Below are 55960 nucleotides of genomic sequence, written 5' to 3'. Positions count from 1 at the left end.
TCGTGTCGCACTGCCATCTCGCCATCGAGGCATTGCGCCCGGGATCGGCGCGTCCGCTGTATGACGTGCGGCTCGATCTCGTCACGCCCGCGCGCGAACTCAAGCCCATCGCGCACTGCGCTGACGACGACGCCAAAGCGGCGATCCGCCGCGCGTTCGATGTGGCGGAACTGGCCCTCGAAGCCGCGATCGGCATGGAGCGCGGGAACTGAGTAAACTGGCGTCGTCACGTGATGCGCGGACTGCCGGCGTTGTCGCGGCCACCTCACGCCGATCTGCGGTCTGCCGAACCCCTGGGCGCGCGGCGCGGCTGGCAAACCTCCGACGCAGCCTGTTCGACATCGCGCCAGAATTCGCAGAGGCCCGGACAAACCGCATCGCGCCAACGCGGGCCGATGAACAGATCGTAGTGATTGCACTGCTCGATGGTGAGCTGCCGCGCGGGCGGCATCGGCGATGTATCGCACAGCGCATGCGCGCAATGCGTTTGCGCCGTGCCGGTGATCTCGTCGCTGTCGCCCTCGATCGTGCACAGCGGGGTATCGCGCAGCGCGGCGATCTGCACCCGGCGCCCGGCGACCGACCATAAATCACGCGGCAAAAGATGTTCGTGAAACACCACGCGAAGCATGTCGAGGAAGTAGCGCTCCGTCATATCCAGGACCGCCGCATACTCGTTGGCCGAGCGCAGCGCCCGCTGCGCACCGGGCATGTCGCCGGCGAGCCAGCGGGACCAGTAGTCCGCTTCGAGCCGCAACTGCCGCTCCGGATGCGCGGCAAAAATCGCGGCCTGCTGGATGAATCCCGGATACACGAGACGTCCCGCGCCGCGATAGGGCGGTGGAACGATATCGATCGCATGATCGTGGAACCACTCGAGCGTATGCGAACTCGCGAAGCGGTCCGTGACGGTCGGGTTCAAACGGGTATCGATCGGGCCACCCAGCAGCGAGATGCTCGCAAGCGGGGCGGCCTCGTCCACGGCGAGCAGCGCCGCGGCGCCGAGCGCGGGCACGCTCGCCTGACAGATTGCGACCACATGAACCGGCGAGCCGAACGTGCGGGCGGTGCCGATGAAGCTGTCGAGCGCCTGCACGTAGTCGTCGAGCGATAGCGGGCCCGCTTCGAGCGGAACGTCGCGCGCATCGGTCCAATCGGTCACGAATACGTCACGTTCTTCGAGCAGCGTCTCGACGGTCTCGCGCAGCATCACCGAGTGATGTCCGGCGAGTGGCGCGCACAACAGCACTGGCGGTTTGGTGTCGGTAGGTGGTGTAGGCAGGTTGCGCTTGAATCTGAGCAGCGCGCCGAGTGGCAACGAGGCGACGACGTTTTCGTCGACGCTCACGCGGCGACCGTCGACGGCAACCGAGTGGATCGCGAATGGCGGCGTTCGCTCGAAAGCGCAGGTCGATCTCAGCAGCCAGTGGCTGAACGCGTCGGCCGCATGATTCGGGCTGAGCCAGCCCGTTTGCGCGCTCGGCATCGACCCAGATTCGGTTAGAACTCCCCCCACCATCGCGCGAGCGAGGCGTTGCTGTGCGTCGATAAAGGCGTACCACATGATGAACCCCGGCATTCGTCGATCATGAGGGCAGCGTTGCCGCACCGGCACGAACTCGTGACGCGGGTACGTCGCAAAAGCTTACCGCGAAACCTCGGCGCGAGGGGCCTGAAATCGATGCGAGCGCGGTGCATGCCGGCGCCTCAGCATCTCGCATGCACGGGTCGTTGCGCGTTTTCCCGGCAGGGTTTTCACGCGATTTCGCGTGAGTCTGAAGCGAAGCTGAAGGCGTCGGGCGAGCGATCGGCGTCGAGCGTGACGCACGGTTCGCGTCGACGCTTGACCTGGATCAACGAGACGGGCGTTGCACGGACCTACGCTGACGGTGGTAGCCGCTCGCAACAACCCGAGGAGCATTCGATGGCTATATCAGCAAACGCACAGCAAGGAACCTGGTCCGTGAATGTCCATACGGAGGAGGCGGCAGAAGGCGGATTTCAGGCGACGATCCATGTCAAACATGTGTCGCCCGAAGGTGACTTCGAACGCACCTTTCAGCAATCGCAGGTGTTCGCCGTGGAAAGAGAAGCGGTACTCGAAGGACTGCGCGAAGGCATGACATGGATCGCGCTGAAGACGACGCGGACCATCGGGGTGTAAAGCCGATGAGGCCCGCGCGGTGTCATGACAACGTGCGACGTCAATCGAGCCACGTTTTGATCGACGTAGCCATCGCATTAGTCGAGATGCCATAGCGATGGTGCAGCGTCGGCAGCGCACCAGCGGCGAGGAACTCGTCGGGCAGCGCGATTTGCCGGAACGGCGGCGCAACTCCAGCGCTGAGCAGCGTGCGCGCCACGGCTTCGCCGAGTCCGCCGATCACCGTATGGTTCTCCGCGACGATCACCATGCGGCCCGTGCGCTTCGCTTCGCGCAGGATCGTCGCGGTGTCGAGCGGCTTGATGGTCGGCACGTGCAGCACCGCCACGCCGACGTTGTCTGCCTCCAGTGCCTTCGCGACTTCGAGCGAGCGCATCGTCATGATCCCCGACGAGATCAGCAGCACGTCGTTGCCGTCGCGCAGCAGCTTCGCCTTGCCCAATTCGAAGCGATAGTCGTATTCGTCGAGCACGGCGGGCACGTTGCCGCGCAACAGGCGTGCATAGACCGGCCCTTCGTGTGCGGCAATGGCCGGCACCATCTGCTCGATATCGAGCGCGTCGCACGGATCGATCACCGTCATGTTCGGCATCGCGCGCATCAGCGCGAGATCTTCGGCCGCCTGGTGACTCGGGCCGTAGCCGGTCGTCAGGCCCGGCAACGCACAGACGATCTTCACGTCGAGATTGTCTTCGGCGATCGTTTGATGAATGAAGTCGTACGCGCGGCGCGTTCCGAACACCGCGTAGGTCGTGACGAACGGCTGCGCGCCTTCGTGCGCGAAGCCGGCGGCCGCGCCCATCAGCAGTTGCTCTGCCATGCCCATCTGGTAGTAGCGGTCCGGAAATTCCTTCGCGAAGATATGCAGGTCGGTGTACTTGCCGAGGTCGGCTGTCATGCCGATCACGCTCGCCTTGGTGCGTGCCAGTTCGACCAGCGCGTGACCGAACGGCGCCGAACGCGTGACCTGTCCTTCGGCGGCAATCGACGCGATCATCGCCGAGGTTTTAAGGCGCGGCTTATTTGCAACGGTACTCATGCTTGTCTCCCGGCTTCGAGCGCTTCGAGCGCGAGTTGCCATTCGTGTGCATCGACGCGGATGAAGTGATTCTTCTCGCGCGCTTCGAGGAACGGCACGCCACAGCCCATCTTCGTATCGCAGACGATGATGCGCGGTTGCGGCTTGTCGTGATGGCGCGCGTTATCGAAGGCGCGCTTCACCGCGTCGATGTCGTTGCCGTCCAGGCGCTGCGTGTACCAGCCGAACGCTTCGAGCTTGTCGACGAGCGGCTCGAACGCCATGATCTGCGTTGATGGACCATCGGCCTGCTGGTTGTTTACGTCGACGATCGCGATCAGGTTGTCGAGCTTCCAGTGCGCGGCCGACATCAGGCCTTCCCAGACCGCGCCTTCGTCGAGCTCGCCGTCGGAGAACAGCGTGTAGACGAAGGGGTCAGACGCTTTGCGCTTCAATCCGAGGCAGCGGCCGACGGCGATCGTCAGCCCCTGGCCGAGCGAGCCGCCCGACATCTCCATGCCGGGCGTGTAGCTCGCCATGCCGGACATCGGCAGACGGCTGTCGTCGCTGCCGTAGGTTTCGAGTTCATCGGCGGGCAGGATGCCGGCTTCGAACAGCGCCGCGTATAAAGCAATCGCGTAGTGGCCATTCGACAGCAGGAAGCGGTCGCGGCCTTCCCATTCGGGGTCTTCGGCGCGGTAACGCATCGCGCCGAAGTAGGCGACGGCCAGCACGTCGGCGATGTCGAGCGCCTGGCCGACATAGCCCTGGCCCTGTACTTCGCCCATCAGCAACGCGTTGCGGCGAATGCGGTACGCACGCTCGGCGAGCGTGACCGACTCGGTGATGGTCTCAGTGTCCATCGGTAGCTCCTGTAGCAGGTCGAGAGAGAGGTTCATCGGTTCACGGATCGCGCGGGCACCAGAAAGACCAGCAAGGCGCCCAGCGTCACCGCGGCGGAAATGAAGATCAGCCCGGCGGTGGACTTGCCGGTCAGATCGTTGAGCCAGCCGACGATCGCCGGAGAGAAGAAGCCCGCCAGATTCGCGAAGCAGTTCACCGCGGCGATACCGGCCGCCGCGGACATGCCGCCGAGCAGCGCGGTCGGCAGCGACCAGAACTGCGACGACGAAGCGAGAATGCCTGCCGACGCGACGCTCAGACACACGATCGACGCGCCGACGCTGCCAAGCAGCGGCAACGTCGCGAAGCCGGCGGCGGCGACCAGCATCGGAATCGCCAGGTGAAAGCGGCGCTCGCGGCGACGATCTGCGCTCATGCCGATCAGCGGCAATGCGACGATCGCGCACAGATACGGAATCGCGGTGAACAGGCCAACCCACAACGGATCGGCGACGCCGGCCTTGCGGATGATCGTGGGCAGCCAGAAGGTCAGGCCATACTGGCCTAGCACCACGCAGAAGTAGATCGCGGCCATCAGCCACAGGCGCCGGTCGCCGATGAAGTCGCGAATCGACACGTGCGTGACCGTCTGTTGCGCATCGTTCGCGACGTTGCGTGCGAGCAGCGTTTTCTCCGCATCGTTCAACCACTTCGCTTTGGCGATGCCGTCGTCGAGATACAGCAGAATCGCGATGCCGAGCACGAGCGACGGCAGCGCTTCGAGCAGGAACAGCCATTTCCAGCCCGACATCGACAGCGCGCCGTGCAGCGAATGCATGATCGCGCCGGACAGCGGTCCACCGATGATGCCCGCGAGCGGAATCGCCATGAAGAACAGCGACAACGCTTTGGCGCGGCGCTGCGCCGGGAACCAGTAGGTCAGGTAAAGGATCACGCCGGGCGCAAAGCCGGCCTCGGCCACGCCGAGCAGAAACCGCAGCACATAGAACGCGGTAGGTGTTCTGACGAACACGAAGCTCGCGGAGATGACGGCCCACGTCAGCATGATGCGCGCAAGCCAGCGGCGCGCGCCGACGCGATGAAGAATGACGTTGCTCGGCACCTCGAACAGGAAGTAGCCGAGAAAGAAGATGCCGGCGCCCATCCCGTACACCGTTTCGCTGAATTGCAGATCGTTGAGCATCTGCAGCTTCGCGAAGCCGACGTTCACGCGGTCCAGATACGCGCCGAGATAGCACAGCATCAGGAATGGAATCAGCCGCCGGGCGACTTTCGCATAGGTCCGCGCTTCGAACGTGAGTTCGTCGTTCCGCGGCAGCACGTCGCCGGCAACGGTCGCGGTGTATTTCGCTTTCATCGATGTCTCCTGTGTGCGCCACGGCAGGCGCTGCTGCGCGTGCCCGCGGCCACGTGCCCCGGATAGTGTCCCGGGTGCGTTGCATGCGCCGTCTGGCGGCGCGCGGTGTTTCAGTGAATCAGCATGCCGCCGTTGACGTCGAGCGTGATCCCCGTCAGGTAGCTCGACAGGTCGCTCAGCAGAAACAGGCAGGCGTTCGCGACGTCCGCGGCGTCACCGAGCCGGCCGAGCGGAATGCCTTTGATGATGTCCTCGCGCATCGCGGGCGTCAGTTTGTCGCCCGTGATATCTGTATGGATGAGGCCCGGCGTGATCGAGTTCACGCGGATATGGTTCGCGCCGAATTCACGCGCCATCGCCTTGGCGAGACCGAGCACGCCCGCTTTCGCGGCGCTGTAGTGCGGGCCGCCGAAGATGCCGCCGCCGCGCTGCGCCGAGACCGACGACATGCAGACGATGCTGCCGCCGTTCTGTTCCTTCATCGCCGGGAGTACCGCTTGCGACATGTACAGCGTGCCGCGTAGATTGACGTCGACGATCGCGTCGAAGTCCTTGCCGCCGATCTCGAGCGTGCGCACCGGCTGCGTGATGCCCGCGTTGTTGACGAGACCGTCGATGCGCCCAAAGCGCTGCAGCGTCTCGCGCGCGGCCGCGATGCAGGCGTCCTTGTCGGTTACGTCGCAAGCCAGGCCGAGATGCTTCGCGCCGAGCTCGGCGGCCGCGCTTTGCGCATCTTCGCGGCGCAGATCGAGGATCACGACGCATGCGCCTTGCGCGGCCAGCGCGCGCGCCGTGGCCTTGCCGATGCCTCGCGGCGACGCCGCACCCGTCACGATGATGGTCCGGTTCTCGAGCAACATGGTTTGTCTCCTGGGTGTTGACTGGTGCCCAGAGTGTCGGCTCGCGAGGCGCCCGCATCAACGCGGAAACGTTCAGCAATAGCTGAGAAAAATTCAGATGACGGATGGAGCGCACGCGCGGCGCTGTGCCACGCGTGCAGCCGGACGCGAACGAAAACGCGGATTCAGCCCCGCAAGTCGGCGGCCGCTTCGCGCTCGATCCACGCAAGGAAGCGCTCGACGCGCGGCAGGTCCGCGTTCTGCGCCGGATAGACGAGATGGTGGGCACCGACTTCGACCGCGAAGCTGGCGTCGAACACGGGCGCGAGCAGGCCTTCGCGTATCTTCACCGATGCGAGCATCAGGCTTTCGAGCGCGATGCCGAGCCCGAGTGCCGCGGTTTCGAGCGACATGTACGAGCGGTCGAACGAAAAATCGAAGGTCTTGTGCGCGGCGGAGACACCGGTCCTGCCGAACCACTGTTTCCACTGCACGAGCGGCGACTCCGAATAAATCAGCCGATGCGACAGCATGTCTTCCGGCGTCTTCACCGGATGTTGCGCGAGGTACTTCGGCGACGCGAGCGGCGCGATGAACTCGCCGCGCACCGTTTTGACTTCGACGTTGGCCCAGTTGCCGTAGCCGTGGCGCACGTCGATGTCGTAGAAGCCGTTCGAGAACGACACGTTTTCGTATGAGCAGGCGACGTTCAGCTGGATGTCGTCGTTCGCTTCCTGGAACGACGACAGTCGCGGCAGCAGCCACATCAGGCCGAAGCTCGGGCTCGAATGCACGCGCAGGATCTCGACGTCGGTACGGCTCGACGCGCGTTCGGTCGCGCGGCTCAGGTCCGCGAGCGAGCCCGTTACGTCGGCCAGATAACGCTCGCCGGTCGGCGTCAGCACGAGTCCGCGGCCGGAGCGCTGGAACAGCGCCTGCCCGATGATCGATTCGAGGTTGCTCAGCTGATGACTCACCGCCGACGCGGTCAGGCCAAGTTCGTCGGCCGCGCGATTTACGCTTTTCGTGCGGGCAACGCTTTCGAACGCGATGATCGCCTTCAGCGGTGGGATGCGCATAGTGAAATTTTTTTTCAGTTGCAGTGGAAGGAAACCGCCTTGTTCGCGAGTGATGCGCGCTGCCATTCTGCCCGTAAGCCGCACCGATACCGATATGGCGCAGTGCACCACTGCGCAGGAGACAGACTGCCGCGCATTATCCGTTTTTTCGCCGCACGCGATCTGCGCGGCGTTCGCGCTAGTCAAGCGAGCTTCGCTCGACATCCGTCATCGCCTATTGTGCCGCCTGACGGCATGCGCAAGCTTCGCGGTTATGCGCAGCTCAAACGCTGTGACTTGATCGCCGCCCGGCGATGAGCGTGCGAATGCGGTGCTTCAACGCGTCGCCGCTTCGTCTTCCGTCTCGCTCGCCTCGCGCGTCGAATTCGTCGCCGGTGCTTGCTGATTCACGTCGTCGACGACCTCTGGTTGCTTGCGCTCCAGCAAGCCGGCGACCGGATGCCCGCTCTGCCACCGGCCGGAACGCCCCGCATACGCGCAACAAGCGCCGACTACGAATGCGCCCAGCGCGGGCAGCGGAAGCGCAAGGCTGAGAAACACCGAACCCGTGCCGATCGCCACCCACGCGACGAAGGATATGTTCTTTCGATTGATTAGTGCGCGTCGGCTCATCGCCGTTTCTCCTTTGCCGCGCGCCGCGCCTCGTGTGCTCGTCGCAAGACGGTGGCGTGCGTGAGATAGCGATGCTGGAGCGCCGGGACGAGGGTCTTCTTCAGATCCCGGTGGTCGGATCGATACGTGCGGCGGGATCGCTTTCGACGACACCGCGTGTGGCTTCCCAGTACGGTTCGCGATGATAGAACTGGTGGACCGACGCGCCCCATGCGCGATCGGCCATCGCCGGCCAATGGTCCTTGTCGAAGCCCGGCGAGCTTTTCACTTGCTCCGCCGTGGCGTCCAGGCGGAAGCACTTGCGGTCCGTGTCGAGCGTCAGCGCGCGCCAGGGGATCGCGTGCAAGGTGCCGCCGATGCCGAGAATCGCGCCCTCCGTCAGAACCGCATACGCGATGCGGCCGCTGCGCACGTCGAGCATGATGTCGGAAATCTTGCCGAGGTCCTGGCCGTCGGAAGACATTACCTTGTTGCCGTCGAGCGTGGCGGCGGCCATTACCTCGGGTCCGGGACCATCGCCAGCGCCGGCGCCGGCGCCGGTGATACGTGCGCCGGTGGCCGGCTGTGCGGGAGTCGAGGGGGCGTTCGGGTCGAGAGGGTCGGGCAGGTCCATGTCGAAACTCCTGATTTCCACGGAATATCTGCACTCCGCAAGGCGCGTACCTGATGCAAGATTCGACGACTAGAATAAAACCATGCCGTGTCGAGACGGCTGCGCTGCGCCCGCAGAGGGGGAGCGATCATGCGTTGTGGAATCGTTGGTCTATGCACTGGCGTGGCGGGCGCGTTTGCGCTGTGTGGCTGCGTCTATTACGGTCCCTATTCGTACTATCCGGGAGCGGGTGGCTACTACGCCTGCACCAGCGGGGCGGCCACTGCCGCCACGGAATCATCGACCGGGAACGCGCCTACTGCGGCAAGCGGGACAGCCGGCGCGAATCCGGCGCCAAACGATTTGCCGTTGTCGGGACAGGATTGCACCTATGTCGCGGTTCCTGCGCCTGCTTATTACGGCTATCCCGGCTATTACGGCTATCCGGGCTATTACGGGTATCCCTACGGCTACCCATACGGTTATCCATGGGCTGGCTACTACGGATGGTGGGGACCGTCAGTGGTGATCGGAGGCTACTGGGGCGGTGGCTATCATCATGGCGGCTACTACGGCCACTGGCACGGCGGACATGGCGGGCACTGGCATTGAGCAGCCAGCACGCCACCCAACTACGAAAACGTCCCGGGATAAAGGTCCTCGCTCATGTCGAGATTGCCGGTCTGCGCATAAATCAGCGGTTTTCCGCCCGCGCCGGCTAGCGCGCCATCGACGACACGCCCGATCACCACCCGATGATCTCCCGCCGCGATGTCATCGACCACCCGGCACTCGAAATGCGCGAGCGCATCGACCAATAGCGGCGCGCCGGTCACGCCGGTACGCCAGCGAGTCGTCGCGAGCTTGTCGACGTTGCGGCCCGACTGCGTGCCGAAGTGCTCGGCGAGCTTCTGTTGATCCGCGCGCAGCACGCTGATCGCAAACACCGCGCCGCTGCGCAGCAGTTCGTACGACTGATGCTCGGGACTGATGCCGAGCGCGACGAGCAATGGTGCAAACGAAACCTGCATCACCGAGCTTGCGGTGAACGCATTGCGGCGCTCGCCGTCCGCTACGCCGATCACATATACGCCTGAGGTCAGATGCCGGAAAAGCTGCGCGATCCTGTTGCTCATAGGGGATGAACCATTCCAATGTGTTGTCGTCGATCGCCGCTTTGCCGCTATTGCAGAAGAATTGTGCGGCAGCGCGCAGAATTTCCCGCTTTGGCTCGTATGCTCTGAAGCTATAAACGGAAGCCAAAATGACAACCAGATGGCTTCCCGAGGCCCTTCGCATTCGGCAATCACATGCGGAGTGTGGCACTCATCGTCGGGGGACATCATGAGAAATCAAGCGAAGAGCACCGTCGCGAATCCATCATATTTCAAACGTGCCACGTCATCGATGTTACCTCGATATGTGCTGGCTCGTTGCCGTTCAGTCACCCCAACTTCGATTTCCTGGCGCTAGCCGCGCCGTTGTGAAATACAAGATCGCGTCCACCGAATCAGCGTCCGGCGCAGAGCGCAAGCCTTAGCGAACAGGATGCGGTCGGCGAATGTTGCGTGACCGCCTACGGAGTCAAATGATGAGCCTGAAAAAAAAGCAAAAAGGTGTAGTGGCCGTCGAAACCGCGCTCGTACTTCCGCTTCTGTTGCTGATTGTGTTCGGAATCGTCGAGTTCGGCCTGGCTCTGTACGACCAGGCTGTCATCACCAACGCCGCCAGGGAGGGCGCGCGGGCGGGCATCGTGCTAACGAGTCCCAGACCCACGACCACGGACATTACGAGCGTCGTGACCGGCTATACGTCCTCGTACCTGATTTCGTTTGCGGCGAAAAACCCCGCGCCGTCGGTCTCGGTGACCAACGCAGGCGGGTCGTTCGGCACCGCGTTGGCGGTCAAGGTCTCGTACACGTTCACGGGGTTGTTGCTCGGCCCCCTGATGAACCCGTTGACTGGGCCGATCACGTTGAGCTCCACGGCCACGATGAATAACGAATAAGAAGAACATCATGCGTAACGTCCATACCCTGCGTACTCAGCGCCGCGTCAAATCGATGAAGAAGCAGAAGGGCGCGGTGGCCATCATGGTCGCGCTGCTGCTGCTTATGCTCCTAAGCTTCGCGGCGCTCGCGATCGACATTGGCAACCTGATGGTGGCCCGCACTCAGGCACAGACTGCCGCGGACGCCGCTGCGCTTGCAGGGGCACAGTGCCTGTATGCCCAAGCCAGCAACGCTAGCTGCAACAACGCGAGCGCCGCCAATCCGGATTGGAACGACTCGCAGACCGTGGCTGTTTCGTTCGGGCCGAAGAACAACGTGCAGGGGGCGGCCGTGCAATTGCATACGTCGGATGTCACCACGGGCTATGTGAATGTGACCAATGTTGCGGCTGGTGTATCCCAGGCCACCGTGCCGGTAGCAAGCGGAAAGATCGTGCCTGCGGTCCAGGTGACGGTGCACAAGGATGGGACCGACTCCAACGGGAGCGTCCCGCTGTATCTGGCGCAAGTGCTGAACATCGCGTCGCTGAAGACGAGTGCGACGGCGACCGCGGTCGTGGCTAGTCCGGGAACCGCTGAAGTTGGGGCACTGTTCCCGATCGTGATGTCGCAATGCCTGTACAACTCCTACTGGAATTCGGCGACCAGCTCCCCCAAGCTTGCTACCAGTACAACCGACCCCCAAGCAGCTCCGGGCACCACCTCGCCGATTGCGCAGACGATCGGCCAACCGTACATCTTCGGGATCAGAGCGTCGTACCAGCCCAACAGCAATTGCAACGCTGGGCAATGGACGTCCCTCTCCTCTGCTAATAGCCAGCTCGGTTCCGACGTCATAGTCGGGTTGATGACGAGCGGAAACGCGAGTCCGATGTCTATCGGCCAACCGATCTATCTCGAAACGGGCCTGAATAGCAATGCGTTCCATAACGTTGCAACGTGTAGTCAGGTCCCGGCGGGTTCGGCGGGTAGTTGTGCCTGGGTGACGGTAGCCGTGGTGAGTGACGTCACGGGGGAGCAAGGGACTACCCCGCCGATCGTCGCATTCGGGTGCCTGCACATTCTGAAGGAGACAGGCAGCGGCACCAACGCACTGATCACCGTCCAGATGGGCAACGATCCGAACTACTGCAAAAACAGCCAGATGGACGGCATCGGCCCCAACTATGGGACGATCATGATGCCCCGGTTGGTTCAGTAACATTGCCATCGAGGCGCGCTTCACGGCATGGCAACTCTGCGGCGTAGCAGAAGCCCGCCTCAACGCTGTTCGACCAGGATGCCAACACCCAGTCAGCGCGACTCAACCTGTAGTCGCTGACTCGACAATGCCGTGCGCAGTGTCCCTGGCCACGCGCTCATATCGACGCTCGAAGCCGCGCCAACAGCCACTTCTTGAAAATCTTGAGTTTCGGGTTGAGGTCCTCCCCGTTACGGTAAAGGAGGTGGTACCCGTGTTGGATGGTGCATGTGTGCGGGATGGCCTGCACCAACCGCCCGTCCCGGAAGTCCTGCTGAAACAGGAACAAGGGCACCAATCCGAAGCCGAGGCCTGACATGGCGGCTTCGCGCATCATCAGCATCTGCAGAAAGCGCGGGGATTTGCCGAGGCTTGGCATCTGCAGCCCGTGCTGTTCGAAAAACTTCTGCCAAGGTTCTTCGCGCGTGCCGGCAATGCTCAGCAACGGGGCCGTGAGCAAGTCGGCGGGTTCATGCACATCGACCTGCTGCTTCATGCGCGGCGAGCAAACCACGCCCGCCTCGGTCGTGTCGAGCAGGCAAATCGAATCATAACCAGGCCACGGGGGTGAGCCATAACGGATGCGAGCATGGACGGGCGCGTCGTAATCAAGTTCCTTGAGTTCCTCGGCCAACACGTCAACCTGGATATCGGGGAATCTGGCGCGGAACTCGCTGATGTTTTGGACCAGCCAGAGGGTGAAGCCAACGTTGACGGAAAGGATCAGCGTCGACTGGTCTGCGCTCTCCTTCAGCCGGCTGCCCGCCTCGGCAATCTGGTTCAGGCCCATCGTAATCTGTTCGTGATAGGCCCTGCCGACGGGTGTCAGTGAAATCCAGCGGCCATTGCGTTCGAACAGGCGAACCTCGAGTTGTTCCTCGAGCGTCTGGATCATGCGGCTGATCGCGCCTTGGGTCACATGGAGTTCGGCGGCCGCCGCGGTGAAGCTTTGCAGGCGGGCAGCGACCTCGAAATATCTGACGGCTGTCAGAGAGGGAAGGCGCTTCATTTCAAACGTTCTTGCATGAGTTGAACTCATTCTAACGTACAAGGAATCGTTTTAGATCGGGTACTTACCCCACCTACACTGTGCTCACTCGAACTACATCGATAGAGACGACATGAACGCAGTGATTGAAACCCAACCCTTCACGGCCACCGAGGGCGAAGCGTACCGCCAGCGCGCGCTGAAAGCGGGCGAGGCATTCCTGAAGGCTGTCGACGCGATCCTTCCGGTGCTGCGCGCAGGCCGCGAGCAGTCCGAGCGCGAGTGTCGCGTTCCCGATGCCAGCGTCGAGGCCATGCTCGATGCCGGCGTGTTCCGCAGCCTCACGCCGCTGCAATACGGCGGCCTGGAACTCTCTCCGGCGGACTTCTACGACGGCCTGATGCGCATTGCCCAATGCGACAGTTCCGCGGCGTGGATCGCCGGCCAGATCGTCTGCCACAACCTCGAAATCGCGGCGATGGACCCGCAGATGCACGAGGATTTCTGGGGCGTCTACGGTCCGGACGCCCGTGCCTCCAGCTCTTACGCGCCGCTCGGCAAGACCGAACCGACCGAGGGCGGCTATATCCTCGATGGCAGATGGACCTTCTCCAGTGGCGTCGATTTTGCGCACTATGTCGTGCTCGGCGGTGGTGAGCGCAATTTCCTGGTGCCGATCAAGGACCTGGTCATCGACCACGACAGCTGGGACGTGCAGGGCCTGCGCGGCACCGGCAGCAAGGCGGTCACGGCGAACGAGGTGTTCGTGCCGAATCACCGCATCCACGTGATGGTCGATGTCGTCAACGACATCAACCCCGGCTACGAGGCGATCCAGACACCGCTGTATCGCGGCGTGTCGTGGATGACGGTGTTCTACGCGACGGCTGCCAATACCGTGATCGGCACGGCGCTGGAAGGCGTGAACCTGTTTCTTGAACAGTCCCGCAATCGTTATACGAAGATGGGCACCGGGGCACGCCTGGCCGAAAACCCCATCCTTCATCTGAAGCTCGCGGACGCGTTGACCCGCATCAACGACATTCGCACGCGGACCCTGAACAACTGGCGGCATATTTTCGATCAAGCCTGCAAGGGCGAACCGATTTCGCATCTGGAGCGTCTGCGCGTGCGCTTCGAATCGGCCGATTCGTTCGCCGCCTGCTTCGATGTCCTGCATGACATCTGGCCGATGGTCGGCGCAGTGGCTTCGCAGAGCTCCAATCCGATGCAGCTGATCTTCCGCAACCTGATGGCGGCGCGCACGCACGGCACCGGCGGCAAGGAGCTCGCGGCGAGCGCTTATTCGCGGGCGCTTCTGGGTCTGCCGGCGCCCGAATTCAAGGTCAACGACTTCGCCACTGCCGCCTACTGGCGCTAATCCCGCAGACATCACGGAGCGAAAACGCAATGATGATTCAACAGCAATTCGTCGCGGACAAGCGGCCGTGGGCCCTGCTGGAGCGTGGCCGCCCGCTCGATGACAGCCGCTCATTCCGACGCTGCCTTGGTCAGTATCCGACTGGGGTGACGGTGATCACGGCCAGTCATGACGGCGGTCCGGTCGGCATGACGGTGAATTCCTTCGCCTCTGTCTCGCTGGACCCGCCATTGATCCTGTGGTCGATCCGGCGCGAGTCGAGAAATGTCGAGGCTTTCAGGAGCGCAGAGCATTTCGTGGTGAACATGCTCGCGCATGACCAGGTCCAGGTGTCGCAGTGGTTCTGCACGAGTCATCCGGAGAAGTTCGAGCTGGTGTCGTGGGTGGCGGGGCTCGGCGGTGCGCCGTTGATCTACGGTGCGGTTGCGCAGCTGGAATGCCAGCGCGTTTCCGTCCAGGAAGCCGGCGATCACCTGATCCTGATCGGCGAGGTCAAGCAATACGCGCATTTCGACGGCAAGCCCCTGACGTTCAGCAATGGCGAATACGCGATGACGCAGGGGCTGCCGCGCGAGCATCACGGCGCACCCAATTGACAGGGGATTCAAATTGCAAATCCAGGAAATCGGCTATCTGGGCATCGACGCCACCAACATGGACGAGTGGCGTGCGTTCGCAACGGACTACATCGGATTCGAAGTCCGTTCACTGGCTCAGGAGTGTCTCGGCCTGCGCATGGATGACTATGCCTGGCGCCTGTTCGTGCGTCCGGCGCAGCGCAATGGCGTCGGGTTTATGGGCATGAAGGTCGACGGCCTCGAAGCCTTGGAGACAGTGCGCGATGAAATGACCGCGGCGGGCATTCCGGTGCACGAAAGCAATGCTGTAGAGCGGTGCGAACGCAGCGTGCAGCACATGTTGTGGGTATCTGACCCAGACGGCAATCGTATCGAATTTTTCGTTGGACGTAGTACCGACGCGAGCCCCTTCAAGCCGGGCCGCCCGATCGGAGGCTTCCGTACCGGTTCGCTGGGGTTCGGCCACGTTGTCATCGGCACTCCGCTTCTGGAGGAGATGGAATATTTCTACATGAAGGTGCTCGGCTTCGGCCTGACCGACTATATGGAAGGGGACATCAAGGTGCGCTTTATCCATGCCAATGAGCGGCATCACTCGCTGGCGCTGGTCAAAACCCCTGCCAGATTCCTTCATCACGTGATGGTCGAATACAAGTTCATGGACGATGTCGGCCGGCTATACGACAAGGCGTTGACCATGCCGGGCATGATCCAGACGAGTCTCGGCCGACACGGGAATGACCACATGCTGTCTTTCTATTCGAAGACGCCCGGTGGATTTCTCATCGAAACGGGGTGGGGTGGCCGGCTGATCGATCGTGAAAGCTGGAAGCCAGAGGAGCTCTGGTGCATGAGCCTGTGGGGGCACGAGCGTAGCTGGGAGACGCCTGAAAACCGGCTCAAGCAGCGCGAGCAAAACGCGCTGGCCGCCAGCAGGGGAGCGCTGGCACCGGTTGAAATCAACGGCGAAGGCGGATTCGTGAGTCGCGATGCCGCGATCTGACGGCGTGCAGTGAGTGTGCCCGCCCGCCGGTTTTTTCTGGCGAGTACGAACCGAACCGCTTCCAACGGAACTGCGATGCCCCACCTGACTAGACGCCGGCCGGATCGGCGGCTGATCCTGTTGCTTGGCGCGCTTGCCGCCTGCGGTCCGCTCGGGACCGATATCTATCTGCCGAGCCTGCCGGCGATTGCCGCATCGTTCGGCGTCCCGGCCGCCGCCGCGGCGGCAACGCTGACGGCTTTTATCGCCGGGTTCTCGATCGGCATGGTGCTGTACGGTCCGATCTCCGACGCGTACGGGCGACGTCCGGTGCTGCTCGCCGGTCTCGGCCTGTTCGTTGTCGCCAGCGTTGCATGCTGCCTCTCGGCCTCCATTAACCAGCTCATAGTGATGCGCTTTTTGCAAGCGCTCGGGGCAGGCGCTGCCTCGGTGCTTGCGCGGACCATCGCGCGTGATGCTCACGAGCCCGGCGAAGCGTCGAAAGTGCTGTCGATGGTCGCGCTGGTCACCTCGGTCGGACCGCTGCTCGCGCCGTTGATCGGGGGGCAACTGTTGCTGCTCGGCGACTGGCGCACGGTATTCGTCGCACTGACGCTGTTCGGCGCGTTCTGTTCAGTGGCCGGGTGGCTGCGTGTGCCGGAAACGTGGCCGCGGGAGAAGCGCGCTAACCAGGCCGTGTTGCAGTCGTTCGCCGCATACGGGCGGCTGCTGCGCGATCCGGCCGTCTGGGGGCATCTGCTGTGCGGCGGGATGGTGTTTGCCGCGATGTTCACCTACATCACGGAGACGCCGTTCGTCTATATCCAGTATTTCCATATCTCGCCGCAGCACTATGGCCTGTTCTTCGCACTGAATGTGCTCGGCATCATGGCCGGCAACTTTTTGAACACGCGCTATGTCGGCCGGTTCGGCGTGTTGCGGATGATTTCCGCCGCATCGACGCTCTCGTCTGGCGCAGCACTGTTCGTCGCTTTTGCATGCTTGACCGGGTGGGGCGGGCTGTGGCCGATGGTGGCCGGACTGTGCTGTGTCATCGGCGTGGTGGGACTGCTTTCCGCCAATTGCGCGACCGATCTGATGTCGCGCTATCCAGACAATGCCGGCGCGGCAGCGGCGCTGTTCGGCGCGACCCAGCTCGCCTTCGGCGCGCTGGCGAGCTTCGTCGTCGGACTGTTTCCGGGGATCTCGCCGGCCGGCATGGGCTGGACCATCGGCGTGTGCGGCGTGCTCGGCTACGTCGGCAGGGTTCTGATCGTGCGGGGACATGGACGAGAGGCCCTGGCGCTGTCGACGTGAATGTAATGAGGGCGCCTGGATGATCTGAAGTCATTCAAGCCGCGAAAATGTTGCTTTGTCGTAGAGTTTCGGGCCCGTAACCTTGGCTCATGGAGTGCCACGGACGACGGCCCGTCGATCAAATACCAAAACGACCATCTAACAGGAGACTCAGCATGTCACAGGCACTCAAGGCCAGATTCAAGCACGTCGGCATCCATGTGATCGATGTCGACAGGATGGTGGAGTTTTACCAGCGATGGTTTGGCCTGGTGAAGACGGACGAGGGTAGCGGGCCTGTCGGCAAGGGCGTATTCCCGAGCTCGGACCCCACCGAACATCATCAGATCGTGTTCGTGGCCGGGCGTGAACCCGGCAGCAAATCCATCATTAATCAGCTGTCGTTCATGGTCGATGGGCTGCCCGAGCTGAAAGCCTATTACAAGCGGGCGCAGGACGAAGATCGCAAGATTACCCAGGTCAAGAGTCACGGCAACTCGCTGAGCATCTACGTGCTCGATCCAGAAGGCAATCAGATGGAAATCTATTGCGACACGCCCTGGTATGTCAGCCAGCCGGTCAGCCTGCCGCTGGACCTGACCCAGTCCGATGAGGAAATCCTCGCCGGGGTGGAGCGCGCGGTGCGCGCCAATCCGACCTTTATGATGCAGGACCAGTGGGTGAAGCAGGCGAGGCAGCTGATGGCCGGCTGATACAAGGCCGGCCTGATGGAGCAGGTCGGCATCCCCATCACTAGTTCTGCAAATTAAAAAATGGCGGCACGACCGCCAATCAGGAGACAGCAGCAATGAAGTATCGAGTATTGGCGGCGACTTTTGCTGCGATGTTCGCAGGGGCCGCGCATGCGCAAAGCAGTGTCACGCTTTACGGCATCATCGACGACGGCCTCAGCTACATCAGCAACCAGGGCGGCCACAGCACCTTCAAGATGGACAGCGGCGTGGTCGCGTCGGACCGCTGGGGCTTGACGGGCAAGGAGGACCTGGGGGGCGGCCTGCGAGCCGTCTTCACGCTGGAAAACGGCTTCGACGTCAATTCGGGTGCTGCGGGGCAGGGTGGCGCGCTGTTCGGGCGGCGCGCATTCGTCGGCCTGTCGAGCGACCGGTTCGGTACGCTGATCGCCGGTAACGATTACGACTTCATCTATGACTACGTGACGTTCTACACGAACACGGCACAGTTCGGCGGCGTGTACTCGTTCCATCTCGGCTACGACATCGACCGGCTGGCGGGCGAGCAGGTGCACAACATGGTGCGCTACGAGACCCCGAACATCGCGGGTTTCGGCGCCGGCGCAATGTATGGCTTCAGCAATACGGCAGGCGCGTTCGGCGGTTCCCCAACGGCGCCCCGGACGATCAGCGTGGGCCTCAAGTACAGCCCGACCGGCAGCTTCAATGCGCCCTATTCGTTCGGCGCGGCATTCACGAAAGTCGACGGCGGCTATAGCGTGCCGGGAGCGGGTACGATCGCCCAATATGCGCTGGGTGCGAAATCGATCTACACCGCGGCCCTCGGCGGACTCGTGAAACTCGGCAATTTCGCCATCAACGGCGTGTACACCTATACCAACGCGTCTGACACTCCGCTCGGCACGGTGACCGTGAACGCCTATGAAGGCGGACTGAGCTGGCATCCGGCGCCGGATTTCCTGGTAGGCGCGGGCCTCGCCTATGTCGATCAGCGCAAGCTCGGCAAGTACAACATCGGGACTCTCGGTGTCGACTATCGGCTGTCGAAACGCACCGACCTGTTCACGGTCGGCACCTGGCAGCACGCGTTTGCGGGCGCGAAAGTGGCAGGAAATTTCTATGCGGTGACGCCGTATTCGCAGTCACCGACGATGCCCAACGGTGTGGGTGCATCGTCGACGCGGACGCAAACGATCGTGCAACTCGGCATTCGCCACGTGTTTTAAGAAGGAGAGAAGATCATGAGCAGCAGTTCTCTTGGCACGAAGATGATGCCCTCGCTCGAAGCAACGTCGAAGATGACCCGATCCGCGGGCCTGTGGATCGTTTGTGGTGCCGCCATCGGCCTGATGTTCGGCTTCGGGCCTCTTTTCTTCAGCGTCGCGGGCGTGTTCCTGAAGCCCATGGCGGCGACCTTTGGCTGGGGCCGCTCCGACGTGGCGGTGCTGCCGATGTTCTCGCTGATAGGGACGACGCTAGGAGCGCCGGCAGTCGGCTTTCTTGCCGATCGGCTAGGCTGGAGCAAGGTCGTCGCGGGTTCGATCGCGCTTCTCGCGGTTTCGCTGGTTGCGCTTGCAGTTGCGCCGGCTAATCACGCCTATTTCGCCGCGGTCGGTTTCCTGATCGGCTTTCTCGGCTCGGGGACCACGCCCGCAGGCTACCTGGGCGTACTGCCGCGCGTCTTCGACAAGCGCCTCGGCATGGCGTTCGGGTTCGCGATGATCGGTACCGGTGTGGGTGGCTTCTTCGCACCCATCGCCGCCAACCGACTGGGCGTGATGATGGACTGGCGCCATTGGTTTGGCGCGAGCGCGCTGGTGGTGCTGGTGCTCGGCTTCGTTGCGCATCGGCTGATGTTCCGCAATCTGCCGGAACAGAAGTACTTTGCCGCGGATGCAAGGGCGGCGGCATCGGTCGACCCGGGGCTTACGCTCGGCGAAGCGGTGCGCGGCTATCGCTTCTGGCTGCTCGCGATCGTCATGTTCCTGATTTCGAGCGCGATTCTTGGCGGCTTCGTGCATCTTGCTCCGTTCGTTAGCGACCGGGGGCTTGGACACGATGTCGGCGCACAGGCGGCGGGCTTCGTCGGTGCGGGTCTCGCGATTGCGCGGGTGGGGCTTGGCGCAGTGCTCGACCGCGTGTTTGCTCCATTCGTGGCCTGTGCAGCGTTCTTTGTCGGCGCGGTGGGTTTTGCGATCTTCCTCACTGGCGCCGCGCAGGTGCCGGCGTTGATCATTCTGGCGGCGTTGCTGCTCGGCATTTCGACGGGCTCGGAAGGGGATCTGATTCCGTTCCTCGCGCGCAAGTATTTCGGCAATCGCTCGTTCGGCTCGATTTACGGCTGCCTGTTCGGCGCGGCGACGCTGGGCGGCGCGGCCGGCCCGTTCCTGTACGGCCTTGCATTCGACCGCCTGGGCTCATATGCGCTGGTGCACGAAGTCTCGCTGGTTGCGTGCGTCGTCGGCGCTGCCGCGATCCTGCTGCTTGGGCGCTACCCGGCAATGAAGGCCGCGGGCGAATAACGATTGGGATGACACTTCAATGATGCTGACAAGAGACAACACTTCGAAATTCGTGCAGGCGGGCGCCGTCAAGGTGCACTATCACGAGGCCGGTACAGGGCCCGTCCTGCTGTGCATTCATGGCGGTGCGCCAGGTGCTTTCGGCTGGGGGAACTTCGGCCGCAACCTGGAGGCGCTGTCGCGCCATTTCCGCACGCTCATCGTCGACCTGCCGGGCTACGGCAAATCCGACAAGCCGCAGATCGAGGGGCCGCGCACCAGTTTCTATGCGCGCACCTTCCGCGACATGCTCGAGGCGCTGGGCATCGCCAACGCGCATGTAATGGGTCTCGCGACCGGCGGTTCGGTAGCCTTGAAAATGGCGATCGACTATCCGGAGCTGATCGATCGCCTGGTGGTGATCAGTGCGCCCGGCGGGCTATCGCTTTTCCAGCCCATGCCGCCCAGGCCGGATACGCACAATTACTACGCCGGCGAAGGTCCGAGCATGGAGCGCATGCGTGCCAATCTCGAGCGGCTCGTCTACGACCCGACGATCCTCACCGACGAGGTGATCCGCGAACGCTACGAGGCGAGTATCGAGCCCGAGTTCATGAATCAGGCGCCGGAAGGTCACGGCGGCAAGCCGGGGCAGACACTGGAGCCGTTGTGGCAGGACCTGCACAAGATTCAGGCCGAGACGCTCGTCATCTGGGGGCGCAATAACCAGACGATCAACTACGACAATGCCCTGTTCATGTTGACCCGCATTCCCCGGGCGCGCGTCCATATCCATGGCAACTGTGGACTGTGGGTGCCCTACGAGAAGATGGAAGAATTCAACAGTAATGTCACCGGCTTCCTGTCGGTGGACCTGACGGCGAGGCCTGCACAATGAAGAAGCACACCAGCATCTGGCAACACCTGTTCAAGACGCCCCACAAGCTGGCGTGGGTCGATGCCGCCGGTGTCGATACGCGCTATCTGGAAGCCGGTCCGGCCGATGCGCCGGTGGTGATTCTGCTGCATGGCACGGCGGGCAGTCTGGAGAATTTCGGCGCGAACTATGCGGCGTATGCCGGCCATTTCCGGGTCATCGGTCTGGACATGCTTGGCTGCGGCTGGACCGACAAGCCCGATTACGACTACCTGATCGAGGACTACGTCGAGCACGTGCGCGGCTTCATGGACGCCATGGGTATCGCGAGAGCCGCGGTTGTCGGCGTGTCTCTGGGCGCCTGGGTGGGCGCGGCACTGGCATTGGCCCATCCGGCTCGTGTCGACAAGCTGGTGCTGGTGGCCCCCGCGGGCATCATCGTCGATCCGGAAGAGGAGCGACGCTTTGCCGAAGGTGTGCGCAAGAGCCGATCTTCCGCCGCGGCCGAACCTGGCTGGGAAACTGTTTCCGCTGCCTTGAAAGCGCTGCTTCTGGACCCGGAGGCACTGTCCGACGAACTGGTTGGCGTGCGCCTCGAGATTTACCGCGACCCGCGCATGAAGGCAGCCATGCCCCGTCTTCTGGCCTTCTCACTGGGCGGCCAGGCCCTCAGCGAGGAACAGTGGCGCAGCCTGACCCTGCCTGTCCAGGTGATCGCTGCCGTTGATGCGCCCAATATGTTTCTCAGCAACGCCCATGCGATCGCCAGGACCGTACCGAACGCGCAGCTCGTGGAAATCAAGGGCTGTGACCACTGGGCACAGTATGAACAGCCTGAGAGATTCAATCAGGAGAGCATTGCATTTCTGCAAGAAGCCTGATCATGCAGACGCCGAGCGCTAACCTGGCGTCATGGAGCAGGCCTGGCGCCGATGGTGTTCAACACCGGCGCCAGTGTCACTCACGCTCTTTGATCTTGCATCAGTTGACTGCGCGCTTCGCGTCGGAATCCCACAAAAGCGATACACGCGTCACGCAGTTCACCATTCCCGCTTCGAAGCTGATTTCGCCATCCGGATCCAGCGAGAAGTCGGGAATGCGCTTAAACCACTCCTCGAGGAACACGCGAATCTCGCTGCGGGCAAGGAGCGCACCGGCGCAGCGATGAGGACCGTTGCCGAAGGCCGCATGTTGCGAAGCATTGGCACGTGCGAAGTCTGCATGCATCGGGCACTTGAACTTGCGCTCGTCCATACCGTGTAGCAGCGGACGGACGTACACCCGATCGCCCGCTTTGAACCGCACGCCCTTGTATTCGAAGTCGCGCGTCATCACCCGGCCTGTGCTCGAAGGCGCGAACATGCGCAGCAACTCCTCCACCGCGTTGCCCGCCAGTTCCGGGTGCTCCGCCAGTTGAAGACGATGCGCCGGATTGCGGGCGAGATACAGCACGGCAAAGCCCATGGTGGACGCGACAGTGTCGAGTCCGCCGAAGATGACGTTGACCATCATGCCGCGGATCTCTTGCTCCGTGAGGGGCCTGCCGAATACGGTTCCATTCACTATCGCGCTGATCAGGTCCGTACCCGGCTCTTTCTGGCGCTCACGAATGATGCTCTCCAGGTAGCCGAACAGCATGCGCTGCGACCATTCGCGACGCTCGGGATCGTTGGCGCGAACGCTCGCCTCGGTCCACGCAAGCAGATCGTCCAGATCGGTGAGCGGGAGGTTCACGAGCCGCATGAAGATCGTGATGGGAAACTTCATCGCGAAGTCGGCCATGAATTCGCATCGGCCTCTTTCCCGGAAGCTTTCGATCAACGAGACGGCCAGTTCACGGATCCCGCCTTCCATGTCGCGTATCACTTTCGGCGCGAAAAAGCGGTTGATCAGTGCGCGATAGTCGGCATGCTCAGGCGGATCGGCCGAGAGCGGCAAGATCTGCATTGTTGTACTAGCGGGCAGCGTGATTTCGCGCATGGAGAACGGATCGTGATTGCGCTGCGCGAATTCGATGTCTTCCGCTCGCGTGAGAATCCAGTGACCGCCGTTGTACGGCGTCCAGATGATGTCCGGACCATCGTGCAGACGTTTCCAGGCGCCGACGATGTCGGCTTCGCCGCCGGGAGGCTTGCTGAAATCCCAATCCACCACGAGTTCGGGAGGAACATGGTCGGGAACTGGAACGAGTGGGACCGCGCTATGAGACATGTGTGTTCTCCGCGAACAGGTTTTTCGTCGTGGGTTTCGTCAGGTTTGGGAAGCGGGTAGCCGGACGACTAATCCATCGAGATCGTTGGTCAATTGAATCTGGCAACCGAGTCGGCTGTTGTTGTTGGTATCGATGGCGCCGCCCAGCATGTCGAGTTCCGCGTGTTTCGCAGGCGGAATCCTTGCGGTCCACATATCGTCGACGTAGCAATGGCAAGTCGCGCAATTGCAATAGCCCCCGCAGTCCGCGAGGATGCCGGGCACCGAATTGTCGATTGCTGCTTGCATTAACGACTGTCCGGCAATCGCATCGACGATATGCTCGGTGTTGTCGTGCTCGATAAACGTAATCTTTGGCATTTCAGTGTCCTGATGTTTTGCAGTCGGGCGAGCCACGCAGTCGCAGTTACCTAGCTAACCGTGAAGCCGCCGTCCGCGGCGATGATCTGTCCAGTAACATAGCTAGCGGCAGGGCTCGCGAGGAAGAACACGCTTTGGGCAACCTCGATCGGGGCGGCCATTCGTCCCATCGGAACTCGGCCTGCACCAACGATGGGTCCTCGAATCTTGAAGGTCGCGCTGATGTTCTTGCCGCCTTCGCTGGCCATGCCGCCTGGGAGGATCGAGTTGACGCGGATGCCATCGGCTGCGAACTCGCTGGCGAGTGATCGCGTGATGCTATCAACGCCAGCCTTCGCAGCGTCGTAATGGGCATTGACGCCCCACAGCGTGGGTCGAAGTGCGCCAACGGAGGAAATGTTGACGATCGAGCCACCGCCGCCCTTTGCCTTCATACGCGTGATAGCCTCGCGGCAACACAGAAACGTGCCCCGAAGTGTGACGTCCTGCATCTGGTCCCATTGCTCGACGGACATTTCAAAGAATTCGGCTTTCGAACGGTGCGCGGCGTTATTGATCAGAATGTCCACACCGCCGAACTTTGCATCGACGGCGGCGAAGAGTGCCTTGACGGATGCTTCGTCGGCAACGTCGACTTTGCATGGAATCGCGATGCCGCCGTTGGCTTCGATCTCTGCTGCTGTTGCGCAAGCGGCATCCGGGTTCAGATCGGCGATCACGACATTGGCGCCGGCCTCGGCAAGCAGTCGCCCGGTCTCGCGGCCGAGACCTTGCGCAGAGCCGGTAATAACGGCGGTCTTGCCCGTGAGATTGAAAATCTGCGCGAGGCGCGCGCCGATCTGCGTTTCACTAAACATGGAATGCTCCGGTTTGATTGATCGATGAAGGTCGGGCTATTCGGTTCGCTTCAGTCGTGGTAGTGCCACGGTGAACCGCCGACCCAGGATTCGCGGCAGCCGCCGACGTCTTCAGCTAATCAGAAATCCGCCGTCGAGCGTAATCGATTGGCCCGTCATATAGCGGCCCGATGGCCCCGCGAGATACAGCACCGCGGCGGCGATATCGGCGGGGTCGCCCCATCCGAGCGGCAGACGTCGCTCAGCATCCGTACCGGGTCCCGTGAGCTGTCCTGTCTTCAGGCGAGCCTGCATATCCGGATGAAACTGAACCTTGCCGGGCACCGCACCGGGCAGCACGCAGTTGACGAGAATCCGGTCGCGGGCATAGTCAAGCGCTGCGGACCGCACTAACCCCGCGACGCCGGCGCGCGCGGCGCCATAAGCGCCGTTGCCATTGAGCACGGCATGCGTGGCGCCCATGGTGGTGACGTTCACGATGCGTCCACCCCGCCCTGCGGCGAGCATATGCTTGATCGCTTCTCGCATGCAAAAGAACACAGACTTCAGGTCGATCGCCATGACTTCGTCCCAGGCGGCTTCGGAGAACTCTGTAAGCGGGCCGTTATTGGTCATCGCCGCGCAATTGACTACGATGTCCGGGCTGCCCCAAGTGGCCTTGACCTGATCGAATAAGGCAATCACCGACGCTTCGCGTTCCACGTCCGTCTCGATGGCGATCGCTTCGCCGCCCGCCGAAAGGATTTTGTCGACGACCGGTTGCATATGCGCGGCACTGTGATCCGCGACTACCACCCGCGCGCCGGCCTCGGCCAGAACCGGCGCAATATCAATGCTGGAATTGCGTCCCTTGTCGGTAACGACAGCGATTTTCCCGCTAATGCCGAATAGCCGTTTAAGCACGGTCGTGGTCATCGAGTTGTCTCCTGGGGGGCTCGGTTTAGGCCTTTTTATGAATTCTAGCCACAACACCCGGTACACAATGGTTACTGGACGGAACGATTAGAGTGAACGAATTTCACTAATTCCGCGCTTTCGCGAACCGCGAGAAAAAAGCCGGCTCGGCGCCGTGTTAGCGAGCCGTCGAAGCGGGGCCGTGCAAATAAACGCACGTCGTTTTATTAAAGAAACGAAAGCGCCAGCCGGGATTTCCCTCGTTGCGAGCCTTCAGACGTGCCCCGCAACATGCGCGTGGACGATGTCGAGCACGAACGCACATTGAACTCACAGGAGCGCGTCAAGATGAGTGTTGCGAAGAAAAGCCTCGCCCTGACGGAATCACACGGGCCACAGTCAGACACCGGCAGGCTTCCGTTGCAGGTCGAGGAAATCACACCTTCATGGCTGACCTCGGCGCTCGCCCAGAGCCATGAGGGCGTAGCGATTGAATCGCTGGCTATAGACGACGTGATGTACGGCACGGCTACCAAAGTCAGGGTGCGTCTCGCTTACAACGCAAGAGGACGCGAGCTTGGCATGCCGGAGTCTCTGATCGTCAAGGGCGGCTTCGTTCCCGAGTATCGCGATCTGAACGCCTACATATACGAATATGAGGCGAGGTTCTTCAAAGAAGTCCATCCGTGCTTACTTGCGAATGTGCCTGCCTGCTTCTATGCAGAGACGGACAGTCGAAGCGGGCAGTCAATCGTGATCCTCGAGGATCTACGTTCTCGGCAAGTGGAGTTCTGTCGCGTGCAGCGGCCGCTGACGTTTGCGCAGGCGGCGGCAAATCTGGATGCCCAGGCGCGGTGGCATGCGCAGTTCTGGCAATCGCCGGCGCTCGAGAACGGTGGCGAACTGGGCTGGCTCGCGGCGCAGGACCCGCTGCCCGACGGCGAGGCGGGCACGTATCACTGGGGTCAGCTGAAACCGGATGTGTTCGCCAGCTATACACAGTTGCCGCGCGGCGCCGCAGTGCCTAAGCGGTTTCATGATCGTGACTGGATGGAGCAGGCGCTCCTCGATCTGCGTGCTTTCGACCGGATCGGGCCGATGACGTTTCTTCACGGCGACGTACACCTCGGCAACCTCTATTTCGACCGCGACGGCACGCCCGGTTTTCTTGACTGGCAGTCGTATCGACGCGGACCGTGGGCCCATGACGTCACGTACTTCCTGATATCGGCACTCGATATCGCGGATCGGCCGCGATGGGAGCGTGAGTTGCTCGAATACTATCTCGAGCGGCTTGCCTTTCACGGCGTGGACAAGCCGCCGTCATTTGAAAGCGCGCTGGATGCTTACCGGCGCCACATCGTCTATGGGCTGTTCTTCTGGCTTGTAAATCCCGTGGAATGGCAGGCGGAAGTCAACAATTGCGCAGTTGCGCCTCGGTTCGCGATGGCGGCGCTCGATCACGAGATTCACGACCTCATGGGCCGATAACCTGCGAATGCGCTTGACGTAGCCACGTCGGTAGGAGTACATTTTTGCGATCGTCATTCACATACTTGAATGACGGCGTGATGAAGGAGGCAACGCATGTCGGAAATGGTCGCCCCGCGCAGCAGCACAACCTGGCATAGGGTGTATGCGTGGGCGGCGCTCGGTGCGCTTTTCGCTTTTGCACAAATCCGCGCCTATGTGGCGTGGATTCGTTCAGAGGACTTCCGCCCCGTGGAATTGGGCGCGGATCCGATTCCAGAGTCCGTGAAAGCGACGATCGACCATTACCAGTGGGTCAGCGTGCTGATCCTGATTCCAGTAGCGATCTGGTATGTCTACGGAATCGTCAAGAGTCGCCGCATCGACGCGGTGCGTTTGATGATGATCGGCTGGCTCTCAGCATATTGGCTTGATCCGTGGTTGGACTTTCTTCGACCGATGTTCACCTATAACGCCCATGCGCTGAACTTCGGCTGCTGGTGCCGTTTCATTCCGTTCTGGCAATCGTCACATGCTCGCATCGCCGAGCCGATTCTGATCGACGCGCCAAGCTACTTCTATACCTTCACGGGCACCGCCGTGGTGGCGTTGTGGGCGATGCGTGCGACCCGCAAGCGTTGGCCTCGTGCCGGCAACCTGCGACTCGCGCTCGCGGGCTTCGCCGTGATCTGGATGACAATGGGCTTGCTCGACATCGCTGCCAGCCGGTTCATGGGGTTCGACGCGTGGCCGGGGGCGTTCCAGAGCGCTTCTTTCTGGGGTGGTCACTACTACCAGTTTCCGGTCTATGAGTTTTTGCTGTTTCCGTCTGCTTTCGTGGCGTCGGCCTTCCTTCTGCTGAGCGTCGACAAGAACGGACATACGGCCATCGAGCGAGGCGTCGATCGTATCGAATGGCATCCAGCGGTTCGCACGGCGCTTCGGGTGTTGGCTTTCATCGCGTTTTGCAACGTACTGAACCTGGCCTACACGACCGCGATGGGTGTGCACGCGGTGTACGCCGATCCGTGGCCAGCGGATATGCCAAGCTGGCTTGCGAACAGCCGCTAGCCACATATTACCGGCCTCGTCAAACGCTACAGCCAACAACAGATGATGCATTGCCAGCAGCAGCGCTTCGCCGACGTAACGTATCGTGTAGAAGACGACATCGCTATCGTCACGATGGACCATCCACCGGTCAACGGTCTAGGGCTGAGGGTCCGCCGTGGACTCGTCGCTGCGTTCGACGCAGCGCAACGCGATGCGCTTGCTCGCGCGATCGTGCTTACCGGCAGTGGACGCGGCTTTTCGGCGGGAGGCGACATTCGCGAATTCGGCACTTCTGCTGCAACGGCTGCGCCAGCGTTGTCGATGCATGTTCATCCGGTGATCGAGGCGAGCGACAAGCCGGTGGTAGCCGCTATCCACGGGTTCGCAATTGGTGGCGGCCTGGAAACCGCGCTGGTGTGCCACTACCGTGTGGTCGCGGACAGTGCGCAGATCGGTCTGCCCGAATGCAAGCTCGGCGTGATCCCTCTTTCCGGCACGCAGCGTTTGCCGCGCGTGCTGGGCCTCGCAAAATCGATCGATTTCATTCTTGGCGCTCAGATCGTGCGCGCAGGAACGTTCCGCGGCACCGCGTTATTCGACCGGATCGTCGAGGGCGATGAGGAGCACCTGTTGCGCGTTGCGATAGAACTGGCGCGTGAGAAGGTAGGGAGCACGTCATTGCCGTTGATTCGCCGGCTGCCGTTGCCCGGTTGCGATCCGGTTTCCGTGGTTGCCGAGGCGCGCTCACGCCTCAGCTGTAGCGAGGCGGTAAAAAGCGAGTGTCTGAATGCCATCGCAGCCGCGGCCGAGTCGGCCGATTTCGATGCGGGTATGGCCGCGGCGCGTGCGATCTATGACCGGCTTATTTCGTCCGATGAGGTGTCAAGGCAGCGAGATCGGTTTTTTAAGTCTCGCCACGACGGCCCCGCTGGATAAGCATCGACCTACTCACTATTGCGCCGTAAGCTGCTTGCGCAAATCGCCTTTTTTCACCTTTCCTGAAGGCGTACGCGGCAGTTCCGAAACCACGCAAAGGTGTTCCGGCGTCTTTTGCTTCGCCACACCCGCAGCGGCAAAGTGGGTCTGGACTGCGCTCAGATCGAGCGAGGTGTGTTCGTGCAAGACGACGACCGCACAGACTCTTTCGCCATATCGCGCGTCTGGCTGCGCGACGACGGCGACATCGCGCACGGCCGGGTGCGTGGCAAGCACTCGCTCTACTTCGAGCGACGAGATGTTTTCTCCCCCGCGAATGACGATGTCTTTCTTGCGGTCCGTGATGGTCAGGCAGCCGCTTTCGTCGACGCGGCCGATATCGCCGGTCCGGAACCAGCCATCATGCGTGAACGCGGTCGCATTGAGCGCCGGATCGGTGTAGCCGACAAACAACTCCGGTCCCTTGATCAGAATCTCACCGTCGCGTCCCGTAGGCAGGTCGCTGTCCAACTCGTCGACGACGCGCACCTGCGAGCCGGGTTGAATGCGGCCGTCCGTGCAGGCCCGGATATCAAAGGAAGAATCGGCCCATCCGACGCTCACTGTCGAATGCTCGGTCAGCCCGTAAGCGCGGGTTCCGGCGAATCCGGCCTGGTCGGCGATCGCGACGTGCTCCGGCGTGACGCCCGTGCCGCCCAAGCCGTAAGACACGAGGGACGCCAAACTGCGCCCGTCGCGGCGAGCGGCTTCTAGAAGTGCCTGGAGATGGAACGGTGTGCCGCCAGAAAGGCGCACGCGATACTCATCGACCAGTCGCGCGGCAAGTGAGGCGTCCCATCGGTCCATAAACACCATCTCGGTGCCGGTTATGAACGGACGCAACAGGAAATTGAAGCCTGCAATATGACCAGCAGGGAACGGCGTCATATACGGCCCTGGCCCGTCGATGAACGGAATGTGCCACTCCGCGCCTACGGTGCGATGAGAGTGCTGCACCCCTTTCGGGGAGGCTGTCGTTCCGGACGTGTACAGCAGCAGGCAGATGTCTTCCGACGTTGGCAGGTCGACAGGGCGCTGATCATGCGTTGTCGCGGCGAGTCGTTGCAGCGCGCTAAATGTGATGCCGTTCGAGGGTGCCCGATCGCCAACGACGATAACGCGCTCGAGGTCAGGCGTGTTGCCAAGCGCGGCGACACGCTCCAGATAGTCGGTGCCCGACCCGAAGCCGGGCACGCAAAGAAATCGGGCGCGCGATTGTCGAAGGATGAAACCGACTTCGGCGGGACCGTAGATGTGCACGATTGGCACGAGCACCGCACCGATCTCGAGTGCAGCCAGATACAGCAGCGCAGTCTCACGCTGCGTGGGCAGTTGGATCGCGATCACATCGCCTCGACGCAGGCCGATGGCTCTCAGCGCCCGGCCTATCTCTTTCGCGTCGTGCAGCAGGGACCGGGTGGTGCAAGTGTAGGCACCGCCCTGGGTATGAAAATGCAGCGCAGTGGCGCCGTGCTTTTCGACCGCGTGCGCAATCAGGGCCGAGAGAGGCAGCTCGGTCGACCACGGCGTTGTCATCGGATCGCGCATGTCGGGGTTCATGCCAGCAATGCTCGTAGCAGGCTCACCAGCGCGAGTGGCTGATCAAGCATCATGTGATGGCCTGCGCGTGGCATCGTGATGGGGCCCTTCGCGCCGGGAATCGCATCCACGATGCGGCGAGCGCGATCGGCGCTGACCACGCTGCTGCACTCGGCGTGAACATAGCTGACGGGTACTGTGATGCGATTCAGCAGGTCTTCCTCGCCTTCGACGGGCTGGAGAACCCGCAGCTTGGGGTCGAAGCGCCATACCCAGCCGTCAGCGGTTCGACGAAGCGATGTTTGCGCGAGATGCTCGAGCAGCCACGGCTCGCAATCTTGTTCAGGGATGAGTCGAAACCGACTGACGGCGGTATGCCAGTCCGGATAGGGGCGTGGCGGCGGCCGTCTTTCCACCGCAGGCAAGTTGTCGCCGCGTAGCATGAAATACGAATCGAGCACGATTGCATGCGAGAGACGATCGGGAAACGTCGCGCACGCCTGAAGCAGACGCGATCCGCCAAAGCTGTGGCCGACCACGACGCACGGTCCAGAGCCGATTGCATCCACGACGGCGACGAGATCGCGCACGAAAATGCCGGCGCTGTATTCCTGCCTGTAGGCACTGTCGCCCATGCCGCTGAAATCCAGAGCGAAAACGCGAAAGCGATCGGTGAAGAACGGCGCAATGAAGTCCCACCAGTGCGCGTGCCCAAGAAAGCCGTGCGCGAAGACGAGGGGCGGCTTAGCTGTGTCTGCGGCATTCCGCGAGACATAGTGCACGGTAACCCCGCTGCCTTCGGTGAAGTGGGATCGACGCGGCTGCGTCATCGCGCCATCGAACCATGAGGGTGCACGGTCATTCATCGTGGATTTTCCATTGCCTGAGGATTGCTTCGCAACGACCGCTATGCGAGTGGGATGTGCTGTCGATTCGCATCGATCCAGTCCACCATCGGAGTGAGCTGGACACCACGTTCGGAAAGCGCATCGAGATCGACGCGATACCCGACCGCGTTGATCCATTCCTGTGCATTCACCCATCCCGGTAAGAGTCCCTTTGCTCTGGCTTCATCCGGTGAGACGTGCGAAACGCGGATCTGTACACCCATTACCTTGGCGAGGCGCTGCGCGACTTCGGACATCGTGAGCTTTTCGGACGCCAGCGGCACGGTGTGACCGTGCCAGCGTTGCGGATCGGTCAGGGCGCTGGTCGCGAGCGCGCCCACGTCGTCGGCGGCAATCCAGTCGAGTCGTGCGTCGGGTAGTAATGCGGTGAGCAGCAGGCCTTCGCGTAGGTGCGGAAACATCGCGGCTGCTTTCGGCTCAGCCAGATTGTCCATCATGAATGCGGGTTGCAAGACCGTCCACGATTCGAAACCCGCCGAGCGAACGGCCTCTTCGACGTCCCATTTGTCCGTCCAGTATTTTCGGTTCCAACGCCTGTCGTTCCAGCCGGGAAACGTCTCGTGATTGCCCGCCTGCGCCACCGAGGTATGAACGAACTGCGCGACGCCCGCGTTACGTGCTGCGTTGATGAGCGCAAAGCCTTGGCGGCGTTCGCTGTCGCTGCGATCAAAATCAGGAAGGAGAACGGAGAAGACGGAACCGACGCCCTCCAGCGCTTTTTCGAGGGAGTCGCTGTCGTCCAGATCTCCCTGGAGGGCCTGCGCATTCATTTCGACAAGTGCACGCGCAGCCGGCGAGTCTGGATTTCGTGTCAGGAAACGCACCTTGCGCCCAGCCGCAACGAGATGCCGAGCCGTGGCGCCGCCTTGCATGCCAGTGGCGCCGATGACCATTACCGCGTCGGATGAATCGATCATGACTTGTCCCGTGGTCGAACGATACGCAGGTCAGGCGTGTCATGCCTGGACGGTTCGCGCGCGATGCCGCTGCTCCCGGTGACAGTGATTGCAGATGCGCGGCCTCGTGCTCCGAAGCACGCGTTCTGATATTAGCACGATGTTCAATTAATGTGGGAGCGGAGCGTGAGCCGATGCTTCAGAAAGGTAGGGCGTGTGGCGGCGCGAAGACGAACCTCGTCTTCACGCCTGATGCGACGATCAGTGCTGCGGCCGCAGCGTTTGAACGAGGCCGCCTTCATGCGCAACGATCACTTCGCAGCCCGGCTGATAAACGTCGGCGATTTCGTCTCCGCGCAGACGGTTGCCCTGGAAACCGCGCAGATAGCTCGTCTCGTCGAGTCGCAGCACATGTTCGCCATGCGCGTCGCGCACGACGATCTGGCCCGATGCGATCGACGTCAGCGTCCCCACATACGGCAGGCGCGGCTCGAACGGGAAACTTCCGCCGTGCGGCAAAATGCGCGTGTCGAGAGAAAGACGAAAACGGTCCGAATGATTGCTGAGGCCGGAGTGCGGCGTGCGCCGACTCATCAGCAGGACGTCGCCCAAGCGGTAATTCGTGCGGCGCCATGCGTCTTCGGGCACGCTAGCGAGATCGATCGGGATGATCTTGTCGCCGTCTTTCCTGTGCAGGCACGGAAGCTTATGCAATCCTTCCGCTACGGCCAGCCCGCCAACTTGCGCATCGATATCGCTGAGCGGAATCCAGCAGATGATGAAATCGAGCCGGTCGCTGTAGATGGCATCTTCATGAATGAAGTCGAAGCGCGTGCGGCTTTTGTCGATAGCGGGCGGCGACGTGCGGTATTCGGTGAACGGCACCCAGTAAAGCGGTACGCCGAACAGCCGCTGAAAGAACGCACGAATCGCCGGGTCTTCCATCACAGTGCGTGCGGCACGCTGTTCATTCATCGCCTTCACAGGAAAGAAGCTGAAGTTTTCGCGTTCTTTGCCGGTCCATCGCACGTCTCGATCGTTACGGTCCACGAAGCCGTGGCTGTCGAGGTGGTCAACCAGCAGACCGCGCATGCGCTCCAGCGGCTCATGGTCCAGAACGTCGCGGAAAAACAGGTAGCCGTCTTCGTTCCATCGTGCTTGCAGCGCGGCGTGATCGCCGATCAGGTCGTTGGAAACGTTGAATTCGCGCATTGCCGGCACGATATCCACGATTGGTGTGCTCATAAATTGTCTCCTTAGATCGCGGGGCGCACCGATGGCGCCTTACAGCAATCCGCGCTCTTCCGAAGTGCGGGTGGTGGTGTCGATGCCCAGTTCCCGCAGCGTCTCGAGAACGGCCGTGGTAGCGGAGGCGACGGCAGGAAAGCCGACATACGGGAGCGCCTGCATGAGTACGCCTTCGAGTTCGCGTGCGCTCAGACCGTTGCGCACGGCAATGCGGACGTGGTTCTTCAGTTCGAGTGTCTGCCGGTTGGCGATGAGGATGCCCAGCGTGACGAGGCTGCGCTGCTTGCGCTCGAGTTTGTCGTCGCCCCATACATCCGCGAACGCGTAGTTGACGGCAAGGCGCGAAATGTCGGATCCGAAGCCGGTGGACTCGCTCGCGGCCCGCAAGCCGGCTGCCTTGTCTTCACCCATGATTTCGCCGAATACCTTTAAACCGTAGGCAAGCTTTTCTTCGAGGTTCTTCACTTCTGTCTCCTGTTTGACCGCGACGGCGCGGCTATTGGCAGCGGATGCGATTCCGCGTTCCCCGCCGTTCTGGTGGCCGGCGATAGCAACGATGATGCGTGCTAAGATCGCGGCGAAAGAGGATCAAAATCTGCATATTGGGGGATCGAAATTCGCAAGCCCGCCGCTCCGACTGAACCGGTGAAAGACGTTGCCGCGCTCGTGCTGCCAGGCAGTTATCTATCGAGCGTCGGCGCGCTCGTAGACGGATTCGCGCTGATCGCACGACACATATTTGGGCAGTTCGCTCCTCCGTACCGGCACACGATGAAGACGCAGGTGCGTCTTCTCGGCGCCAACGGAAACGACCTGGAGTTCGCCGGCGGGCGAAGGATGGAGAGTGACGGGAACCTGCTCGGCGATACCGAGTACCGCATCGTCTATGTCCCGGCTTTTGCGGTCGCCAGCGAAGAGGCACTCGTTACGCTCCTCGACCACGCGGAGCCGGTGACGGACTGGCTGCGCTGGCAGCGTGCGCGCGGAGCAGTATTGGCAGCGAGCGGCACGGCAGGGGCGCTGCTCGCGCAGGCGGGCTTGCTCGACGGTGGCCCGGCAGCGGTCCCGCGAGTGCTCAGAAGCCTGTTCCGCTCGCGCTTTCCAAAGGTGCGCGTGGACCCGGGCTCCACGATCGCCGAGCATGACGGCGTGCACACTTGCAGCGTGCCGGCAAGCGAGTGGCAACTCGTGGCCCGTCTGGTCGATCGTGCGATATCGCCGCACACCGCTCAATGGCTCGCATCGACGACCGGCACCGACGGCGAGCGCGAGGAAGGCCGCCTGACGAGCGACGATCCGCTCGTGAGCAGCGCGCAATTCTGGCTCGCGCAGCGTTTCGCTCAGGACTTCAAGATCAGCGAGCTGGCGGACCTCCTCGCCGTCAGTCATGCCACGTTGCTGCGTCGCTTTACACGTAGCCTGGGCGTGACGCCGCGTGCCTATGCGAGTTCACTGCGCATCGAGTCTGCCAAGAGGATGCTGCGCAACACACAGATCTCCGTCGAGCAGATCGCCGTCATGGTGGGCTATTCGGACGTGCGCGCATTTCGCAACATCTTTCGCAAGCACGTTTCGACGAGTCCTTCCGCGTATCGGCGGCGCGGCACCGACCGCGAGTGAAGGCGCCCGGCGCTCAGGCCGAATATCTGTCGAGTTCGGCTTTGCCGAAATCGGTTGTCCGAAAGCGTTCGAGCAGGTAGTCCACGAAAACCCTGACTTTCGCGGGCAGATACTGGCGGTGGGGATAGTGCACGTAAATGCGTGGTCCCACACCCTCCGCCTCGTCTCCGCGCACCCTGTAGTCGGGAAGCACGATCTTGAGCGCTCCGGCGTGCAGATATGGCAGCACCACGGGCACCGAAGACGGCGTGATGCCGGCGCCGCTGAGAGCGGCGATCAGGCTGGTATCCGGCTGACCCGCGACGGTGAGGCGGCCGCGGGGATGATGGATGAACGCCTTTTCCCCGCGATTGGTTCGTTTTCGCGTACCGCCGGGCAAGCGTTCGAGATGAAGCGCCGCGAGCCCAAAAGGCATCCGGATGCCGATGAATTCATGTTCGGCCAGTTGATCCGGCGATTGCGGCACGCCCTTGCGTTCGAGGTAGTCCTGACTCGCGACCAGTACGATTGGGTAGTCGCACAGCGGACGGGAGACATGGTTGGTTCCTCGTCCGCGCGCATGTTGAATGCTCACGTCGATACCGTCATTGACCAGACTTGGCGCAACCTCGTCATAGCTGATGTCGATTTCGACGAGCGGGTAGCGTTGCAGAAACTCCGCAATCACCGGAGTCAGGCAATGCCTTCCGAACGTGGGCGTCACCGAAACCTTGATCACACCCTCCGGATGCTCAGGGCTGCGCCGCACATCCGCGACGGCTTCGTCGAGTTGACTCAACAACGGCGCCACGCGTTGAAAGAACTGCCGCCCTTCGCTCGTCAGACTGAGCTTGCGGGTGGTCCGGTTGAAGAGGCGCACGCCCAGTTCACGCTCCAGAGCGGCAATGCTCTTGCTGACGGCAGGCGGTGTGACCTGGAGCCGGGTGGCCGCTGCGATGAAGCTGCCGCAACGGACGGCCTGAACGAAAGGCTGCAGGTTTCGAATTTCGGGCATCGTCAATTAATGAAAGAAAGTCACTCTAGATGTTCCGTTCGGTAAGCAGTGTAAAGCATGGGCCATCGCTAGAATCGAATTTATCAGAGCCGGCTCGCGTCGCGCGCCAGCCGGCCAGCAGAACGTTCAGGAGACGACGAAACCGACCACGACGGCGCGCCCGGCGTCTGTTCCTGCACGCGTCTTCTGCCTCCAGAATTCAAACGCTCAATGGAACAGCACATGTCACTTTCCCCCTCGCACCAACACCCGCTCGACGTCCCCGGCCGACTCTTTATCGGCGGCGCATTTGTCGAAGGTGATGGCGACGCCAGCATCGAGCATGTCAACCCTTCGACGGGTCGTCCTCAGGCCGTTGTGCGCCTGGGTAGCGCGAGCGACATCGACCACGCCGTCAAGGCGGCCAAGGCGGCCCAACGCGTATGGATGGAGATGGGGCCGCGCGCGAGGACACGATGCTTCAGGCGCCTCGGCGAGCTGCTCGAAGCGAACCAGCAGCAGTTGGCATTTCTCGGTGCCCGGGAGTCCGGCATTCCAGTGGGATTGCCGCTGATGGACATGGCGCTGGGTTGGGTCGATCACTACATGGGCTGGATCGACAAGATCGAGGGTTCGTACGGCGAGTCTTATCCGGCGCCGGGCTTCAACTACACCCGGCGAGAGCCTTATGGTGTGGTGGGCGTCATCATTCCCTGGAACGGTCCGCTGATGGCGACCTGCATGATGGCGCTGCCTGCAATCGCGGCCGGCAATGGCGTCGTTCTGAAGCCGCCAGCGCTTGCGCCTTTCGTCGCGCTGCGAATTGCTGAACTCGCTCATCAGGCCGGCTTGCCAGCGGGCTTGTTCAATGTGGTGCCCGGCGAGGCCGAGGCTGGCGAGGCGCTCGTGGCTCACCCCGACGTCGCCAAGGTCACGTTCACGGGCGGCGAAGGCGTCGCGCGGCGTGTGATGGCGACAGCCGCGGCATGTCTGAAGCCGGTCGCGTTGGAACTGGGCGGCAAGTCCGCCAATCTCGTCTTCGAAGACGCCGATCTCGACGCCGCAGCGATCCAGGCGGTGTATGGGGCATTGGGGCTGAGCGGGCAGGGTTGCGTGAACCCGACCCGTTTGCTCGTGCACCGATCCCGCTACGACGAAATGGTGGCGCGCGCCGCGGCGGTGGCTGCCAGCATGAAGGTGGGCGATCCCTTCGATTCCGGCACGGTCGCCGGACCGGTGATATGCCAGTCGGCTTGCGATCGTATCCTGGGCATCATCGCGCAAGCGCGACGCGACGCGAAGCTGGTTGCGGGCGGCGAGCGATTGGGCGGCGAACTGGCCAACGGCTTCTTCATCCAGCCGACGGTGTTCGCCGATGTTCAGCCCGGGAGTGCGTTGGAACAGAACGAGGTGTTCGGTCCCGTGTTGTCGATCACTCCGTTTGCCGATGACACAGAAGCGCTGGCGATCGCCAACGGTACGCGTTACGGGCTCGGTGCTTATCTGCACACCAATGATCTCGACCGGGCGCACGCATTCGCCGAGCGGCTCGACGCGGGCTACGTGAACATCAACGGCTTCGCGTCGATGGCACCCGTCGCACCCTTCGGCGGATACCGCCAAAGCGGCTTCGGCAGGGTGGGTGGCTGGGCCGGTATGGAGGAGTATCTGCAGCTCAAGAACGTCTTCGTTGCGCGCAGAGAAGGCAAGCGATGAGAGAAAGCGTTTTCGACTATATCGTGATCGGCGGCGGTTCGGCTGGGTGCGTCATTGCGGCGAGATTGAGCGAGAATCCTTCGACACGCGTTTTGCTGCTGGAGGCGGGCAAGGAAGGAAAGGGATTTCTCTTCGACATGCCAGCCGGCAGTTTCGCGCTGATGGGCAATCCCAAGGCGGACTGGATTTATCCGACCGCGCCAGATCCCTCCGCTTGTGCGCGCGTGACGACATGGGCAGCAGGAAAGGCGCTAGGTGGAAGCAGCAGCATCAATGGGATGGTTTATATCCGTGGCCAGCGTGGGGATTACGACGCGTGGCGGGACAGCGGGTGCCCGGGCTGGGGATTCGACGATCTGCTTCCGTATTTCCGCAAGTCCGAGAATTTCACCGGTCCAGCGTCCCCGGCGCATGGCTCTGATGGTCCGCTGAGCGTCTCGCCGCCGCGCGTACTGCATCCATTGGCCCACACCTTTCTCGAGGCTGCGGGGCATTGCGGCATGCCAGCGCGTGCCGAATATTGCGCAGGCGACGTGCATGGATCATTCATCGTCTATGGCACGACCCGGAACGGCAAACGCTGCAGCGCTCGCAAGGCCTACCTCGAACCTGCGCTAGATCGGCCCAATCTCACTGTCACGACTGACGCGATCGTGGACCGTGTGCTCTTCGAACAACGGAGGGTGATTGGTGTGAAGGTGATTGTCGCAGGCGAGAGGCGCACTTTTACCGCTCGCCGCGAAGTTGTGCTGAGTGCGGGAACGATCGCTTCGCCCGGCGTGTTGCTGCGATCTGGCATCGGCACCGGTGCCGATCTGTCCGCGATGGGTGTTGAGATCGTCGCCGATCTGCCCGGCGTCGGCCGTAACGTGCAGGAACATTGCGGGGTTTCCCAGAGCCGACTGACCGACGTGCCGACGTACAACACAATGGTGGGCCCCTTGCGTCTCGTGGGACATCTGCTGAAGTATGCAACGGTAAAGAGAGGGATTCTGACCTCGATAGCCGTCCACGCGATGGCCTACGCGCGCAGCGCACCCGAACTGACCGAGCCGGACATTGCCATGAGCTTCCTGCCGCTGGCGATAGCTTTCGTCGGCGGACATCCCGCGCTCGCGAAGCAGGCAGGCGTGACGATCGGCTCCCAGGTGCTGAGACCCCACGGCCGCGGACGGATCCGCCTGAAGGATCCCGATCCGTGCTCGAAGCCGGTCATCGAGCATGCGTTGCTTGGTGATCCACGCGATCTTGCGTTGACCATCAAGGGCAGCCGTCTTGTGAGCGAGGTGTTCGCCGCAACCCCGCTGGCGAGACACGTGATCGGCGATCATGAACCTGCGTCGTTGCCTGAAAGTGATAGTGCGTGGGAGACGTACGTGCGCCAACGCGTGGGCATCGGCTACCACCCTGTAGGCAGTTGCCGGATGGGAGCCGACGACATGGCCGTAGTCGACACCCGGTTGCATGTTCGCGGTGTCGAGCGGCTACGCGTGGTCGACGCATCCGTCATGCCGAACATCATTTCGGGCAACACGAACGCTGCGACGATCGCCGTGGCCGAGAAGGCGGCGGAAATGATTATCGCGGGTTGATCTGGACGATTTGCCTGATCTGGAGCGCGCACATGAGCATTCCCAAAGCAGTGTTGGTACACGGCGGTCATTTTGCAGCGGATTGCTGGACTGCGGTCGTAGATGAACTCGAGGGAAACGCAATCGCTTTCGACCTGCCGGGGCGCGGCCGCCATCGCGGTGAATCGCTGGAGGGGATGACGCTGGAGCGGCACGCGCGCTCCGTGCTCCACGACATGGACGATGCCCACATTGAGCGCGCCGTGCTGGTGGGGCATTCGATGGGCGGCTCGATGATTTGTGCCGTCGCCGCGTTGGCGCCCGAGCGCGTTAAACGCATGGTGCTCGTCTCGGCGCCAATTGCTCCCGAGGGAATGAGCAACGTCGAAGCTATGACGCCGGAGATCAGGACGGTGTTATTGAATAGCCGGGACGCTGGAGACATCGTCCAGCAAAAGACACCCGAAGACTTCACGCGCTATCTGTTCTGCAATGACATGCCCGCCGAGCTGGCCGACGCGACTTGCGAACTTGTCGTTGCAGACTCGATTGCACCATTGCTGGAGTGTGTGCCTTTCGCCGGAGTAACACCGGCTATTCCCCGCACCTTCGTCAAGCTGACGCGCGACGTCGCATTCACGCCTGATGCGCAGGACCGGACGATCGCGACCTTGCAACCCATCGACATACTCGAAATCGATGCAGGCCATATGGCCATGCTTTCAAATCCGAAGGCAATCGCCCGGATTCTGCTGCAGTTCATCTAGCACTCCGGCTTTACGCGGCAGTTCCGCTCAGCAGCGCGTTTCGTTCGTCGCGGGAAAGCGTGAAAACGCACAGCATTTCGGCGAGTCGCTGGGTCTGCTGCTTCATGCTATCGGCTGCGGCCGTGTGCTGCTGAACGAGCGTTGAGTTCACCTGCGTCATGCGGTCCAACTGTTCTACCGCAACGCTGACCTGACTGACTCCGGCCGACTGCTCTCGCGATGCCTCCGCGATCTGGCTGACCAGATTGGTTACGCCACGAACTTGCGCGACGATGTCGGCAATCGTCTTGCCTGCCGAATCGACCAGCTTCGATCCTCCTTCGACCGTTTCGACGCTTTGCGTGATCAACGCCTTGATTTCCTTTGCGGCCTGCGCGCTGCGTTGAGCGAGATTCCGGACCTCGCCCGCTACCACGGCGAACCCACGTCCGTCTTCGCCGGCTCTGGCGGCTTCGACCGCGGCGTTCAGGGCCAGAATGTTGGTCTGGAAGGCAATGGCATCGATGACGGAGATGATGTCCGAAATCTTGCTGCTCGACTGCGTGATTTTCTCCATCGTCGAGATGACCTGATCTACTACTCGTCCCCCATCTTCGGCCGCCTGGCTCGCGCGGGCGGCCAGACTACTCGCCTGTCTGGCTGCGTCGGCATTGTGACCCACCGTCGAGTTGATCTGCTCCATCGAAGCAGCCGTCTCTTCGAGACTGCTGGCCTGCGTTTCCGTTCGTCCGGAAAGCTCGAACGTGCCCGCGGCAATATCGTTCGTTGCCTGTTGCATGGTCTTTACGCCATTACGGACGTCGAGCACGGTGGCACGCATGTTGATACTGACCTGATTCAGCGTTCGGAGCACATCACCGATTTCATCGCTTCGAACGCTGTGGCACGTGGCGCTCAGATCGCCCGCGGCAATCTTCATCGCAGTTCGCGCGGCTTCCTGCAACGGGGCGGCGATGACGCGAGACAGGAACACGCCCGCAGCGGAGGTCAGCAGAATCAGTGCGGCGAGTTCGCTCCCGAACGAGAACGAGGAAAGACCGTCAGCGCAGCTCGCCAGTCCGAGTATGTCCACCAGGGCGAGCACGCCGAGGACGCCCCAGATGTAGCGCTTCAGACCAACCGAGCGAATGCGGTTGGCGGCCTTGCCAAAAATGCCGCGGCGCACGATGCGCCCTTGCTCCCATCCGAGCTTTCCGTCATGGTCAGAGCGAAAACGTCGATACAGTGCTTCGGTCTGCTCGATCTCACCATGAACCGGCTTGCTGAGAACCATCAGGGAGCCGATGTATCGTCCGTGCGAAACGAGTGGCGCCATGTTCAAACGGCACCACACGAGGGTGCCACGCTTGCAAGCGAGCTTGATCAGTCCGCTCCATGGCTTGCCCTGCCTAACAGCCGCACCGAGGTCGGCCAGTACCGGTTGGGGAACGTCGCGTATGCGGTCCGCTCCCTGCGTAGCCTGGAGTTCCTGCAGCGAAAAGCCCGTGACACGTTGATAAACCGGGTTCGTATAGACCACCTGAGATTGCACGCCTACGCAGCAGACCATCAGCTCATGGTCCTGTAGCTCGTAATCGCGATTCGTATTGTCCTGTTGCCCCATATCTGTCCAAGCTCACCTGAGCTGCCTTTTGATTATTATTCGTATTGTGGAACGACATTCGAAAATGTATGTGGATCGATGCTTGACGTCAAGCTGGGGAGCACCCGATATGTCGTGGGGGGCCCCCGCGTTCACCATGACCCGCGTTCAACAATGTGACCAGGGTTCGTCCGCAGTGCCCCGCAACGGGACAAAGGCGATATGCTGGCGACACCCGATATCAAAGTCATATCAGCTCATGGAATTGCGGCATCTCAGACATTTCGTTGCGGTTGCGGAGACCCAGCACTTTGGCCGTGCGGCTGCGCGACTGGGCATGGCGCAGCCGCCGCTCAGCCAGTCGATCATGCGGCTGGAGGAGCAGCTTGGTATCAAACTGCTCGAACGCACACCGCGAGGCGTTTCGCTCACGCCCGCCGGAGCCGCGTTGCTCGCGGAAGCGAAGCCACTGATCGCGCAAGCCGAGCTGGCCGAGCGGCGCGTGCGGCAAGCCGCCGACGAACTGGCGAGTTTGAGCGTTGCGTTCGTGCCGATGTGCGCGGTTCGAATCATGCCGCTAGCCATTCAGGGGCTCCGCAAGCAATGGCCCGGTGTCGACGTCCGGTTGATCGAGCGCGGCAGTGCTTTGACCGTCGCCAGCGTGAAAAACGGCAGCATTGACCTGGGCGTGGTGGCCACCAGCGCCGCGGACGTCTCGGGTTTGGAAAGCGTGGTTATCGAGCGTCTGCGTGTGGTCGCCGCGGTTCCGGCGAAGTGGCCGGTGGCGACGCAGCGTTCGATTCGCATCGCGGATCTCGCGCGATATCCGCTCATCATGTTCCCTCAGCAGATGTCGCAGCCGCTCTTCGCCGCGTTCGAGGCAGCGCGCCGCGAGGCGGGGCTGTCGCCGCGCGTGACCCAGCAAGCGCGCCATCCTTATACGATGCTCAATCTCGTGGCTCACGAACTGGGTGTCGGCCTGATGCTGGACTCGGCGCGGTACTTGCCCGTGGAGGGTGTCGCCTACATCGACATCGAGGATGTTCCAGCTTCGGGCGAAACCGAAGTGTCGCTGGTGTGGGCGGATAGGCCACACAAGCCCTACCATCGTTCGATGCTCGACATCATGCGTGAAATCGCGTCGTCGACGGCTACGTGATACCCACAGTAGCTGCTCCTTCCGTCATGCGGATCCTCGTTTATCTTGACACCTACAAACGGGGCGTTTATTTTTCCGAATGACGTTCAGAAAATAACTTGCTCGCGACGCGAGCCAAAAGGAGGAGCAGTGAGCACGAATGTGGCGAGTCTATTCAATCTCGATCAGAAAGTAGCGGTGGTGACAGGGGCAGGTTCGGGCATCGGACGTGAGACGGCCCTGCTGCTAGCGTCGGCCGGCGCGGCGGTGGTCGCGGCCGATCTGAACGAGGAAGCGGCGCAGCAGACGGTCAAACAGATCGAAAGCGCGTCAGGCAAGGCTATCGCGGTCAAAGTCGACATCGGCAATGAAGCGTCGATTCTCGCGATGTACGAAACCGTGCAGGCGAAGCTCGGGCGCCTCGATATTCTCGTCAACAACGCGGGTATCTATCCGAAGACGCAATTCGTCGAGACGTCGGCCGAGAAGTGGGACAAGGTGCTCGGCGTCAACCTGCGCGGCACCTTCCTGTGCATGCGCGAAGCGATCAAGCGGATGCAGGGTGCCAAAAACGGCGGTTCGATCATCAATATTTCGTCGGTGGCTTCGCTGCAGCCGGTGATTTTCGACAACGGCGACTACGGCGCATCGAAGGCGGGTGTCAACAACCTCACCAAGGTCGCAGCTCTCGAATTCGCACCACACGGAATTCGCGTGAACGCAGTGCTGCCGGGCGGCGTCGCAACGGAGGGCGCGGCCGCATCGACGAAGGTTCATCAGGCCCACGGGCCGATTACGCAGCCTGGCCGCATGCCGCTCGGTCGCATCGGTGTCGCCTCCGATATCGCGAGGGCGGTGCTGTTCTTCGCGTCGCCGGCATCGGACTATGTCACCGGACAGCTTCTCGCTGTCGATGGCGGCTTCCAGGTCTCCTGATTGCCCGTCCGCGTCTCATTGCCGACCTCCGTTGCACACATGACCATGTGTGCAACGGGCCGCTCGCGCATGCGATTCGGTCTATCCCTTCACGGCTAGTGAAAACACCGACGCCATTAATTGAACGACTTGTTGCATAACAGTTTTCCGTGACCTAGGATGTCTATCTAGAGGCGCCATGCAAGCGCCCGCCAGGCATAAGTCTGATCGGAGACATGCGATGTACTTTCTCGACAGCGATTTACGAGGTCCACTTGCGGACTACACGTTCGACTATCGTCGTCAGCGCGCTGAAAACGGCGCTCCCTCGTCGAAAGAATCGGCTCGCGCAAGACAGCCGAATTGGGTGACGCGCGCGCTGGAAGCAATGGCGCCTGGTACTCTCGGCAAACTGCGCATGGGGGGCCGGACACGATGAAAACGCTGACTCGCGAGAGCGCACGAGAAGCGCGCAGAGTATGGCTGCCGCTCATTCTTCTGTCGATTTCGGCAGCAGCGGTCTGGCTGCTGCAACGTGACCTGCACATGGAAGAACTAGGTCGGTCCGCGCTGTTCGGCGTGGTGATGACGTTTGCCGTGCTTGGCTTGACGGCACTTGCGGGCATCATCGGATGCGCGATCGCGAGCCGTGCGCGAGCGCAGGAAACTGATTTGTCGACAGGCGAAGGCTATTGCTTCGTTGGCGCCGTGATTGGCGCGGTCGTCTTTTTTGTCGCCATGACCATCTAACGGTAAAAACGATGAATGAAGAGTTGAACGCACGCGTGCAAGCGCTGTTGGACAAGCACGACATACTCGAGTGCGTGCACCGGTATTGTCGCGGGGTCGACCGCATGGACCGTGAGTTGACGCTGTCGGCATACCATCCGAGCGCGATCGACGATCACGGCGCATTCGTTGGAAATGCAGAGGAATTCGTCGACTGGGCTTTTGGATACCATACCGAGCATCAGTTGTCTCACCACCATATGGTGTTCAATCACAGCGTCGAATTGCAGGGCAATGAGGCGCACGCGGAAACGTACTGGCTTTTCTTCGGAGAAAATCGCGTCAAGCCGGACACGCTGGCGGTGGGGCGCTATATCGACCGTTTCGAGAAGCGTGATGGTGTGTGGGCCATTGCCGCTCGTGTTTGCATCTCTGAAGCGATCAACGAACTGACGCCTGCAGAAGTACCTGCTGCATGGCGCGAAATCCTGATGAGTAACGGCGTTAGTTCAAGAAATCGTGAAGACGTTTCTTATGAACGGCCTCTAACGACGCGTCAACCCGCCGAGGCTTGAGGCCGCACGCAAGCCTGTAACGACGCTCGCCGCGGATACGCAAATCGATTTTCCCCAAAAAGCCAACGCCGGCTGGAAGCCGACGTTGGCTTTTAGCTATTGGGTAATGACGTATTCCCGCCGTGACCGACAATCGAGAGAAACTCGCGGCGCGTGGAAGGATCGTCACGGAATGCGCCCAGCATTCGACTCGTCACCAGCGACGCGCCCGGCTTATGCACGCCCCGCGTGCTCATGCACTGATGTGCGGCTTCGAGAATGACGGCGACCCCCTTGGGTTGCAGCACGGTGTTCAACGCGTCGGCGATCTGAACGGTCATCTTCTCCTGAATCTGCAAGCGCTTGGCATAGACATCGACGAGGCGCGCGAGTTTGGAAATGCCGATCACGCGATGCTCGGGCAAGTAGGCAACGTGCGCGCGTCCGATGATGGGCACCATATGATGTTCGCAGTAGCTTTCGAAGCGAATGTCCTTTAGCACCACCATCTCGTCATAGCCATCCACTTCGGAAAACGTGGTTGCCAGGATCTGCATTGGATCGGATTCGTAGCCCGAGAAGAACTCGCGGTATGCGCGCGCGACGCGTGCGGGTGTTTGAATGAGGCCTTCCCTTTCGGGGTTGTCGCCTGCCCATCGGATGAGTGTACGCACGGCTTCTTCCGCTTGATCCAGGGTCGGGAGAACCGACGCTTCCTCAGCGCTGATCTCGTTGTCTCGCTTGTTCATCAATTCTCCTGATCGTTCATGCCTCGTGCAATCACATGCGTGTCCGCGAGTGCAGCATATGAGCATCGGCAATGGAGGAGTGTATATAATTGCACGATGTTCGTAAATATAAACGAATGACGCATTTCACACGCGACGCTCGACCGCTGCACGTTGACGAATCAGGATGCACTTACACAGGAATCAGCAGATGAAAACGCGCATTACAGAGTTGCTTGGGATTCGATACCCGATTGTTCAAGGGGGCATGATGTGGGTGGGCCGCGCGGAATTGGCCGCTGCTGTCTCGAACGCCGGTGCGCTCGGCACCATCACCGCCCTCACTCAGCCCACACCGGAGGCACTGCGCAACGAGATAGCTCGCGTTCACTCGATGACGGATCGGCCATTCGCCGTGAACCTGACAATCCTGCCGACGATCAAGCCGGTGCCGTACGACGAGTACGTGCAAGCGGTCGTGGAGAGCGGTGTGCAGATCGTCGAGACGGCGGGACGCAATCCCGAGTCATATATGCCGTCATTCAAGGCTGCGCGAATCAAGGTGATCCACAAGTGCACGTCGGTGCGTCACGCGCTGAAAGCCGAGGCGTTGGGGTGCGACGCCGTGAGCGTGGACGGATTCGAATGCGCCGGCCATCCCGGTGAGGACGACGTGCCGAATCTGGTCCTGTTGCCGGCCGCGGCCGCGAAGCTGCGCATCCCGATGATTGCCTCGGGTGGCATCGCCGATGCGCGCGGCATGGTCGCCGCACTCGCGCTCGGCGCGGATGGGATCAACATGGGAACGCGTTTCATGGCAACCCGGGAGGCGCCGATTCACGAGAACGTCAAGCGCAAGCTCGTAGAGCATGATGAGCGCAATACGGCATTGATCTTCCGCACGCTGAAGAACACGTCGCGTATCTTCAGGAATTCGGTAGCGGAGCGAGTGCTGGAACTGGAGCATAAAGAGGGTGCGACGTTTGCGGATCTCAAGCCGCTCGTCAGCGGGGAGCGCGGCAAGCGTATGTACGAGACGGGCGATACGGAAGATGGAACGTTCCCGGCCGGTCTGGCAATCGGGCTTATCGAAGATATTCCCACCTGTGCGGAACTCGTGAATCGGATGGTCATGGAGGCGCGCGCACTCATTCATGGCCGGCTGACCGCGCTCGCAGCAGAGAGCTGAAGTCGAAAGAAGACGGCAATCGAATGCGGCTGCCCGCGCATGAGATTCAGGGGGGAGTGGACAGCCGATACAGGCATTACGAGCGCAAGCACGCGCGCGCGGTCAGATGACGGTGTTCGTCGAGCCGCTCCAGATGAGCCAGCAGCGACCGGGAAGCGGCTGGCCACAGTCTTTTGGGAACATCGGTGTAAGCAAGCCGCAGCCAATCGTCGATCGAACCGCTCGGCAGCGCCTTGACCGCGTCGGCGATCTTGGCTTCCCGGGCGAACCGGTGTGCCTTGAGGCGCGCGATCTGGTCACGCGCACGGTCGAGCACGTACCCGTGTGCGGGGAGAATAAATTCGATCTCACGTTCGGTACAGATCGCGTCGAGTCGGTCTAGTGACGCAAGGTACGCCGTCATATTGCCGTCCGGAGGATCGATGATGGTCGTGCTGCCATTCAGAATGTGATCGCCGCTGAATAGCAGTCCGTCCTCCAGAAGGACCAGGCACACGTGGTTGCTTGCGTGCCCGGGCGTCGAGACCACCAGCAATCGATGCGTCTGTCCGTCATGCGCAAGCGTGAGCACCTCGCCGTCGAGCAATTCACGGTCGGGGACGAAGTGATTGCTTGCCTTGGCGGCAGGTCCGGACGGCACGCCGAGGATGGGTGGCTTGTGCGGGCACATGGACTGCAGCGGCCTCGCTCCGGGCGCATGGTCCACGTGGGAGTGCGTGCAGACGATCATGCGAATGTCGCCGCCCGTTGCCGAGAAGATGCGTTGAAGGTGCGCCTGGTCGCCTGGTCCCGGATCGACGACGACGAAGCCAGTCGTCGCCGTGCCGACGATGTAGCTATTCGTGCCTGGACCGGTCATCAACCCGCCGTTCGTCGCGGTCAATCGCATCACGTTTCGCAGGAGTGGGATCGCTTCTGTGGATCGCCAATCGAGACAGTGGAGCACCTGGCCATCGGGGCACACGAGGCGCAGTTCGCCGTATGGGGCATCGCCTTCCATGCACCGCATGACACTGCCTGATTTCATCCCACCACGCGGACAACTGCTCCAGAGTGACTTTTCCACCCTACACGCGGCGAGCAGTGCATCAACCGAGTCGAACGAGCGAAGGCGCTCGAGCGTGCGCACCGTTGGAAAGATCATCGCGAAGTCGCCAGCGGCATGGCGTGCCAGCGCCTCGTCGGGGCGGACCCACAAGGGTTCGAACTGCTCGGCGCCGTCCGCGACCGCGGTTTGATCGACCGGCATGCGCGCCACGAAAAACCGGACGTCAAAGCGCCGCGGCAGATCACGGTCGGTGATCCAATGAGCAAGCGGATAAACGCAATCCGCAGCGAGCGTGAGCCCATGCTGCGAGCAATGGTCCTCGATCGCTGTTGCCCGCTCGAGCTTCGCAATGTCGTGGTCGTCGACGAGCACACCGTCGTGTCGCCATGCCAGCAGCACGCCGAGTTCTTCGAATGTTTCCCGAATGGCAGCCACGGCCTGAACCGCCTGCGTATCGTCTTGCGTGGCGCGCCGTCGTGCGCTGCCGGCGATTCGTGCATCGGAGGAGTCGATCGCTCCGCCGGGAAAGACGAACGCGCCCGGCGCGAAGCTCGCCTGCGCCGACCGTCGTGTCATCAGCACTTCGATGGTTGGCGAACCTTCGTACAGCGCGTCGCGGACCAGGAGCATCGTCGCAGCGGGGCGTGGCGCCGCCGGCTGTCGTTGCGGGTGAAGCAGTTGTTCGGGACGTACCACGTCTCTCCCTCTGGTTGAACGGATAACGCTGCGAAAAGCCTTAAATGCGCTCGAAGATGGCCGCGATGCCTTGGCCCCCGCCGATGCACATCGTCACGAGCGCATAGCGGCCGCCGCAACGATGCAACTCGTGAATGGCTTTGACCGCAATGACGGCGCCGGTCGCGCCAATCGGATGACCGAGCGAAATACCCGACCCGTTCGGGTTGACCTTGGCGCTGTCGAATTCCAGTTGCTTCGCCACCGCGCAAGCTTGCGCGGCGAAAGCCTCGTTCGCTTCGATCACATCAAGGTCGGCGACGGTCAAACCCGCGCGCTGCAGCGCCTTCCGTGTTGCAGGCACCGGACCAATGCCCATGAATTGCGGGTCGACGCCCGCGTGAGCCCAAGAGACCAGTCGCGCAAGAGGACGAAGGCCGCGTTGTTCGGCGGTGCGGCGGGCCATCAGCAGGACAGCTGCGGCGCCGTCATTGAGACCGGACGCATTGCCGGGCGTGACCGTACCGTCTTTCTGGAACGCCGGGCGCAATTTGGCGAGATCGGCGAGGGTCGTGCCCGACCGCACATGCTCATCGGTATCGAAAGCGATTTCGCCTTTTTTCGTACGCAGGGCGACCGGCACGATCTGCTCGCGGAAGTTGCCGTCGTGAATGGCTTGCGCAGCGCGGCGGTGCGATTCGACGGCGAGCGAGTCCTGATCGTCGCGCGTGATGCCGTACTTCTTCGCGACGTTCTCTGCGGTTACGCCCATATGGCAAGCACTGAACGGATCAGTCAACGCGCCGACCATCATGTCGATCAGACGGATGTCGCCCATGCGCGAACCCCAACGCGCGCCGGTGGCCACGTAGGCTGCGCGCGACATGCTTTCCGCACCTGCGCCGATCGCAATTTCGGTGTCGCCGTGCGCGATGGCCTGGGCGGCGGAGATGATTGCCTGGAGGCCGGAGCCGCACAGCCTGTTGAGCGTCAGCGCCGGTGCTTCGGCGCTGACGCCGCCTTCCATCGCGGCGACGCGCGCGAGATACATGTCGCGAGGCTCGGTATGGATCACGTTGCCGAACACCACATGACCCACATCTTCACCCGGCAGATTCGTACGCTCGAGCAGCGCGCGAACGACGGTTGCGCCGAGCGTCGTGGGCGGAACGCTCGATAGCGCGCCACCAAAATCTCCAATAGCGGTGCGAACGGCAGCGGTGACGACGACCTCATCCGACATGATGGCTCCTTGGTCCCGAGAATCGGTTACGATCCGGTTCGTGTTTAACAATATGAATGCCGTTCGAAAAGTAGCGCATTTTCGCTTTCGTGTCCACGCAATTGTGCAGTGCGCAAGGATGAGATGGTGCCGAGCATTTCGTGCTTCATTCGCGCCGGATCGCGGGTTGGATATCCGGCTTCCTTGTGGGTGACAACGGATAGACGCGGGTTCGATTTCGCGCTATGCTGGTTCAACATGATGATCGACGTTCAATTATTGGTTTGTCTTGATCCGCGAGATTTTGCGTGTATCGGATGGCGATGCGAGCGCGCGCGGGACATGACTTGCCAGATAACAACAGGACGATTCAGATGGATGCAGGTACGGCTTCGCACGATGCCCTGATGGATGTGCCGTTTCGCCCGGTCCGCCTCGGCAGCATGGACGCGATCGTCGAGCGAAGGCCCGATGGAAGCGTGATGTATGAACTGAAGGAACCGCTCGAACCGTATCCCGTCCGCTTGACGGAGCGGCTCGAACACTGGGCGAGTGTCACACCCGAGCGTGCGCTGCTTGCGCGGCGGACGCCGGACGGCAAGTCATGGGAGTCCCTGACCTATCGGCAGGCGTTCGACGGCGCGCGTGCGCTGGGGCAGGCGTTGCTCGACCGAGGCTTGTCGCCGTCCCGTCCGTTGATGATTCTTTCGGATCGGAGCTTCGAACACGCGCTGTTCGCGCTCGCCGCATTGCACGTCGGGGTTCCCTATATTCCGGTGACGCCTGCATACTCGCTCTTGTCGCAGGACTTTTCGAAGCTCAGGCAACTCGCTGCCGTATGCACGCCCGGCCTCGTCTTCGCTGATGACGGCGCGCAATATGGCCGTGCATTGCGCGAGGTGTTCGGCGACGTCGAATGTGTCGTCGTCGGTCCGTTGCCGGAGGGGCGTGCCGGTTCGCGTGTCGCCGATTGGCTGAAGACGCCGGTTACGGCCGACGTCGAAAAAGCGTTCAACGCGGTCGGCCCGGATACGGTGGGCAAGATCATGTTTACTTCGGGAACGACGGGCGCACCGAAAGGCGTCATCTACCCGCAGCGCATGTTGTGCAGCAATCGACAGCAAGTCGCCCAGGTGTTCGCGTTTCTTCAGGATGGGCCACCGGATCTCGTCGACTGGCTGCCGTGGCATCACACCTTTGGCGGCACGCACAACTTCGGCATGGTGCTGTATGGCGGGGGTACGTACTACCTGGACCCAGGCAAGCCGACGCCGGAGGAAATTGGTCCGACGGTGCAGGCGTTGCGCGAAATCGCACCGGTCGTCTACCTCAATACGCCCCAAGGGCTGGCCTCGCTGATTCCGCATCTGAAGGCGGACGACGCGCTGCGCAAAAAATTCTTCAGCAAGCTCGCGCTCATCTACTACGGCGGCGCTAGCCTGCCGAAGCACATCTGGGCGCAACTCGACGAGCTCGCGGTGCGAACCATCGGCCAGCGTGTTCTTATCATGTCGGGCATCGGCGGCACGGAAGCGGGCCCGACGCCAATGTCGGCAGCCTGGGATCCGCGACGCGAGGCGATTGCGGGCTTGCCCGTGCCCGGCGTCAAAGTGAAAGTGGCTCCGGTGGACGAGAAGCTGGAAATCCGCTTTTTCGGCGACTGTGTGACGCCCGGCTACTGGAAAGATCCCGACCGCACCGCCGCCGCGTTCGACGACGAGGGCTATTTCCGCTCGGGTGACGCCGCAACCTTCATCGACCCGCAGCGTCTGGAACTTGGACTGCGTTTCGACGGACGCATCGCGGAGAACTTCAAGCTATCCACGGGTACATGGGTCAACGTCGCGGAGTTGCGACTGTACGCGCTGAACGTGTTTGGCCCGTATGCGCGCGACATCGTGATCGCCGGGCACGACCGCGAATACCTGAGCGCGCTCGTCTTCCCCGACATCGAAGCGTGCCGTGCGCTTTGCGACGACCTTCACGATCCGATGCCGGACGTCGACCAGATCATCAACAGCCGCGGCGTGCGCGCCTTCTTCCAGGCGGGGCTCGACAAGCTCGCCGCGCGTGCTGGCGGTAGCTCGGCCCGCATTGTCCGCATCGTGCTCGAAAGCGAGCAGCCGACGCTCGATAACGGCGAATTGAGCGCGAAGAGCGCAATCAGCCAACGCAATGTGCTCGAGCGGCGTCGTGGCGTCGTGGACGAGCTCTATTGCGTGCCGCCCACGCCGCGCACCCTGGTCGGTAACGCTGCCGCGGCAGCGGATGCAGATCGAGTTCAACGTACTGAAAACGCTGGAAGCTAAACAATGGATTTTCGCGTAGACCCCGCGGACATGGCGTTCCGTGCAGAAGTTCGGGCGTTTCTCAAGCAGCATCTGCCGGCGGATATGGCCTTTCGCGGGCAGCAGGGGTTTCTCGCAGGCGACGACGATTCGCAGCGCTGGACCCGCATTCTGCATGAGACGCGCGGATGGTCGGTGCCGCATTGGCCGGTTGCCGACGGCGGCACAGGCTGGAGCGCGATGCAGCGCTACATATTCGAAGAAGAGTGCTATCTGGCGGGGGCGCCGGCGCAGAACCAGGCGGGTGTGTCGCTAGTTGGCCCGGTGATTTGCGAGTTCGGCAATGAAGAGCAGAAGCGCCGCTTTCTGCCGCCGATTCAACGCGGGGAAGTGTTCTGGGTACAAGGCTTTTCGGAGCCGGGCTCGGGCTCCGATCTCGCGTCGCTGCGTACGACGGCGGTTCGCGATGGAGACCATTACATCGTCAACGGGCAGAAGATCTGGACCAGCTTTGGCACCTCTGGCCAATGGAATTTCGTGCTGGTGCGCACGGATACCGAAGCGAAGCCGCAAAAAGGCATTTCCTTTTTGCTGCTCGACATGACGTCGCCGGGTGTTACCGTGCGACCGATCGGCTCGCTCGACGGCTGCAACCACCTTGCCGAAGTGTTCTACGACAACGTGCGTGTGCCCGCCGAAAACCTGATCGGCGAAGTGAACAAGGGCTGGGGGTATACGAAATTTCTGCTCTTCAACGAGCGCGCGTTCCTCGGCGCCGAGGCCCCGGCGCTCAAGCGCTATCTGCGCAAGATCCGGCACTACGCGTCGCGCGAGCACGCGGCCGGCAAGCCGTTGATCCAGGACCCGACGTTTGCGGCACGTCTTGCGCAGTATGAGCTGGAGGTTCGCGCCATCGACATGGCGGTGCAGAAGATCCTGCATCAAGGGATCGACGAGCGCAGCGGCGGAATGGCAATCGGCTCCATGCTAAAGGTGCGAGGCTCGGAGCTCCATCAAAAGCTGACTGAGATGCTGCTCGAGGTGATCGGCGACTACGGTGCCGTGTTCTATCCTGATCCGAACGAAGAGCGAGCGCTGCGCGACTCGTCGTTTATCGGGCCCGAGTACGCGCCGGGCCTCGCGGCAGAGGTTTTCTATCGACGTGCTTGCACGATCTATGGCGGAACGGCCGAAATTCAGCGAAACATCATCGCCAAGGCGATGTTCGACCTGTGAGCTCGAGTCGATCCACGAACATCCGTCGATTCCCGTTGGGGGGAATCGCATCAATTGCCGGCAGAAAGAGGGTGCAGCATGGATTTTGAGTTGAGCGACGAACAGCGGATGCTGCTGGAAAGCGCGCAGCGCTTTGTGCAAAAGAGCTATACGTTCGAACATCGCCGCAATCTGGCCTCGAAAGAAGGAGGCTTTTCGCGCGACACGTGGCGCACGCTCGGCGAAATGGGCTGGCTCGGTATCGCCGTTCCGGAGGAAATGGGCGGGCTCGGTTTCTCGCCCGTCGAAAGCGCCATTGTGGCCGAGCAGATGGGCCGCGCGCTGGTGTTGGAACCGTATGCGATGTGCGGTGTGTTTCCCGCGTCGTTGGTGACTCGCTGTGGGCGCGAAGGGCAGCGCGAGACGCTGCTTGCCGAGATCGTCTCGGGGGAGGCTGTTTGTGCGGTCGCGCACAGCGAACGCGAGGCGCGAGGCCAGGTGCACTATGTGACGGCCACCGCCACGAAGACCACCGACGGGACGTGGAGGCTGGATGGCTACAAGACGCTCGTGGTGGGCGCACCTGTCGCCGATCGCCTCCTCGTCGTCGCACGCACGGCCGGTGCGGCCGGCGACAAGGATGGCATCGGTATTTTCGTCGTCGATCCGAAGCAGGCAGGTGTAACGCTCAAGACCTGCGCGTTGCTCGACGGCACGCCATCGGCCGACTTGCTGCTCGAAGGCGTCGTGGTGGCGCAATCCGATGTCTTAGGCGAAGCGGGCAATGCCTTCGAAGGGCTGCAGGCCGCCGTCGACGAAACGATCGTCGCGATCTGTGCGGAACTCGTAGGCGATATGGAGGATGCCATCGAACTCGCTTCGGAATATTTGAAGACCCGCAAGCAGTTCGGCGTCGCGATCGGCAGCTTCCAGGCGCTGCAACACCGGATGGCCGACATGGCGATCGAAGCGATGCAGGCGCGAGCAACACTGCATCGCGCATTGCTCGCGCTCAGCGAGAACGGGCCAAATAGAAGCGTCGAGGTTTCAGGCTGCAAGGCGCAGACCACTCGCAGCGCGAAGTTCGTGACGCAGCAAGGCATCCAGTTGCACGGCGGTTACGGCATTACGAACGAATACAAGGTGGGCCATCACTATCGCCGCCATCTGGTACTCGACGCGTTGTTCGGCAACATGGACTATCACCTGAATCGTTACGCACGGCAGATTCAGTGCGAGGTATTGGCTGCGCTGGCGTGAACCCTATCGAGGAATTGCGATGGACGCGAAAGTAACCGATTTGCTCGGCGTGACTCGAGAAGACGCCGTTCTTACGCTGACACTGAATCGGCCCGAGGCTCGCAACGCGCTGAACCTTGCATTGACCGAAGCACTCGTCGGCGCGTTGAACCGCTTCGAAGCGGACGAAAGCCTGCGTGTGCTGATCGTGACCGGCGCAGATCCGGCCTTTTGCGCGGGGCTCGATCTGAACGAGTTCTCGGCGCCCGATGCGCCGCGCTCGTGGGTCGCGGAAATGATCGATATGTGGCCGCGCATCACCAAGCCGGTGATCGCGGCGGTCAACGGCGCTGCCGTTACTGGCGGTCTGGAACTTGCGATGGGATGCGATTTCATCATCGCGTCAGAGCGCGCGCGCTTTGCCGATACGCATACGAAAATCGGCGCGCTCGCTGGCGGCGGCATGACTGCGAGATTGCCATATATCGTGGGTCCGAGGTGGGCAAAGCAGATCAGCTTTACCAGTGACCCGATTGACGCGGCCACGGCGTTGCGCATTGGCCTCGTCAACGAGGTGGTCGGCCACGGTCAACTGATGGAGCGGGCAAGCTCACTCGCGAAGACGATCGCGAGCCGCCGGCCCGATCTCGTCGCGACGGTCAAGCGTGTGATCGATCAGGGTGCGCTAACTTCACTGGAAGAGGCCTTGCGAATCGAGAAGGCTGCATTGGCGCAAAGAAAAAAGAATGGCGGCATGGCGTGGCAGGCGGGGAAATAACCGGCTGCCCAACCAAAGCGCTTAACTCAAGGGACGTATGTACCCGCATGGCAAATCTCTACGATCTTCCAGACGATATTCAGGTGACAGCCGCCGGCGGCCTGCGCATCATCACGCTCAATCGGCCAGACGATCTGAACGCGTCGACCACGGAGATGCTGTTCAGCTATCCCAAGCTTTTTGCTGCGCTAGCCTCGGACCCCGACGCGTGTGTCGGCATTCTCACCGGTGCGGGACGAGCTTTCAGCGCTGGCGGAAACATGAATCACTTTGTCAAGACGCTCGACGACCCCGAGTTCGCCGCGCAGGTCCAGGAGAACGCGCGTCGAACGATACACGGCTTCATCGACGTGCCGATTCCGCTGATCGCTGCGGTCAACGGGCCGGCCGTCGGCTGGGGCGCGACAATGGCGACCTTGTGCGACATCGTTCTGATGTCGGAGAAGTCGTTTCTCGCGGAACCGCATATCAACATCGGTCTGGTCGTCGGTGATGGGATCTCCGTGGCGT

The 55960-nt window shown here is 61.9% G+C and carries 55 protein-coding genes (2 of these 55 only partly in view); 31 read left to right on the top strand and 24 right to left on the bottom strand.

The genetic code is table 11. The annotated features are described in order from the left end of the window. Positions 1-212 carry the 3' portion of a hypothetical protein gene (locus QFZ91_RS06090; RefSeq protein WP_176111440.1) on the top strand. Its footprint begins 103 nt before the window's first position, so only the last 212 of its 315 coding nucleotides appear in the window; the start codon falls outside the window, past its left edge; the stop codon is at positions 210-212. 53 nt (positions 213-265) lie between these two features. On the opposite strand, the gene phaZ is transcribed toward QFZ91_RS06090, so the two are convergent. Next, the gene (gene phaZ, locus QFZ91_RS06085) at positions 266-1564 is read right to left on the bottom strand and encodes a polyhydroxyalkanoate depolymerase (protein ID WP_429566602.1); all 1299 of its coding nucleotides are present in this window, start codon (positions 1562-1564) and stop codon (positions 266-268) included. Between the two features lie 360 nt (positions 1565-1924). Here phaZ and QFZ91_RS06080 point away from each other — a divergent pair, with 360 nt between their 5' ends. Beyond that, positions 1925-2164 (top strand): hypothetical protein, encoded by a 240-nt coding sequence (locus QFZ91_RS06080; RefSeq protein ID WP_429566601.1) that lies wholly within the window; start codon positions 1925-1927, stop codon positions 2162-2164. Between the two features lie 40 nt (positions 2165-2204). Here the strand turns inward: QFZ91_RS06080 and QFZ91_RS06075 are convergent, their stop codons facing one another. The 7 genes from QFZ91_RS06075 to QFZ91_RS06045 form a co-directional block, all read right to left on the bottom strand. Continuing rightward, positions 2205-3203, bottom strand: a complete 999-nt coding sequence (locus QFZ91_RS06075) for a transketolase family protein (protein ID WP_429566600.1) — start codon at positions 3201-3203, stop codon at positions 2205-2207. Next, positions 3200-4045: a transketolase gene (locus QFZ91_RS06070; RefSeq protein WP_429566599.1), complete on the bottom strand. Its 846-nt coding sequence runs from the start codon at positions 4043-4045 to the stop codon at positions 3200-3202. The genes QFZ91_RS06075 and QFZ91_RS06070 overlap by 4 nt, the downstream gene beginning before the upstream one ends. Before the next feature lie 32 nt (positions 4046-4077). Next, the gene (locus tag QFZ91_RS06065) at positions 4078-5403 is read right to left on the bottom strand and encodes an MFS transporter (protein ID WP_429566598.1); all 1326 of its coding nucleotides are present in this window, start codon (positions 5401-5403) and stop codon (positions 4078-4080) included. A gap of 110 nt (positions 5404-5513) precedes the next feature. After that, positions 5514-6263: an SDR family NAD(P)-dependent oxidoreductase gene (locus tag QFZ91_RS06060; protein ID WP_176378438.1), complete on the bottom strand. Its 750-nt coding sequence runs from the start codon at positions 6261-6263 to the stop codon at positions 5514-5516. Positions 6264-6427: 164 nt separating this feature from the next. Beyond that, complete coding sequence (locus tag QFZ91_RS06055; RefSeq protein WP_429566597.1) at positions 6428-7321, bottom strand: LysR substrate-binding domain-containing protein; 894 nt, start codon at positions 7319-7321, stop codon at positions 6428-6430. Positions 7322-7636: 315 nt separating this feature from the next. Continuing rightward, positions 7637-7933 (bottom strand): hypothetical protein, encoded by a 297-nt coding sequence (locus QFZ91_RS06050; protein ID WP_368598007.1) that lies wholly within the window; start codon positions 7931-7933, stop codon positions 7637-7639. A 100-nt stretch (positions 7934-8033) separates the two neighbouring features. Next, positions 8034-8546: a PRC-barrel domain-containing protein gene (locus tag QFZ91_RS06045; protein WP_429566596.1), complete on the bottom strand. Its 513-nt coding sequence runs from the start codon at positions 8544-8546 to the stop codon at positions 8034-8036. Between the two features lie 129 nt (positions 8547-8675). On the opposite strand from QFZ91_RS06045, the gene QFZ91_RS06040 reads away from it, so the two are divergent. Next, entirely contained in the window at positions 8676-9137 is a 462-nt protein-coding gene (locus QFZ91_RS06040) for a hypothetical protein (RefSeq protein WP_429566595.1), read from the top strand. Positions 9138-9157: 20 nt separating this feature from the next. On the opposite strand, the gene QFZ91_RS06035 is transcribed toward QFZ91_RS06040, so the two are convergent. Further along, a complete protein-coding gene (locus tag QFZ91_RS06035) occupies positions 9158-9661 on the bottom strand; it encodes a flavin reductase family protein (RefSeq protein WP_429566594.1) in 504 nt (167 codons plus the stop codon). A 452-nt stretch (positions 9662-10113) separates the two neighbouring features. Between QFZ91_RS06035 and QFZ91_RS06030 the strand changes: the two genes are divergently transcribed. Then, on the top strand, positions 10114-10533 hold the full coding sequence (locus QFZ91_RS06030; RefSeq protein WP_429566593.1) for a TadE/TadG family type IV pilus assembly protein: 420 nt from the start codon (positions 10114-10116) through the stop codon (positions 10531-10533). A 10-nt stretch (positions 10534-10543) separates the two neighbouring features. Further along, entirely contained in the window at positions 10544-11737 is a 1194-nt protein-coding gene (locus tag QFZ91_RS06025; RefSeq protein WP_429566592.1) for a pilus assembly protein TadG-related protein, read from the top strand. Positions 11738-11894: 157 nt separating this feature from the next. On the opposite strand, the gene QFZ91_RS06020 is transcribed toward QFZ91_RS06025, so the two are convergent. Then, positions 11895-12785: a LysR substrate-binding domain-containing protein gene (locus QFZ91_RS06020; protein ID WP_429566591.1), complete on the bottom strand. Its 891-nt coding sequence runs from the start codon at positions 12783-12785 to the stop codon at positions 11895-11897. A gap of 112 nt (positions 12786-12897) precedes the next feature. Between QFZ91_RS06020 and QFZ91_RS06015 the strand changes: the two genes are divergently transcribed. The 9 genes from QFZ91_RS06015 to QFZ91_RS05975 all read left to right on the top strand — a co-directional run bounded on the left by QFZ91_RS06015 (position 12898) and on the right by QFZ91_RS05975 (position 21973). Further along, a complete protein-coding gene (locus QFZ91_RS06015) occupies positions 12898-14145 on the top strand; it encodes an acyl-CoA dehydrogenase (protein ID WP_429566590.1) in 1248 nt (415 codons plus the stop codon). A gap of 29 nt (positions 14146-14174) precedes the next feature. Beyond that, positions 14175-14741 (top strand): flavin reductase family protein, encoded by a 567-nt coding sequence (locus QFZ91_RS06010; RefSeq protein ID WP_429566589.1) that lies wholly within the window; start codon positions 14175-14177, stop codon positions 14739-14741. A 13-nt stretch (positions 14742-14754) separates the two neighbouring features. Beyond that, positions 14755-15726 (top strand): VOC family protein, encoded by a 972-nt coding sequence (locus QFZ91_RS06005; RefSeq protein ID WP_429566588.1) that lies wholly within the window; start codon positions 14755-14757, stop codon positions 15724-15726. A 75-nt stretch (positions 15727-15801) separates the two neighbouring features. Next, positions 15802-17022 carry a Bcr/CflA family multidrug efflux MFS transporter gene (locus QFZ91_RS06000; RefSeq protein WP_429566587.1) on the top strand — a complete coding sequence of 407 codons (1221 nt, stop codon included), beginning with the start codon at positions 15802-15804 and terminating at the stop codon, positions 17020-17022. Positions 17023-17177: 155 nt separating this feature from the next. Further along, a complete protein-coding gene (locus QFZ91_RS05995; RefSeq protein WP_429566586.1) occupies positions 17178-17714 on the top strand; it encodes a VOC family protein in 537 nt (178 codons plus the stop codon). A 95-nt stretch (positions 17715-17809) separates the two neighbouring features. Then, the gene (locus tag QFZ91_RS05990) at positions 17810-18940 is read left to right on the top strand and encodes a porin (RefSeq protein ID WP_184227090.1); all 1131 of its coding nucleotides are present in this window, start codon (positions 17810-17812) and stop codon (positions 18938-18940) included. Positions 18941-18955: 15 nt separating this feature from the next. Beyond that, positions 18956-20236: an MFS transporter gene (locus QFZ91_RS05985; RefSeq protein WP_429566585.1), complete on the top strand. Its 1281-nt coding sequence runs from the start codon at positions 18956-18958 to the stop codon at positions 20234-20236. A gap of 19 nt (positions 20237-20255) precedes the next feature. Further along, positions 20256-21113: an alpha/beta fold hydrolase gene (locus tag QFZ91_RS05980; protein ID WP_429566584.1), complete on the top strand. Its 858-nt coding sequence runs from the start codon at positions 20256-20258 to the stop codon at positions 21111-21113. After that, complete coding sequence (locus QFZ91_RS05975) at positions 21110-21973, top strand: alpha/beta fold hydrolase (RefSeq protein WP_429566583.1); 864 nt, start codon at positions 21110-21112, stop codon at positions 21971-21973. Before QFZ91_RS05980 ends, QFZ91_RS05975 begins: the two co-directional genes overlap by 4 nt. 100 nt (positions 21974-22073) lie before the next feature. On the opposite strand, the gene QFZ91_RS05970 is transcribed toward QFZ91_RS05975, so the two are convergent. The 4 genes from QFZ91_RS05970 to QFZ91_RS05955 form a co-directional block, all read right to left on the bottom strand. After that, entirely contained in the window at positions 22074-23303 is a 1230-nt protein-coding gene (locus QFZ91_RS05970; RefSeq protein WP_429566582.1) for a cytochrome P450, read from the bottom strand. 39 nt (positions 23304-23342) lie between these two features. Further along, positions 23343-23663 carry a 2Fe-2S iron-sulfur cluster-binding protein gene (locus QFZ91_RS05965; protein WP_429566581.1) on the bottom strand — a complete coding sequence of 107 codons (321 nt, stop codon included), beginning with the start codon at positions 23661-23663 and terminating at the stop codon, positions 23343-23345. A 50-nt stretch (positions 23664-23713) separates the two neighbouring features. After that, complete coding sequence (locus QFZ91_RS05960) at positions 23714-24520, bottom strand: SDR family NAD(P)-dependent oxidoreductase (RefSeq protein WP_429501611.1); 807 nt, start codon at positions 24518-24520, stop codon at positions 23714-23716. A 111-nt stretch (positions 24521-24631) separates the two neighbouring features. Further along, complete coding sequence (locus tag QFZ91_RS05955; RefSeq protein ID WP_429566580.1) at positions 24632-25435, bottom strand: SDR family NAD(P)-dependent oxidoreductase; 804 nt, start codon at positions 25433-25435, stop codon at positions 24632-24634. A gap of 276 nt (positions 25436-25711) precedes the next feature. Between QFZ91_RS05955 and QFZ91_RS05950 the strand changes: the two genes are divergently transcribed. The 3 genes from QFZ91_RS05950 (at position 25712) to QFZ91_RS05940 (ending at position 28873) form a co-directional block, all read left to right on the top strand. Continuing rightward, complete coding sequence (locus QFZ91_RS05950; RefSeq protein ID WP_429566579.1) at positions 25712-26905, top strand: aminoglycoside phosphotransferase family protein; 1194 nt, start codon at positions 25712-25714, stop codon at positions 26903-26905. A 96-nt stretch (positions 26906-27001) separates the two neighbouring features. Further along, positions 27002-27955 (top strand): spirocyclase AveC family protein, encoded by a 954-nt coding sequence (locus tag QFZ91_RS05945; protein ID WP_429566578.1) that lies wholly within the window; start codon positions 27002-27004, stop codon positions 27953-27955. Between the two features lie 42 nt (positions 27956-27997). Further along, entirely contained in the window at positions 27998-28873 is an 876-nt protein-coding gene (locus tag QFZ91_RS05940; protein ID WP_429566577.1) for an enoyl-CoA hydratase/isomerase family protein, read from the top strand. 15 nt (positions 28874-28888) lie between these two features. Here the strand turns inward: QFZ91_RS05940 and QFZ91_RS05935 are convergent, their stop codons facing one another. The 5 genes from QFZ91_RS05935 to QFZ91_RS05915 all read right to left on the bottom strand — a co-directional run bounded on the left by QFZ91_RS05935 (position 28889) and on the right by QFZ91_RS05915 (position 33968). After that, the gene (locus QFZ91_RS05935; protein WP_429566576.1) at positions 28889-30472 is read right to left on the bottom strand and encodes an AMP-binding protein; all 1584 of its coding nucleotides are present in this window, start codon (positions 30470-30472) and stop codon (positions 28889-28891) included. Further along, positions 30469-31281, bottom strand: coding sequence for an alpha/beta fold hydrolase (locus QFZ91_RS05930; protein ID WP_429566575.1), 813 nt, complete (start codon positions 31279-31281; stop codon positions 30469-30471). Before QFZ91_RS05930 ends, QFZ91_RS05935 begins: the two co-directional genes overlap by 4 nt. A 77-nt stretch (positions 31282-31358) precedes the next feature. Next, positions 31359-32276 carry an NmrA/HSCARG family protein gene (locus QFZ91_RS05925; RefSeq protein ID WP_429566574.1) on the bottom strand — a complete coding sequence of 306 codons (918 nt, stop codon included), beginning with the start codon at positions 32274-32276 and terminating at the stop codon, positions 31359-31361. A gap of 240 nt (positions 32277-32516) precedes the next feature. Then, the gene (locus QFZ91_RS05920; protein WP_176111410.1) at positions 32517-33500 is read right to left on the bottom strand and encodes a phytanoyl-CoA dioxygenase family protein; all 984 of its coding nucleotides are present in this window, start codon (positions 33498-33500) and stop codon (positions 32517-32519) included. 39 nt (positions 33501-33539) lie between these two features. Next, on the bottom strand, positions 33540-33968 hold the full coding sequence (locus QFZ91_RS05915; protein ID WP_176111409.1) for a carboxymuconolactone decarboxylase family protein: 429 nt from the start codon (positions 33966-33968) through the stop codon (positions 33540-33542). Positions 33969-34148: 180 nt separating this feature from the next. Between QFZ91_RS05915 and QFZ91_RS05910 the strand changes: the two genes are divergently transcribed. Further along, entirely contained in the window at positions 34149-35123 is a 975-nt protein-coding gene (locus QFZ91_RS05910) for a GlxA family transcriptional regulator (RefSeq protein WP_429566573.1), read from the top strand. 13 nt (positions 35124-35136) lie between these two features. Here the strand turns inward: QFZ91_RS05910 and QFZ91_RS05905 are convergent, their stop codons facing one another. Beyond that, positions 35137-36117 carry a LysR family transcriptional regulator gene (locus tag QFZ91_RS05905; protein ID WP_429566572.1) on the bottom strand — a complete coding sequence of 327 codons (981 nt, stop codon included), beginning with the start codon at positions 36115-36117 and terminating at the stop codon, positions 35137-35139. A 222-nt stretch (positions 36118-36339) separates the two neighbouring features. On the opposite strand from QFZ91_RS05905, the gene QFZ91_RS05900 reads away from it, so the two are divergent. Genes QFZ91_RS05900 through QFZ91_RS05890 form a run of 3 tightly spaced genes read left to right on the top strand, consistent with a single transcriptional unit; the run spans position 36340 to position 40150 of the window. Next, positions 36340-37812: an aldehyde dehydrogenase family protein gene (locus QFZ91_RS05900; RefSeq protein ID WP_429566571.1), complete on the top strand. Its 1473-nt coding sequence runs from the start codon at positions 36340-36342 to the stop codon at positions 37810-37812. Further along, on the top strand, positions 37809-39404 hold the full coding sequence (locus QFZ91_RS05895) for a GMC family oxidoreductase (RefSeq protein WP_429566570.1): 1596 nt from the start codon (positions 37809-37811) through the stop codon (positions 39402-39404). The genes QFZ91_RS05900 and QFZ91_RS05895 overlap by 4 nt, the downstream gene beginning before the upstream one ends. Positions 39405-39436: 32 nt before the next feature. Continuing rightward, a complete protein-coding gene (locus tag QFZ91_RS05890; protein WP_429566569.1) occupies positions 39437-40150 on the top strand; it encodes an alpha/beta fold hydrolase in 714 nt (237 codons plus the stop codon). 10 nt (positions 40151-40160) lie between these two features. Here QFZ91_RS05890 and QFZ91_RS05885 read toward each other — a convergent pair whose 3' ends face one another. Then, positions 40161-41699 (bottom strand): methyl-accepting chemotaxis protein, encoded by a 1539-nt coding sequence (locus tag QFZ91_RS05885; RefSeq protein ID WP_429566663.1) that lies wholly within the window; start codon positions 41697-41699, stop codon positions 40161-40163. Positions 41700-41991: 292 nt separating this feature from the next. On the opposite strand from QFZ91_RS05885, the gene QFZ91_RS05880 reads away from it, so the two are divergent. The 4 genes from QFZ91_RS05880 (at position 41992) to QFZ91_RS05865 (ending at position 45089) form a co-directional block, all read left to right on the top strand. Continuing rightward, positions 41992-42891, top strand: a complete 900-nt coding sequence (locus QFZ91_RS05880) for a LysR family transcriptional regulator (protein ID WP_429566568.1) — start codon at positions 41992-41994, stop codon at positions 42889-42891. 129 nt (positions 42892-43020) lie between these two features. Beyond that, entirely contained in the window at positions 43021-43806 is a 786-nt protein-coding gene (locus QFZ91_RS05875) for an SDR family NAD(P)-dependent oxidoreductase (protein WP_018436029.1), read from the top strand. A 342-nt stretch (positions 43807-44148) separates the two neighbouring features. Further along, on the top strand, positions 44149-44535 hold the full coding sequence (locus QFZ91_RS05870; RefSeq protein ID WP_255208685.1) for a hypothetical protein: 387 nt from the start codon (positions 44149-44151) through the stop codon (positions 44533-44535). Between the two features lie 11 nt (positions 44536-44546). Beyond that, entirely contained in the window at positions 44547-45089 is a 543-nt protein-coding gene (locus tag QFZ91_RS05865; protein ID WP_429566567.1) for a nuclear transport factor 2 family protein, read from the top strand. 92 nt (positions 45090-45181) lie between these two features. Here QFZ91_RS05865 and folE read toward each other — a convergent pair whose 3' ends face one another. Beyond that, positions 45182-45817, bottom strand: coding sequence for a GTP cyclohydrolase I FolE (gene folE, locus QFZ91_RS05860; RefSeq protein ID WP_429566566.1), 636 nt, complete (start codon positions 45815-45817; stop codon positions 45182-45184). A gap of 190 nt (positions 45818-46007) precedes the next feature. Here folE and QFZ91_RS05855 point away from each other — a divergent pair, with 190 nt between their 5' ends. Beyond that, positions 46008-46985: an NAD(P)H-dependent flavin oxidoreductase gene (locus tag QFZ91_RS05855; protein ID WP_429566565.1), complete on the top strand. Its 978-nt coding sequence runs from the start codon at positions 46008-46010 to the stop codon at positions 46983-46985. 76 nt (positions 46986-47061) lie between these two features. Here QFZ91_RS05855 and QFZ91_RS05850 read toward each other — a convergent pair whose 3' ends face one another. Together QFZ91_RS05850 and bktB are read right to left on the bottom strand one after the other, a co-directional pair. After that, positions 47062-48729 carry an MBL fold metallo-hydrolase gene (locus QFZ91_RS05850; protein WP_429566564.1) on the bottom strand — a complete coding sequence of 556 codons (1668 nt, stop codon included), beginning with the start codon at positions 48727-48729 and terminating at the stop codon, positions 47062-47064. A 40-nt stretch (positions 48730-48769) separates the two neighbouring features. Further along, positions 48770-49951 carry a beta-ketothiolase BktB gene (gene bktB, locus QFZ91_RS05845; RefSeq protein WP_176121373.1) on the bottom strand — a complete coding sequence of 394 codons (1182 nt, stop codon included), beginning with the start codon at positions 49949-49951 and terminating at the stop codon, positions 48770-48772. A 353-nt stretch (positions 49952-50304) separates the two neighbouring features. On the opposite strand from bktB, the gene QFZ91_RS05840 reads away from it, so the two are divergent. The 5 genes from QFZ91_RS05840 to QFZ91_RS05820 all read left to right on the top strand — a co-directional run. Further along, on the top strand, positions 50305-52239 hold the full coding sequence (locus QFZ91_RS05840; RefSeq protein ID WP_429566563.1) for an AMP-binding protein: 1935 nt from the start codon (positions 50305-50307) through the stop codon (positions 52237-52239). A gap of 3 nt (positions 52240-52242) precedes the next feature. Beyond that, positions 52243-53454 carry an acyl-CoA dehydrogenase family protein gene (locus QFZ91_RS05835; protein WP_429566562.1) on the top strand — a complete coding sequence of 404 codons (1212 nt, stop codon included), beginning with the start codon at positions 52243-52245 and terminating at the stop codon, positions 53452-53454. Positions 53455-53532: 78 nt separating this feature from the next. Next, on the top strand, positions 53533-54693 hold the full coding sequence (locus tag QFZ91_RS05830; RefSeq protein WP_429566561.1) for an acyl-CoA dehydrogenase family protein: 1161 nt from the start codon (positions 53533-53535) through the stop codon (positions 54691-54693). Positions 54694-54712: 19 nt separating this feature from the next. Beyond that, the gene (locus QFZ91_RS05825) at positions 54713-55450 is read left to right on the top strand and encodes an enoyl-CoA hydratase (RefSeq protein WP_429566560.1); all 738 of its coding nucleotides are present in this window, start codon (positions 54713-54715) and stop codon (positions 55448-55450) included. Positions 55451-55497: 47 nt separating this feature from the next. After that, on the top strand, positions 55498-55960 hold the 5' portion of the coding sequence (locus tag QFZ91_RS05820) for an enoyl-CoA hydratase/isomerase family protein (protein ID WP_429566559.1). Its footprint extends 332 nt past the window's final position; the window shows 463 of its 795 coding nt (coding positions 1-463); it begins with the start codon at positions 55498-55500; its stop codon lies off the right edge, out of view.

Origin of the sequence: Paraburkholderia sp. JPY419, assembly GCF_050435705.1 — a bacterium.
Classification (GTDB): Bacteria; Pseudomonadota; Gammaproteobacteria; order Burkholderiales; family Burkholderiaceae; genus Paraburkholderia; species Paraburkholderia youngii.
Note: the sequence above shows the minus strand (reverse complement) of the source record. Positions and strands in the feature narration are given on the sequence as shown.

Bases quoted from the DNA above. Each gene is read 5' to 3' on its own strand.
- phaZ (WP_429566602.1), bottom strand. From the start codon at position 1,564: ATGTGGTACGCCTTTATCGACGCACAGCAACGCCTCGCTCGCGCGATG.
- QFZ91_RS06080 (WP_429566601.1), top strand. From the start codon at position 1,925: ATGGCTATATCAGCAAACGCACAGCAAGGAACCTGGTCCGTGAATGTC.
- QFZ91_RS06075 (WP_429566600.1), bottom strand. From the start codon at position 3,203: ATGAGTACCGTTGCAAATAAGCCGCGCCTTAAAACCTCGGCGATGATC.
- QFZ91_RS06070 (WP_429566599.1), bottom strand. From the start codon at position 4,045: ATGGACACTGAGACCATCACCGAGTCGGTCACGCTCGCCGAGCGTGCG.
- QFZ91_RS06065 (WP_429566598.1), bottom strand. From the start codon at position 5,403: ATGAAAGCGAAATACACCGCGACCGTTGCCGGCGACGTGCTGCCGCGG.
- QFZ91_RS06060 (WP_176378438.1), bottom strand. From the start codon at position 6,263: ATGTTGCTCGAGAACCGGACCATCATCGTGACGGGTGCGGCGTCGCCG.
- QFZ91_RS06055 (WP_429566597.1), bottom strand. From the start codon at position 7,321: ATGCGCATCCCACCGCTGAAGGCGATCATCGCGTTCGAAAGCGTTGCC.
- QFZ91_RS06050 (WP_368598007.1), bottom strand. From the start codon at position 7,933: ATGAGCCGACGCGCACTAATCAATCGAAAGAACATATCCTTCGTCGCG.
- QFZ91_RS06045 (WP_429566596.1), bottom strand. From the start codon at position 8,546: ATGGACCTGCCCGACCCTCTCGACCCGAACGCCCCCTCGACTCCCGCA.
- QFZ91_RS06040 (WP_429566595.1), top strand. From the start codon at position 8,676: ATGCGTTGTGGAATCGTTGGTCTATGCACTGGCGTGGCGGGCGCGTTT.
- QFZ91_RS06035 (WP_429566594.1), bottom strand. From the start codon at position 9,661: ATGAGCAACAGGATCGCGCAGCTTTTCCGGCATCTGACCTCAGGCGTA.
- QFZ91_RS06030 (WP_429566593.1), top strand. From the start codon at position 10,114: ATGATGAGCCTGAAAAAAAAGCAAAAAGGTGTAGTGGCCGTCGAAACC.
- QFZ91_RS06025 (WP_429566592.1), top strand. From the start codon at position 10,544: ATGCGTAACGTCCATACCCTGCGTACTCAGCGCCGCGTCAAATCGATG.
- QFZ91_RS06020 (WP_429566591.1), bottom strand. From the start codon at position 12,785: ATGAAGCGCCTTCCCTCTCTGACAGCCGTCAGATATTTCGAGGTCGCT.
- QFZ91_RS06015 (WP_429566590.1), top strand. From the start codon at position 12,898: ATGAACGCAGTGATTGAAACCCAACCCTTCACGGCCACCGAGGGCGAA.
- QFZ91_RS06010 (WP_429566589.1), top strand. From the start codon at position 14,175: ATGATGATTCAACAGCAATTCGTCGCGGACAAGCGGCCGTGGGCCCTG.
- QFZ91_RS06000 (WP_429566587.1), top strand. From the start codon at position 15,802: ATGCCCCACCTGACTAGACGCCGGCCGGATCGGCGGCTGATCCTGTTG.
- QFZ91_RS05995 (WP_429566586.1), top strand. From the start codon at position 17,178: ATGTCACAGGCACTCAAGGCCAGATTCAAGCACGTCGGCATCCATGTG.
- QFZ91_RS05990 (WP_184227090.1), top strand. From the start codon at position 17,810: ATGAAGTATCGAGTATTGGCGGCGACTTTTGCTGCGATGTTCGCAGGG.
- QFZ91_RS05985 (WP_429566585.1), top strand. From the start codon at position 18,956: ATGAGCAGCAGTTCTCTTGGCACGAAGATGATGCCCTCGCTCGAAGCA.
- QFZ91_RS05980 (WP_429566584.1), top strand. From the start codon at position 20,256: ATGATGCTGACAAGAGACAACACTTCGAAATTCGTGCAGGCGGGCGCC.
- QFZ91_RS05975 (WP_429566583.1), top strand. From the start codon at position 21,110: ATGAAGAAGCACACCAGCATCTGGCAACACCTGTTCAAGACGCCCCAC.
- QFZ91_RS05970 (WP_429566582.1), bottom strand. From the start codon at position 23,303: ATGTCTCATAGCGCGGTCCCACTCGTTCCAGTTCCCGACCATGTTCCT.
- QFZ91_RS05965 (WP_429566581.1), bottom strand. From the start codon at position 23,663: ATGCCAAAGATTACGTTTATCGAGCACGACAACACCGAGCATATCGTC.
- QFZ91_RS05960 (WP_429501611.1), bottom strand. From the start codon at position 24,520: ATGTTTAGTGAAACGCAGATCGGCGCGCGCCTCGCGCAGATTTTCAAT.
- QFZ91_RS05955 (WP_429566580.1), bottom strand. From the start codon at position 25,435: ATGACCACGACCGTGCTTAAACGGCTATTCGGCATTAGCGGGAAAATC.
- QFZ91_RS05945 (WP_429566578.1), top strand. From the start codon at position 27,002: ATGTCGGAAATGGTCGCCCCGCGCAGCAGCACAACCTGGCATAGGGTG.
- QFZ91_RS05940 (WP_429566577.1), top strand. From the start codon at position 27,998: ATGATGCATTGCCAGCAGCAGCGCTTCGCCGACGTAACGTATCGTGTA.
- QFZ91_RS05935 (WP_429566576.1), bottom strand. From the start codon at position 30,472: ATGAACCCCGACATGCGCGATCCGATGACAACGCCGTGGTCGACCGAG.
- QFZ91_RS05930 (WP_429566575.1), bottom strand. From the start codon at position 31,281: ATGACGCAGCCGCGTCGATCCCACTTCACCGAAGGCAGCGGGGTTACC.
- QFZ91_RS05925 (WP_429566574.1), bottom strand. From the start codon at position 32,276: ATGATCGATTCATCCGACGCGGTAATGGTCATCGGCGCCACTGGCATG.
- QFZ91_RS05920 (WP_176111410.1), bottom strand. From the start codon at position 33,500: ATGAGCACACCAATCGTGGATATCGTGCCGGCAATGCGCGAATTCAAC.
- QFZ91_RS05905 (WP_429566572.1), bottom strand. From the start codon at position 36,117: ATGCCCGAAATTCGAAACCTGCAGCCTTTCGTTCAGGCCGTCCGTTGC.
- QFZ91_RS05900 (WP_429566571.1), top strand. From the start codon at position 36,340: ATGTCACTTTCCCCCTCGCACCAACACCCGCTCGACGTCCCCGGCCGA.
- QFZ91_RS05895 (WP_429566570.1), top strand. From the start codon at position 37,809: ATGAGAGAAAGCGTTTTCGACTATATCGTGATCGGCGGCGGTTCGGCT.
- QFZ91_RS05890 (WP_429566569.1), top strand. From the start codon at position 39,437: ATGAGCATTCCCAAAGCAGTGTTGGTACACGGCGGTCATTTTGCAGCG.
- QFZ91_RS05885 (WP_429566663.1), bottom strand. From the start codon at position 41,699: ATGGTCTGCTGCGTAGGCGTGCAATCTCAGGTGGTCTATACGAACCCG.
- QFZ91_RS05880 (WP_429566568.1), top strand. From the start codon at position 41,992: ATGGAATTGCGGCATCTCAGACATTTCGTTGCGGTTGCGGAGACCCAG.
- QFZ91_RS05865 (WP_429566567.1), top strand. From the start codon at position 44,547: ATGAATGAAGAGTTGAACGCACGCGTGCAAGCGCTGTTGGACAAGCAC.
- folE (WP_429566566.1), bottom strand. From the start codon at position 45,817: ATGAACAAGCGAGACAACGAGATCAGCGCTGAGGAAGCGTCGGTTCTC.
- QFZ91_RS05855 (WP_429566565.1), top strand. From the start codon at position 46,008: ATGAAAACGCGCATTACAGAGTTGCTTGGGATTCGATACCCGATTGTT.
- bktB (WP_176121373.1), bottom strand. From the start codon at position 49,951: ATGTCGGATGAGGTCGTCGTCACCGCTGCCGTTCGCACCGCTATTGGA.
- QFZ91_RS05840 (WP_429566563.1), top strand. From the start codon at position 50,305: ATGGATGCAGGTACGGCTTCGCACGATGCCCTGATGGATGTGCCGTTT.
- QFZ91_RS05835 (WP_429566562.1), top strand. From the start codon at position 52,243: ATGGATTTTCGCGTAGACCCCGCGGACATGGCGTTCCGTGCAGAAGTT.
- QFZ91_RS05830 (WP_429566561.1), top strand. From the start codon at position 53,533: ATGGATTTTGAGTTGAGCGACGAACAGCGGATGCTGCTGGAAAGCGCG.
- QFZ91_RS05825 (WP_429566560.1), top strand. From the start codon at position 54,713: ATGGACGCGAAAGTAACCGATTTGCTCGGCGTGACTCGAGAAGACGCC.